This is a genomic window from Nonomuraea sp. SYSU D8015 (assembly GCF_008065375.1).
Taxonomy (GTDB): Bacteria; Actinomycetota; Actinomycetes; order Streptosporangiales; family Streptosporangiaceae; genus Nonomuraea.
On sequence record NZ_VJYI01000011.1, the window covers coordinates 281,689 to 327,270 of the forward strand.

General features: G+C 71.0%; 37 protein-coding genes (1 of these 37 only partly in view). 25 read left to right on the forward strand and 12 right to left on the reverse strand.

Annotated features, from left to right (window positions below):
- The 3 genes in view from ID574_RS37610 to ID574_RS37620 are tightly spaced (each overlapping or abutting the next) and all read left to right on the forward strand, a layout consistent with a single transcriptional unit that may run on beyond the window.
- Positions 1-895, forward strand: the 3' portion of a protein-coding gene (locus tag ID574_RS37610; protein WP_188193762.1) for a carboxylesterase/lipase family protein. It extends 731 nt beyond the left edge of the window; the window shows 895 of its 1,626 coding nt (coding positions 732-1,626); its start codon lies off the left edge, out of view; it ends in the stop codon at positions 893-895.
- Complete coding sequence (locus ID574_RS37615; RefSeq protein ID WP_223167478.1) at positions 892-2,133, forward strand: sensor histidine kinase; 1,242 nt, start codon at positions 892-894, stop codon at positions 2,131-2,133. Before ID574_RS37610 ends, ID574_RS37615 begins: the two co-directional genes overlap by 4 nt.
- Positions 2,130-2,801: a response regulator transcription factor gene (locus ID574_RS37620; protein ID WP_188193764.1), complete on the forward strand. Its 672-nt coding sequence runs from the start codon at positions 2,130-2,132 to the stop codon at positions 2,799-2,801. The genes ID574_RS37615 and ID574_RS37620 overlap by 4 nt, the downstream gene beginning before the upstream one ends.
- A 571-nt stretch (positions 2,802-3,372) precedes the next feature.
- Here ID574_RS37620 and ID574_RS37625 read toward each other — a convergent pair.
- Complete coding sequence (locus tag ID574_RS37625; protein WP_188193765.1) at positions 3,373-4,158, reverse strand: MerR family transcriptional regulator; 786 nt, start codon at positions 4,156-4,158, stop codon at positions 3,373-3,375.
- Positions 4,159-4,265: 107 nt separating this feature from the next.
- Positions 4,266-5,672: a serine hydrolase domain-containing protein gene (locus ID574_RS37630; protein ID WP_223167479.1), complete on the reverse strand. Its 1,407-nt coding sequence runs from the start codon at positions 5,670-5,672 to the stop codon at positions 4,266-4,268.
- 548 nt (positions 5,673-6,220) lie between these two features.
- On the opposite strand from ID574_RS37630, the gene ID574_RS37635 reads away from it, so the two are divergent.
- The 5 genes from ID574_RS37635 (at position 6,221) to ID574_RS37650 (ending at position 9,857) form a co-directional block, all read left to right on the forward strand.
- A complete protein-coding gene (locus ID574_RS37635; RefSeq protein ID WP_223167480.1) occupies positions 6,221-6,625 on the forward strand; it encodes an SDR family oxidoreductase in 405 nt (134 codons plus the stop codon).
- Positions 6,622-6,762 (forward strand): hypothetical protein, encoded by a 141-nt coding sequence (locus tag ID574_RS60510; RefSeq protein WP_223167481.1) that lies wholly within the window; start codon positions 6,622-6,624, stop codon positions 6,760-6,762. Before ID574_RS37635 ends, ID574_RS60510 begins: the two co-directional genes overlap by 4 nt.
- A gap of 105 nt (positions 6,763-6,867) precedes the next feature.
- Positions 6,868-8,067 carry an outer membrane protein assembly factor BamB family protein gene (locus ID574_RS37640; protein WP_188193766.1) on the forward strand — a complete coding sequence of 400 codons (1,200 nt, stop codon included), beginning with the start codon at positions 6,868-6,870 and terminating at the stop codon, positions 8,065-8,067.
- Between the two features lie 157 nt (positions 8,068-8,224).
- On the forward strand, positions 8,225-8,908 hold the full coding sequence (locus tag ID574_RS37645) for an MFS transporter (RefSeq protein ID WP_188193767.1): 684 nt from the start codon (positions 8,225-8,227) through the stop codon (positions 8,906-8,908).
- Positions 8,909-9,071: 163 nt separating this feature from the next.
- A complete protein-coding gene (locus tag ID574_RS37650) occupies positions 9,072-9,857 on the forward strand; it encodes a class I SAM-dependent methyltransferase (protein WP_188193768.1) in 786 nt (261 codons plus the stop codon).
- Between the two features lie 278 nt (positions 9,858-10,135).
- Here the strand turns inward: ID574_RS37650 and ID574_RS37655 are convergent, their stop codons facing one another.
- Positions 10,136-10,987 (reverse strand): phosphotransferase enzyme family protein, encoded by an 852-nt coding sequence (locus ID574_RS37655; RefSeq protein ID WP_188193769.1) that lies wholly within the window; start codon positions 10,985-10,987, stop codon positions 10,136-10,138.
- 275 nt (positions 10,988-11,262) lie between these two features.
- Between ID574_RS37655 and ID574_RS37660 the strand changes: the two genes are divergently transcribed.
- The 6 genes from ID574_RS37660 to ID574_RS37685 are packed head-to-tail and all read left to right on the forward strand — an operon-like array spanning position 11,263 to position 19,998.
- Positions 11,263-12,522, forward strand: coding sequence for a glycosyltransferase family 2 protein (locus tag ID574_RS37660; RefSeq protein ID WP_223167482.1), 1,260 nt, complete (start codon positions 11,263-11,265; stop codon positions 12,520-12,522).
- Positions 12,522-14,852, forward strand: coding sequence for a right-handed parallel beta-helix repeat-containing protein (locus ID574_RS37665; RefSeq protein WP_188193770.1), 2,331 nt, complete (start codon positions 12,522-12,524; stop codon positions 14,850-14,852). Before ID574_RS37660 ends, ID574_RS37665 begins: the two co-directional genes overlap by 1 nt.
- Positions 14,849-16,765 (forward strand): right-handed parallel beta-helix repeat-containing protein, encoded by a 1,917-nt coding sequence (locus ID574_RS37670; protein ID WP_188193771.1) that lies wholly within the window; start codon positions 14,849-14,851, stop codon positions 16,763-16,765. Before ID574_RS37665 ends, ID574_RS37670 begins: the two co-directional genes overlap by 4 nt.
- A 3-nt stretch (positions 16,766-16,768) precedes the next feature.
- Positions 16,769-17,932 carry a right-handed parallel beta-helix repeat-containing protein gene (locus ID574_RS37675; RefSeq protein ID WP_188193772.1) on the forward strand — a complete coding sequence of 388 codons (1,164 nt, stop codon included), beginning with the start codon at positions 16,769-16,771 and terminating at the stop codon, positions 17,930-17,932.
- 38 nt (positions 17,933-17,970) lie between these two features.
- Positions 17,971-19,302 (forward strand): UDP-glucose dehydrogenase family protein, encoded by a 1,332-nt coding sequence (locus ID574_RS37680; RefSeq protein ID WP_188193773.1) that lies wholly within the window; start codon positions 17,971-17,973, stop codon positions 19,300-19,302.
- Positions 19,303-19,359: 57 nt separating this feature from the next.
- Positions 19,360-19,998 carry a TetR/AcrR family transcriptional regulator gene (locus ID574_RS37685; protein ID WP_223167483.1) on the forward strand — a complete coding sequence of 213 codons (639 nt, stop codon included), beginning with the start codon at positions 19,360-19,362 and terminating at the stop codon, positions 19,996-19,998.
- 75 nt (positions 19,999-20,073) lie between these two features.
- Here the strand turns inward: ID574_RS37685 and ID574_RS37690 are convergent, their stop codons facing one another.
- The 3 genes from ID574_RS37690 to ID574_RS37700 form a co-directional block, all read right to left on the reverse strand.
- Positions 20,074-20,577, reverse strand: a complete 504-nt coding sequence (locus tag ID574_RS37690) for a TRAP transporter large permease subunit (protein ID WP_188193774.1) — start codon at positions 20,575-20,577, stop codon at positions 20,074-20,076.
- A 140-nt stretch (positions 20,578-20,717) separates the two neighbouring features.
- Positions 20,718-21,671: an HpcH/HpaI aldolase/citrate lyase family protein gene (locus ID574_RS37695; RefSeq protein ID WP_223167484.1), complete on the reverse strand. Its 954-nt coding sequence runs from the start codon at positions 21,669-21,671 to the stop codon at positions 20,718-20,720.
- A complete protein-coding gene (locus ID574_RS37700; protein WP_188193775.1) occupies positions 21,668-22,855 on the reverse strand; it encodes a CaiB/BaiF CoA transferase family protein in 1,188 nt (395 codons plus the stop codon). The genes ID574_RS37695 and ID574_RS37700 overlap by 4 nt, the downstream gene beginning before the upstream one ends.
- Positions 22,856-22,923: 68 nt before the next feature.
- Between ID574_RS37700 and ID574_RS37705 the strand changes: the two genes are divergently transcribed.
- The 3 genes from ID574_RS37705 (at position 22,924) to ID574_RS37715 (ending at position 25,437) form a co-directional block, all read left to right on the forward strand.
- Positions 22,924-23,577, forward strand: coding sequence for a GntR family transcriptional regulator (locus tag ID574_RS37705; RefSeq protein ID WP_223167485.1), 654 nt, complete (start codon positions 22,924-22,926; stop codon positions 23,575-23,577).
- Between the two features lie 418 nt (positions 23,578-23,995).
- Positions 23,996-24,724, forward strand: coding sequence for a hypothetical protein (locus ID574_RS37710; protein WP_188193776.1), 729 nt, complete (start codon positions 23,996-23,998; stop codon positions 24,722-24,724).
- A gap of 20 nt (positions 24,725-24,744) precedes the next feature.
- On the forward strand, positions 24,745-25,437 hold the full coding sequence (locus ID574_RS37715; protein ID WP_188193777.1) for an HAD family hydrolase: 693 nt from the start codon (positions 24,745-24,747) through the stop codon (positions 25,435-25,437).
- Between the two features lie 49 nt (positions 25,438-25,486).
- On the opposite strand, the gene ID574_RS37720 is transcribed toward ID574_RS37715, so the two are convergent.
- A complete protein-coding gene (locus ID574_RS37720; RefSeq protein ID WP_188193778.1) occupies positions 25,487-26,272 on the reverse strand; it encodes an inositol monophosphatase family protein in 786 nt (261 codons plus the stop codon).
- A 20-nt stretch (positions 26,273-26,292) separates the two neighbouring features.
- Entirely contained in the window at positions 26,293-28,209 is a 1,917-nt protein-coding gene (locus ID574_RS37725) for a zinc ribbon domain-containing protein (RefSeq protein WP_223167486.1), read from the reverse strand.
- A gap of 405 nt (positions 28,210-28,614) precedes the next feature.
- Between ID574_RS37725 and ID574_RS37730 the strand changes: the two genes are divergently transcribed.
- Positions 28,615-29,355 carry a GntR family transcriptional regulator gene (locus ID574_RS37730; protein ID WP_188193779.1) on the forward strand — a complete coding sequence of 247 codons (741 nt, stop codon included), beginning with the start codon at positions 28,615-28,617 and terminating at the stop codon, positions 29,353-29,355.
- 104 nt (positions 29,356-29,459) lie between these two features.
- Here ID574_RS37730 and ID574_RS37735 read toward each other — a convergent pair whose 3' ends face one another.
- Both ID574_RS37735 and ID574_RS37740 read right to left on the reverse strand, forming a co-directional pair.
- On the reverse strand, positions 29,460-29,630 hold the full coding sequence (locus ID574_RS37735; protein ID WP_188193780.1) for a hypothetical protein: 171 nt from the start codon (positions 29,628-29,630) through the stop codon (positions 29,460-29,462).
- A gap of 4 nt (positions 29,631-29,634) precedes the next feature.
- The gene (locus ID574_RS37740; protein ID WP_188193781.1) at positions 29,635-30,531 is read right to left on the reverse strand and encodes a serine hydrolase; all 897 of its coding nucleotides are present in this window, start codon (positions 30,529-30,531) and stop codon (positions 29,635-29,637) included.
- A 213-nt stretch (positions 30,532-30,744) separates the two neighbouring features.
- Between ID574_RS37740 and ID574_RS37745 the strand changes: the two genes are divergently transcribed.
- From ID574_RS37745 to ID574_RS37775, 7 genes are read left to right on the forward strand one after another with little or no spacing between them, the layout of a single operon-like run.
- Positions 30,745-32,430 (forward strand): ABC transporter substrate-binding protein, encoded by a 1,686-nt coding sequence (locus ID574_RS37745; RefSeq protein ID WP_188193782.1) that lies wholly within the window; start codon positions 30,745-30,747, stop codon positions 32,428-32,430.
- A complete protein-coding gene (locus tag ID574_RS37750; RefSeq protein ID WP_188193783.1) occupies positions 32,431-33,351 on the forward strand; it encodes an ABC transporter permease in 921 nt (306 codons plus the stop codon).
- The gene (locus ID574_RS37755) at positions 33,351-34,346 is read left to right on the forward strand and encodes an ABC transporter permease (protein ID WP_188193825.1); all 996 of its coding nucleotides are present in this window, start codon (positions 33,351-33,353) and stop codon (positions 34,344-34,346) included. The genes ID574_RS37750 and ID574_RS37755 overlap by 1 nt, the downstream gene beginning before the upstream one ends.
- The gene (locus ID574_RS37760; protein WP_188193784.1) at positions 34,343-35,155 is read left to right on the forward strand and encodes an ABC transporter ATP-binding protein; all 813 of its coding nucleotides are present in this window, start codon (positions 34,343-34,345) and stop codon (positions 35,153-35,155) included. Before ID574_RS37755 ends, ID574_RS37760 begins: the two co-directional genes overlap by 4 nt.
- A complete protein-coding gene (locus ID574_RS37765; protein ID WP_188193785.1) occupies positions 35,152-35,970 on the forward strand; it encodes an ATP-binding cassette domain-containing protein in 819 nt (272 codons plus the stop codon). Before ID574_RS37760 ends, ID574_RS37765 begins: the two co-directional genes overlap by 4 nt.
- A complete protein-coding gene (locus tag ID574_RS37770; protein WP_188193786.1) occupies positions 35,967-37,241 on the forward strand; it encodes an alpha/beta fold hydrolase in 1,275 nt (424 codons plus the stop codon). Before ID574_RS37765 ends, ID574_RS37770 begins: the two co-directional genes overlap by 4 nt.
- Positions 37,234-38,598, forward strand: a complete 1,365-nt coding sequence (locus ID574_RS37775) for an aminopeptidase P family protein (RefSeq protein ID WP_188193787.1) — start codon at positions 37,234-37,236, stop codon at positions 38,596-38,598. Before ID574_RS37770 ends, ID574_RS37775 begins: the two co-directional genes overlap by 8 nt.
- Positions 38,599-38,690: 92 nt before the next feature.
- Here the strand turns inward: ID574_RS37775 and ID574_RS37780 are convergent, their stop codons facing one another.
- Positions 38,691-39,506, reverse strand: a complete 816-nt coding sequence (locus ID574_RS37780) for an ACT domain-containing protein (RefSeq protein ID WP_188193788.1) — start codon at positions 39,504-39,506, stop codon at positions 38,691-38,693.
- Between the two features lie 88 nt (positions 39,507-39,594).
- Positions 39,595-45,009 (reverse strand): family 43 glycosylhydrolase, encoded by a 5,415-nt coding sequence (locus ID574_RS37785; RefSeq protein ID WP_223167487.1) that lies wholly within the window; start codon positions 45,007-45,009, stop codon positions 39,595-39,597.
- Between the last annotated feature and the right edge of the window lie 573 nt (positions 45,010-45,582).

The window sequence follows — 45,582 nt, forward strand, 5'->3', positions numbered from 1 at the left end:
CGGCTCCTGCGGGACCGTCCTGCTGCCGATGCCCGGGGCGCCGCGGTCCCCGTTCTGGCGCTCGATCAAGGACAGCCACGCCGCCACGCGGACAGCCGCGACGCGACTCGGCTGCCCGGCTGGGCGGGACGCCGGGAAGACGCTCGCCTGTCTGCGCGGCAAGCCGGTCAAGGATCTGCTACCGCAGACCCAGCTGTTCCAGGCGGCTGCCTACGGCGGCCCGACCCTGCCCGCCTCCCCCGAGCGGGCGCTGCGTACGGGGGACTTCGGCCGGGTACCGGTGCTGTCCGGGCACACGAGCAAGGAGGCCCTGCTGTTCGCCGCGACGCTTGGCCTGGCCGGCACGCCGATCACTGACGAGAACCTGCCCGCCCTGCTGCGCGAGGGCTTCGGGAGCAGGGCGGACGACATCGCGCGCCGCTATCGGCGCGAGGACTACGCGACCGCGAGCGAGGCCTGGGCGGCCCCCTACACCGACGCCGTCTTCGCGTGCCCCCATGCCGAGGACCGCGACGCCCTGGCCCGCCGCGTGCCCGTGTACGCCTACGTGTTCGGCGACGACACCGCCCCGCCGTTCATCCCGTCCCCGCCGGCGTTCCCCGCCGGCGCCGGACACGCCTCCGAGCTGCTGTATCTGTTCGACGTCAAGGACAAGCCGATCAGCCTGGACGGCGAGCGAGTCCCGCTCACCGCGCTCCAGCAGTCCGTGGCCCGGGATATGGTGGCCGCCTGGACATCGTTCGCGCGGACCGGCACGCCATCGGTGAGCGGGAAGCCATGGCCGCGCTGGGTGCCGAAGGCGGGCAGCGAACGGGTGGCTCACCTGATCACCGAGCGGCCGGGCAGCACCGCCACGACGCCGGTGCCCGCATGCGACCGCCTCAACGGACCGTGACCACCACCACACCGCAGCCGAGCGAGGCCAGGAGGGCGGTTGTCTTCCTGGTTTTCGTCATGGCCGCGTTCGCGCTCCTCGACGTCGCGATCTACCTCAACGTGCAGCGCACCGGCGGCCCGCTCGGCCCGGCCGCCGGGCTGGTGCTGAGCCTGGCCGTGAACGCCTGCCTGCCGGCGCTTCCCCGTTTCCCCCGAGCGGTCGCCGTGGTCACGGCCGCCGCGACGGCCGTGGCGGCTGTGGGCGACACGCTGGTCGCGGGGATGTTCACCCCGGTCAATCCGGTCATGCCGGTCACCGCGCCCTTGTGCACGCCCGTGATCATGTGGGGTCTGGCCCACACGCTGCCGCGCCGCGAGGTGCTGGCGTACGTGGCGGTCCTGGCGGTGGCCGCCACCCGGCCGTGGACCCCGTCCTGGGAGACCATGTACGCCGGGATCACCACCGTCGTCCTGCCCGCCGTGCTCGGCCTGTACGTGCGGGCGCGCCGCGAGCTGGTGGGATCGCTCCGCGGACGGGCCGAGAGCGCCGAACGCGAGCGGCACCTGCTGGCCGAGCAGGCCAAGGCGGCGGAGCGGCAGCGGCTGGCCGGTGAAATGCACGACATCGTCACCCACCACGTCACCGAGATCGTGCTGGCCGCCGGCGCGCTGAAGGTGTCCACGACAGACCGCGCCGCCCAGGCCGCCGCCGAGCACATCCGCCGCACCGGCTCGCGTGCCCTGACCGAGCTGCGCGACCTGATCGGCATCCTGCGCCGCGGCCACGAGCACGAGCCGGGCGAGCCGCCGCACGTCATACTCGCCCCTGCCGACGTGAGCGCCCTGGTGGAGGCGGCCGTCTCGGCGGGCAACCCGACCACCCTGCACGTCACCGGCGAGCCGAGGGCGGTGACCCCGGCCGTTGCCCGGGGCGCGTACCGGGTGCTGCAAGAGGCGCTCACCAACGCCATGAAGCACGCGCCGGGAGCCCGCGTGGACGTCGAACTGACCTACGACCACGGCGCCATGACCGTGACGGTGACCAACGCCCCCGCCCCGCGTTCCGGCGACACCGTCCTCGCGGCGAGCGGCTCCGGAACGGGTCTCGACGGACTGCGACGCCGCGTCTCCCTGCTCGGCGGCTCCTTCGAGGCGAGCCCGGCCCCCTGCGGCGGGTTCCGGGTGTCGGCCGCCCTGCCCGCCTCCGTCCCCACCGGCGAGGCCCCCCAGCACAACGAACGGCGGGAGACCGGATGATCAGAGTGCTCGTGGCCGACGACGACCCCATGGTCCGCCGTCACCTGCGCACCATCCTCGTGGCGGGCGGGGAGGTGGAGGTCGTCGCGGAGGCCGAGGACGGCGCCGACGCGGTGGAAGCCGTCCTGCGCACATCTCCCGACGTGGTGCTGATGGACATCAGGATGCCGGGCGTGGACGGGATCACCGCCACGGCCGAGATCGCCAGGATGAGCGCCCCGCCGGCGGTGGTCGCCCTGACCACGTTCGACTCCGACACCCACGTACTGCGGGCGCTGGCGGCCGGGGCGAGCGGCTTCCTTGTCAAGTCGACCCCGCCGGAGGACCTGCTCGACCTCGTCAAAGTGGCGGCCCAAGGGCACACCGTGCTGTCTCCGGCCGCCGCCCGCCACCTCGTCTCCCGCTCTGCCAGGACCGACGACCAGACCAGAGCCGCGCGGGAGAAGGCCGACGCGCTGAGCGAGCGCGAGCGCGACGTGCTCGGTTGCCTCGGCGACGGGCTGACCAACAGCGAGATCGCGGCGCGGCTGTTCCTCTCGGAGACCACGGTCAAGAGCTATGTGTCCCGGCTGCTCGACAAGCTGGGCCTGGCGAACCGCACCCAGGCAGGCCTGCTCGCCCACCAGGCGCGCCTCGTCCCCGAGGACGAGCAGGACGAGACGTCGTGAAGGCCTGCCAGGCGAAACCTCCTGAAAACGGCCGGGAAAGATGTCCCAACGGCCAGGAGCACCGCTGACCGGGTAACCGGTGCACGCGATCTCACCCTGGACACTTCTACGTGTACGCCGACAGCGCAGGAGAGCCCCTGCTCGGCGGCGCGTTGTGTCACTCGCCTGCAGGCCCGGTGAGTCGGCCGAGCACGTGCGGCTCGAGTGTCCACCGACATTCCTGCGAACGAGGGCGTATTCGGCTCGGGGCCATCCCTGTTCTGTGGGTGCGGCACCGGGATGAGCAAGCACACACCGATGGACATATTGCAGTCAGCCGATTGGGTGCTCTTGGTGCGGTCGATTTCGCCGGTGATGGCGACCACGGTCATGCCGGGAAGGTGCTGGTGGGTCAGCCCCAGTGCTGGGGTCGGCGCCCTCGCCGGGCGGGGCGAGGGCTGTGGTTGCCGGCAGGCGCCCATGCGCCACGAGGAGGACGAAGACCCGGCCTGCTGCCGTGCAGCCGCTCCAGCGGTGTCTGTGGGCAGATCCCGGCCGGTCGCCGGCGTCGGAGGACCGGAGCACGGCGCGGTCAGTGGGAGTCTGGTCTGGGAGTATGGATGCCGGCGGCGCGGAGCTTGGCCTCGACGAGCGCGACCCCCCGGGCCGCGGCCGATCCCTGCGCTTCGCCGTGGAGGGCGATCAGCTTGTACCGGGTCGCGGCCTCGGTGCGGGCTTGCCGACCGGTCACGATCATCAGCTGTGCGGGGTTGGCGAGGAAGTGGTCGGCCATGGCGGTGGCGAGCTCGGCGATGCGCGGGTCGTCCGGTTCCCAGGCCGCGGCTTCGGCTCCGCGCTTGATCAAGGCGACGAACCGGGGGTCTTCGAGGGCGTGCTCGACATGGGTGAGGTAGTCGTCGAAGCCCTCTGGGACCAGGGCGCTGGCCAGCACCCAGCCCTCCCTGGTGGCCGCCACCTCGTCCGCGGGGAAGCCGAGGCCGGCCAGCCGCTGCAGCAGCCCCACGGCGCGGTCGGGCAGCAGGGCCCGGTCGCCATCGGCGAGCCGGTGCAGCGTGTCACGCCGCGCGATCAACTCCTCGATCTGTTCGGTGAGCTGCCGCTCGACGTCGGCGAGCGCGGCGGCGAACACCGCGGCGTCGGCGTCGAGCAGGGGCCCGATCTCGGCCAGCGGCACCCCGGCGGCGGCCAGCGTCCGGACCTGCACCAGCCGCAACAACTCGGCCGATCCGTACCGCCGGTAACCGGAGCTGTCGCGTTCCGGCTCCTCGACCAGGCCGAGCTTGTGGTAGTGCCGCACCGTCTTCACCGTGACGCCGACGAATGCCGCCGCCTGCCCGATCGTGACTCCGTTCATCATCTGCTCAGCCTGCCTCGTGCTCGAGCTCGGCGACTACGCACACCACGGCCGAGCGTATGGACTGGCCACGCGAGCTCGTTGAGCTCGCGGCGTACGGTCATAGGTGTTCAGTGCGTCGGCTGAGCCGGATCGGTCTGCCCGCCGCAGAACACCTCGTTGACGAGCCTTTGCTGGGCGTTCTGGAATGCTGCTGCGATGGACAGGTCGGCGTCGTCCACACAGTTCAGCGACGCGGTCAGGGTCTTGCTGCCGTCGGGCGTGCTGTACATCAGCGCCGCGGAACCCACCAGGGCGCCGTTGTGGGTGATGACGGTGCCGCCGCAGCCGGTGTCCTGCACGAACACCCCCAGGCCGTAGCCCATCTTCGGGATGCCCGTCGGGTGCGGTGTGCGCATTTCGGCCAGCAGCTCGGCCGGCAGGAGCTTGCCGCCGTTCAGCGCGGAGATGAAGGTGTGCAGGTCCTGGGTGGTCGAGATCATGTCACCGCCGGTGGAGATCCAGGAGGGGTTGTGGCGGGTGACGTCGAGCGTCTGCTGCCGGTCGGCGTCCTCGTACCGGTAGTAGGCGTGGGCGTACGGCTCGGGGATCTCTGGCGAGGCGTCCGGCACCACAGTGCCCGACAGCCCGAGCGGCCCCAGGATCCGTCGCTGCATCTCCTCGGCTAGCGAGCGGCCGGCGACCTTCTCGATCAGGAGCCTGGCCAGCACGTAGTTGGTGTTGGAATAGCTCCAGTCCGTGCCCGGCTCGAACCGTGCCGGCTTGGACAACGCCAGACGTACCAGCTCCTCCGGCCGGTGGGTCTTGAACCGGTTGTCCACCCACTCCTTGCCCGTGGTGCCGTAGGGGATAGGGATGCCCGGCGCGACCGTCCCGTCGTGGTGGAGTTCGCCGCTGAAGTTGAACACCCCGCTGGTGTGCTGCAACAGCATCCGCACCGTGATCCGCCGGTCCAGCCCGAACTCGGGCAGATAGTCCGCCGCTGGGACGTCCAGCCCGATCTTGCCCTCGGCCACCAATTGCAGCACCAGGGTCGCGGTGAAGGTCTTGGTGTTGCTGCCGATCCGGACGTGTCCATTGATCGGCGGCTTGGCGGTCCCGCCCAGCTCGGCCACCCCGGCGCTGCCGGCCCACTCACCCCGCTCATCGTGCACGCGCAGCGACACCCCGGCGAAACCGGACTCGACGATCTCCTCGATCGCCTTCTGCAGCTCCGGGCGGTCCTGCCCCGCAGCCGCCTCCGGCACGGCCCCGCTGTCCGCAGCGGTTATCCTGGCGGCGTCGAGGGCTTCGGTGATCTTGCGGGCCATCTCCGCCATGGTGGGGCTCGGCCCATCCTGGTGAATCTGGGCGGTTTCGACAGCGACGAGGACGGCGCTGCGGAAGTTGCCGGCCTCGGCCGGATCCTGCTTCTTCAGCAGGTTCATGGCCGCGGTCAGGGCCGGCAGCACGCGGTCGGCGATCTCGGCCACGGCCTTGCCGCCCAGGTCCTTGCCCTTGGGGTACTCGGCGAGCACGTGCCCGACCAGGCCGGTGGCCGAGCCCAGCGCGATGCCGCCGTGGTGGCGCTCTTGTGGGGCTTGCCGGCGGCACCGGCGGCGGCCATCAGCGACACGGCGCCGTACGCGGCAGTCCGCAGGATGCTCATTTCTTGGTCGGAAAGGGCGAGCGTCATGGTGGGTTGCTCCTTCGAATCTGTTATGTCCGGGTCGGCGTCGTGCCGCTGCGCCGAGCTTCCACCCTGACCCGAGGTCAACCTCAACCGTGATCTAGCTCACAGCTACTTTGGGGGTTTGAGACAGCTTCGGGAGCCGGTCCCCGCGCGCAGGCACGCCGCCCGCCTCGTCATCACCCGGGCAAGAGGCAGGTCCGGCACCCCGGTGGCCGGTCATGCTGGCGCTGCCGGTCGATGAGTTTCGCGGCCTGAAAAGGTCCCACAGGGCAGGAGCCATACAGAGCGGCTCCGGCTTCAGCTCACCGTTACTCAAAACCAATGGGACATCACTGCCCTTCCGAGCATTCGAGGATGTGAGACACATGCCGGAAAACAAGGTGGCCATCGTCTATGGGGCCAGCCGGATCGGAGTTGCGATGGCCGGGGCATTCGCCGCCGCGGGTGCGCGAGTGCATCTGGCCAACCGTCGCTGCCCAGGCCGGGCGCATCGACATCTGCTTCAACCTCATCAGCCACGGCGACGTCCAAGGCACCCCGTTCATCGACATGGAGGTGGAGGACTTCGTCCGGCCGATCGACTCGATCACCCGGTCGACCTTCCTCACCTCCCAGGCCACGGCCCGCCACATGGCCGAACAGGGCTCACGTGTGATCTTGATCTTCGGCGGCGGCGGCGAGCCCCTGCGGAACTACAGCCTGGGCGGCACCCTCGTGGCCTTCGAGGCCCAGGAGGCCATGCGCCGACAGCCGGCTGCGAACTCGGCCCGCAGGGTATCCGGGCGATCACCATCGTGACCAGCGGTATCCCCGAAGCCGGTGCGTCTGACGACCTGGACGATGCCTGCAACACGGCCGTGTTCGTCGCCCCCGACCAGGCCCGCATGATGACCGCCGCCACGGTCGATATCAGCGGCGGCGCCATCATCAACTGACAGCCGCCGTTCGTCGCATCGGGACACGGGCTGAGGCCATGGTGATGATCGGCGTGCCCGGAGAATGACGGCCATGCCAGGGATATAAGGGGCATGCTGGATCTCATGCGAGTGGTCCAAGCCGTCGCCGGCGCGATCGTCAGCATCGTCCTGGTGGGTCTCATCGGCTGGCCGGGAGAGACCATCACGAGCATGGCGGGCCATCCTGAGCCGTGGAATCCGCCGGGACGCGGAACCCCTCCCATCGACGTTCTGAACAAGGCAGACAAGTACGGCGAGATCTTCGGCGACGTGCAGGTGATGCGTCGCGGGTACGGAGTGGCCGCCGTACGGCTCGCCGACGGAATCGACAGCTGGGTGTACCAGCATCGCTGGGACCATGAGCTGGGGCCGCACATCCGCGTGGACGAGCGGTACTACGCAGTCGCCTGGCGGGACGGTCGAGTCACGCTCATCGACGTGCCGGCCGCTCGCATCGCCTGGCGCGCCCACATGTCCGACGGGCCGCTCCCACGCGCCCACCAGGCATCCGATGAGGAAGGGGTGACGCCCTGGGGGCTGTCCGTCGCCCGCCACGGCTCCACGCCGGTCCTGGTGGTCCTGCACGATGGCCGCATCGACGCCCTGGACAGCCGCACGGGCGCGATCCGATGGTCCTACCAGTCCCCGTCGTGCGGTCCCATCAGCAAGGCCCGGGGCGAGGGCGGCGCGGTGCTCGTCGTCCACAGGCGCGGCGATCGAGAGGTGGGCGATCGAGACGTGAACGTCGCGCTCAGCCCCGATGACGGAAGGCTGCTGTGGACCTTCTCCGACGGGGCGCTCTACGAGAGCAGAGCGATCGGCGCGGATCGCCTGGCGCTGGCGGACATCGACGGTCTTGTCGTGCGCAGGGCCGTGGACGGGAAGATCCTCTGGCGCGCCCCGTTGACGAGACCCGCGAACGACAGCTTTTCGGACGCCTTCGGTGTCGCCGGCGATCTCCTGACGGTGCGCACCGAAACAGAGGTCGTCGCCCACCGCGTCGCCGACGGCCGCATAGCTTGGCGCCACCCCGTGAGCGGCAGCGGTGCTTGGCTCGATTCCGTGGACGGCACCAGCCGGGCTCCGCCCACGGTGGTCGACACCGTCCTGACGGACGGCGTGCACACCTATGCGGCGGAGGACGCGCGGACACTCGTCAAGTTCGACGCCCGCACGGGACGCGTCATCGACCGGCGCCGCTTCGACGAAGAGCTCTACCTGGAAGATATGCAGGACGGTCTGGCGGTGATCAGCGTGGGCGACTCCAGCATGATGATCGACTGACAGTATTGCCTGGAGAGGGTCCTACCATGATCGTTCTGAGCCAGCCACCGCCTACGAGTCCCTGGTGGACGCCCGGGACTGATCCGTCGGTCGCTGAGGTGACCCCCGATGAGACCCCCGCGGGTCAGCCGCCGTTCGGGCGCGGCCGGGCACGTACGTGAGCGCGTTCCCCCTGGGGCCCGAACAGGATGAGCAGCTCGACCGGCGCCACCCCGCCCCGGTCGTGCCGCTGAGCTTCTTCACCAGGATGCGCAGCGCGGCCCCGCTGCTGGCCATGATGCTCATCCCGGCGGGCCAGGCCGGTTTCCTCTACTTCGCCGCGTTGTTCACCCAGAACGCCCTGGGCTTCACCCCGCTCCAGACCGGGATGTCCGTCCTTCCCTTCACCGCCGCACTGCTCGTCACGAACTTCCTGACCAGCCGTTTGGTGACGCGCTACGGGGAGCGGATCGTCGGCTCACTCGGGATGCTCGGCCTGCTCACCGGGTTGGTGTGGATGTCGCGCATCGACGCCGCCGACACGTTCGCGGGCGGACTGCTCGGGCCGTTCGTCCTGCTCGGCCTCGGCGCGGGGCTGACCATCGCGCCGCTCACCGCCGTCATCCTGCAGCAGGCGCCGCCTGCCCACGTCGCCGCCGCCTCCAGCCTCAACCAGGCCATGCAGCAACTCGGCGGCGCGCTCGGCCTGGCCGTGATGACCACCGTGTACGGCAGCGCCACCGCGGGCGGAGCCGGCGAGGCGGGGGCGATCGCCGCAGCCCTCACCGCCGGAGTCGTCTTCCCCACGCTCGCCCTGACCCTCTTCACCACATGGGCTCGACCCACCACGACCACGCAATGACCGACACACCCCTGGACCGTGGCCGTCACCTCGCACGAATGGCTCGACGACACGCCCCGGCACCATCCCGGGTGTTCTCGAACTCGCTTCTGGCCCTCACTCGTCCCTCGGCTCCGTTGTGCGGGCGCCGGACGAGACGATCATTTGCCGTTAGGATTGCCGGATGAAGACCCACGATCAACTGAAGGGATTCTGGGAGAGCCGCCTGGAGTCCGACTGGACCGAGAGTGGCGTCGGCTACGCGGCATTGGGCCGCGCCTTCAACATCTGGATGTACCGCATCCGCGCAGAGGTCTTCGATCGCGAGGCCGCGACCCTGCGCCTGCGCGACGCCCACGTCCTCGACATCGGCTCGGGCACCGGCTTCTATGTCCGACGTTGGCAGCGGCTGGGCGTCAAGTCGATCGTCGGCTGCGACCTCACCCACGCGGCGGTCGAACGGCTGCGCGAGCGCTTCCCCGGCGTGGAGTTCCATGAGTTGGACATCGCCGAGCCCGGCGACGTGCTCCAGCCGGGCTCGTTCGACGCGGTCTCGGCCATGGACATGCTCTTTCACATCACCGACGACGCCCGTTACAAGGCGGCCCTGCGTTCCATTGCCGAGGTCCTGCGTCCTGGCGGCGTCTTCATCATGTCGGAGAACTTCCTGCAGCGGCCGGAGCAACGCGGCGACCATCAGGTCAACCGCACGCTCCCGTGGATCACCAAGGCTCTGGACGAGGCCGGGTTCGACGTGATGCGCCGGGTGCCGATGCTCGTGCTCATGAACGCCCAGGTCGATGCGAACCCCATCTGGCGCAAGTTCTGGGGTGGCATCCTGCGCGGGGTCACTTTGAGCGAACAGACCGGCGGCCTGGCGGGATCCCTGCTTTATCCACTGGAACGGCGGCTCGTCCGCCTGCTCAGGGAGAGCCCCACCACAGAGATGATGATCTGTCGGCGTCGCTAGAGAAGTCGTTCATGCGACTCCCGTCGCGCGTCCCCGTGGATTCGGGCGCGCACTGGCGGGGTCGGCGTTCGGGGCAGGCGACCACGTGGCGGCGGCGCACCGGCCCGAGAGTGTGACTGCGGCTCGCCTTCCGGCCCGGGACGCCGGCGCTGACCATGGAAGACGACGGACCACCGGCACCCCGCTCCGCGACAAGATGCCCACGACCAGCCGAGAGCGGGATCACGGTCGATCCCGGCATCAACAGCCGGCCGGCCACGACCTCGAAGGCCCCGCGATCAGCCGTGGGTGTCCGGCCCGTCGCGATCGAGCGCTGCTCGGATCTGGCTGAGCCACTCTGTGCCCAGCCGGTGCCCGTTGGGCAGTTGGTCGCCTCGATCCCAGCGCCATGTTGTGATCATCGCCAGCACGAGGATCCGGCACTGGCGTAGCAAGCCTTGGTCGACGCCCGGATAGTGCTCGCCGACTTCTTCGGGCGCATGGGCGAGGTCGAATTCGACAGGCCCACGGCAGCACGTCTCGAGGTCGATGAACAGCAGCCCGTTCTTCGTGGTGAGCACGTTGCCAGGGTGCGGCTCGCCGTGCAGGAGCTGTTCGGCGCCGCCGCGCTCGCCGATGGCTCGTCTCAGGTTCCGTAACGTGTCGCCGAGGAGCTCCCGGTCCGCGTCCGCGAGCGCCGGAGTGCGGTCGCGGCTGGCCACGAGTTGTTGAGCCTGCTCGACGCGATCCGTGAAGTGCGGCGTCGGGACATCGAGCTTGCGCATGCCGGCATGCAGCCGCTCGAGCGCATGGGCATAGTCGGCTGGTGAGACCTCTCGAGGCGTCGCAGGTTCGTAGTAGTTCCACAGTGTGACCACGAAGCCATCACGCTCGTGGACACGTGGCTCCACTCGCGGCTCGAGAACGGCCACAGGGCTCCCGGATTCGGCGAGCCGTCGAGCCAGCTCGATTTCGAGCTCCGCGACCTGATGCGCTACAGGTGCCACCCGGGCCAGGACGTCACACGGCAGCAGACGCAGGGTGAGCTTGTTCGAGTCATGAAGGACGATCGCGTCGTCGGCTGTCAGGCCGAGTGATGAGGCGGTCGACATGGCCGCGGCCACTGCACGCGGGATCTCTGACGCCTGCATCGTCGCGATCCCTCTCCCTTACGCGCTGCCGTACTCCCCAAGCGGTGCAACCTGGGCACCATACCAACTCATCGACAGAGAGCCCGGCCAGAGGGCTGACTGGCCTCATCAACCCCAATAACACCATGTGGCAAACTCGTCAAATTGGTAACGATTGGAACGGTCCGAACTTCTACCGCAAATCACTCCCATACCTTCTCTATCTGTCTGTCTGTGACCGACTGCGTCACCATGATCACGCACGAGCCGGGGGGAAGTGCGGGGGAAGGCTCTGTGTGTCTGATTCGAACTGGCTTGATGCTGCCTACGAATGGGTCGTCCGCTCCAGCGCGAACGGCTCATGGCGGGATCTGATCCCTCTGGGCTTGGCCGGCATGCTCGTCTGGGGACTGTGGATCTACCGGATCGTGCTGTCGCGGCTCGCCAAGCCGATCGTCAACGGCTACCGGACGTCGGTCTCCGTCGTGGTCCCGTCCTACCGGGAGGACGCCGAGATCCTGGTGCGCTGCCTGGACAGCTGGCTGTCCCAGGACCCGTACGAAGTGATCATCGTGGTGGACGTCGGCGACACCGAGTGCCACGCGAGGCTCCGCGAGGTGACCGACCCCCGGCTGCGCGTCCTGGTGTACGAGCACGCGGGCAAGCGCTCCGCGCTCGGGGTGGGCATCCGGGAGGCCCGGGGCGACATCGTCGTCTTCGCCGACTCCGACACCTGGTGGCAGCCCGGCCTGCTGGATGCCGTGCAGATGCCCTTCGAGGACCCGGCGGTCGGCGGCGTCGGCACCCAGCAGAACGTGTACCAGCGCACCACCAGCGTATGGCGGCGGATCGCGGACTGGCTGGTCAACCTCCGCTACTACGACTACGTGCCCGCGATGGGCAGCAGGGGAGGCGTGGCCTGCCTGTCCGGCCGGACCGCCGCCTACCGCCGCGCGGCCATCCTCCCTGTCGTCCACCACCTGGAGAACGAGTTCTTCCTCGGCCGCCGGTGCATCGCCGGCGACGACGGCCGCCTGACCTGGCTGGTCCTCGCCTCGGGGTACAAGACGGTGCACCAATCCACGGCCCGCGCCATCTCGATGTTCCCCGACTCCTTCCGCGCCTTCGTCAAGCAGCGCATCCGGTGGAGCCGCAACTCCTACCGCTGCTACCTGACCGCGCTGTGGAAGGGCTGGCTGTGGAAGACCCCGCTGGTCACGAAGGTGACCGTGCTGCAGATCCTGCTCACCCCGGTGACCATGGGCATCACGCTCGCCTACCTGTTCTTCAGCAGGCTGGAGCTGACCCCTGCGGGCATCGGGCTGGCGGTCGGCTGGCTGCTCCTCGGGCGGGGCATCCGCGGCTGGTCGCACCTGCGCCGCCACCCGGGTGAGATCCTGCTGTTGCCGCTGCTCTGCCTGGTGGTCATCATGATCGCGTTGCCGATCAAGCTGTGGGCGTTCCTGACGATGAACAAGCAGGGCTGGCTGACCCGTTCGTCCGACCAGGTGGGCGGGGCCGGTCAGAGCGCGGCCACGCTCAAGGGCGTGGGCTGATGGCGCGGCTCATCCGTGCTGCGCTCGCCGCCGCGGTGCTGGTCATCGGGGCGGGAAGCGGCGTGGCGGCCTTATCCGCCTCCTCCGCCGCCTCGACGTCCGGTACGGGGGCGCAGGTCAACCCCGTGGAACCCGAGATCCCGACGGACACCCCGGGCCCTGCGCAGAGCGAGAGGCCGACGGAGGAGGAGACCCCGGCCGAGGAGGAGGAGCCGACGGACAGCCCGGCTCCGACGACCCGCGCGCGCAAACCCTCGGCGACGCCGAAGTCCAGCGCGACTCCGAGGACCACCGCGACCGGCAAGCCCCCGAAGACCACGGCCACGCCTAAGACCACGGCCACGCCGGGGGCCGGCGTGACCGCCGGGCCGGCTCCGTCGCGCAGCGCCGATCCGGAGAACACGGAGGAGCCCGAGGACGCCCCCGTTCCGTTGGAAGACGCGGTCATGGCCGACGACGACACCTTGAAGGCCGGCACGCTGTCGGCGGTCGACGCCGAGGCGCAGGCGATCCTGGTGGACGTCGAGGACCAGCGGATCGTGCAGGTCCGCGCCGCGCTCACGGCTCTGATGCAGGCCGGCGGCGTGGCGGCCGCGCAGCGCAAGCAGCCGCAGATCTTCGTGTCGGCGCACGGCAGGACCCTGGTGCTGCCCGCCCGCAGCACCTCGGCCCCCTACACCGTGAAGGACCTGGCCGCCGTCGAGAAGGGCCGCTACCTGCGGAAGATGAAGGACGGCTCCTACTTGCTGGGCGTCCACGTCTTCGTGGCCGACGGGGCGACCCTGCAGCTGCGGGGGCCGCTGACGCTGCGCATGGGCAGCCTGCCCGGCTCGTTCAGCTCGATCATCGCGTTCGGCGGCGACATCAAGATCGAGGGCACCGCGAAGCGGCCGGTGCGGATCACCAGCTGGGACGTGCGGACCCGCAAGCCGGACCAGGTCACGACCGACGGCCGCGCCTACATCAGGGCCGTGGGAGGCCACTTCGAGATGTCGTACACCCACGTCTCCCACCTGGGTTTCTGGAGCGGACGCACCGGGGGCATCGCGCTCACCGGCACCGAGCGGCCGGCCAGCGTCTACCGGCACCGGACCAAGGCGCAACGCCACCAGGACAAGCGCGAGCGCCTGTCCAAGGCCGGGACCGACCGGGGCGGGAGCAACTTCGGCGACGTGGAGACCAGCCCGATCGGACCGGGCACCGCCACGCACGTGCTCGCCGACGAGCTGGTGTCCGGATCGATCGAGCACAGCGTCATCACCGGCGACGCCTACGGGCTCTTCGTCTCCGGCTCGAACCAGACGCGCATCATCGACAACGAGATCGACGGCAGCCTGGTGCACGGCGTGTTCATGCACCGGTTCGCGAAGAACGCGGTCATCGAGCGGACGACGGTGCGTGGCAGCGGCGGCGACGGTTTCGTGCTGTCGCGGGCCACCGAGAAAGTGCGGATCACCGACTGCCGGGCGGAGCGGAACGGCCGGAACGGCTTCACGCTCAACGGGCGGGCGCTCGCGCAGGGCCCCTCGGCCAGCGGCGAGTCGCTGGCCGTCTACGGCGACAGCTCGGTCAACGACAGCGTCGCCCGCGACAACGGCAGGTACGGCATCGAGGTGCTCGGCGGCAGCCGGCTGGCCGTGCACACCAGCGAGATCATCGGCGGAGACATGGGCATCGTGGTCCGCGAGGGCGCCGCCGGAGTGCAGATCTCCGGCAACAAGCTGACCAACCAGCGCCGCCAGGCGATCGCGCTGAGGGACGGGGCGACCGGCGCGCACGTCGCCGGGAACACGATCACAGGAGCAGTCACCGGGATCTACCTGCGCGGCTCCAACGGCAAGATCGTCGGTAACACGATCACCACGCCGGCGAAGCCCAACGCCCACGGGATCACCGTGATCGGCGACGCCGGGGAGACCGAGATCACCCGCAACACCGTCATCGGCTCGGGGACCAGCGCGATCAGCGTCGCACGGGCCGGCGGCCGGGTGAACAAGCACAACAACAACGAGGACGGGTGGCAGGACACCTCGTCGTTCTGGGTCAAGGCCTCGCGCTACGTCAAGCCGATGAACGTGATCTGGTTCGGGGTCTTCCTCCTGGTGATCGTGTCGGCGCTCCGGTCCCGCGCCGCGGTCGAACGGCGGCTGGACCGCAGCGGGATCCGGAACCCGTACGAACTCCAGCGGGTGCTCGAAGAGCGGCCGGCCGTGGAGCTGCGCCCGGCGCCCGCGCCCCAGCCGGACCCCCTGGCGCACGAGGACAATCTGCGAAGGCACCGGCAGCCGGTGCGCACGGCCCCGACTCCCCTGGCGGGAGGCAGAGGATGAGCGGCTCACGGCGGCGCAAGAGCCGCGCCTCTCTGGTGATCCTGGTGCTGTGCCTGGCCGCGGCCGGGACCTGGGGATACTTGTCCTATACCGATCGCCCGGCTCCGCCGCCCGGTGTCAACGCGGCGTCCCAGGCGGAGGCCCAGCAGCAGTCGACGCTGGTCGACCAGGAGGAGCTGCGCATCATGCAGACCCGGGCGACGCTGTCCTCCGCGCTGGCGCGCGGCGGGCCGGCGGCCGCCCAGGCCCGGGTGCCGCACATCTCCAGCTCCGCCAACGGCCAGACGCTGGTGCTGCCGCAGCGCCGCGAGCCGTACCGGGTCGCCGACCTGGAACGCCTGGGTCTGGAGGAGTTCCAGAAGCAGTCCGACGATTCGTACGTGCTGAGCATCAACGTGTTCCTCGGCCCGGGAGCCAAGCTGGTGCTGCAGAACGCGACCGGTCCGCTCGTGATCCGGATGGCCAGCGAGCCCGGCAGGTTCGTCTCGATCGTGGGCTTCGGGGCGAGCATCCGGATCAACGGCTCGGCGCAGAACCCGGTGCGGATCACCAGCTGGGACGCCCAGGCCAGGACGGCGGACACGAAGGTCTCCGACGGCCGAGCCTACCTGCGCGCCGTCGGCGGGGAGCTGAAGATGAGCCACACGCTGGTGGAGCATCTCGGCTTTTGGAGCGGTCCGACCGGCGGGCTGGCGCTGACCGGCAGCGACCGGCCGACCGGCACGGCCGACCAGGTCCGCGCCACGCAGGCGGATCCCGGATCGGCCGCCTCCCGGCAGCGGATGCTGCTGCCCAACGGGCTCCTCGTGCCCAGCAGGGGCAGCGACGACAGGGTCGAGATCACCGACGGAGCGGGCGCGCGGAAGGTCGTCTACCGGCTGCCGGAGGCCAATCTGGCCACCGGCTTCATCACCGACACGAAGATCACCGGCAACGCGTACGGCATCTTCATCACGGCCTCGGACGAGACCCGGATCTCCAACGTCTCGGTCACGGGGAGCCTCGTCCACGGCGTGCTGCTGCACCGGTTCGCCCGCAACGCCTCCGTCGAGAACACCACCGTGACCGGCAGCAGAGGCGACGGTTTCGTCCTCTCCCGTGGCACGCAGAACGTCACGATCACCGGTTCGGTGGCCGAGCGCAACACCGGCAACGGGTTCACGATCAGCGGCCTGCCGCTGGCCCGCGGGCCCTCGGCCTCGGGCGAGTCACTGCGCAGCTTCGGCGGCAGTTCCCTCATCAGCAGCACGGCACGCGACAACGGCCGCTACGGCGTGGAGATCCAGGGCGGCGTCAAACCCGTCGTGCAGACCACCGAGGTCGTCGGCGGGGAGATGGGCATCGTGGTGAGCAAGGACGCCACCGACGTCCAGATCTCCGGCAACCGCCTGCGGGGCCAGCGCATCCAGGGGATCGCGCTGCGCGACGGGGTGCTGTCGGCCCGGGTCAGCGGCAACATCGTGCGCGACACCCAGACCGCGATCTACCTCCGGGACGCCAAGGCCACCATCTCGGCCAACACGGTCCAGTCGGCCTCGCTGCACGCGATCTCGGTGCTCGGCGCGGCCGAGGGCACCGCGATCACGGGCAACACCCTGGGCGGCGCCGGGCGCAGCGCGATCGACACCGGCCGGGCCAAGGGCAACCTGGCCGTCGCGCAGAACAACACCGGCGGCTGGCAGGACACGGCCGGCTTCTGGACCACCGTGAAGCGGATCGCCAAGCCGATGAACCTGGTCTGGTTCGGCGTGATCATGTTGATCGTGGTCGCGGCACTCCGGGCCATCCGCAGCGACGGCCCGCGCGTCGGCCACCGGATCGTCAACCCGTACGAGAAGCAGGCGGCGCTGGAGGAGCGGCCGGTCTGGACCCTGCGGACCGCCGGCGCCCGGGCGCCCGCCGAGAGGAGCTGAACGATGCGCCTGGACATCGACCGGAAGACCCTGGTCGGGATGCTGGCCGGGTCGGTGATCACGGTGATCGTCGTGGTGCTGGTGTACGGGTTGTTCAGCGGCGGCGGCGGAGGTTCGGACACCCCCGTCGAGGACATCCGGCCGAAGATCGCGCGCACCCAGGACACGCAGCCGGAGGACGGCACGTCGAAGGTCGAGGACGACGGCGAGGAGGAGGCCCAGGAGTTCACCCCGTCGCAGGAGCCGCCGGACATCGCGGTCCCCGCCGGGGAGGGCAAGATCGACTGCCCCGAGGCCACGGTGACGGTCGGCGACGCCGCCGGGCTCGCCGACGCGCTGCGGTCCGCCGAGCCGGGCACGGTGATCGCACTCGAGCCCGGCCTGTACGCGGGCAGGTTCGTGGCCTCGACCCCGGGGACGGAGGCCGAGCCGATCTTCGTCTGCGGTCCGGCCGAGGCGATCGTCGACGGCGGCGGGGTCAAGAAGGGCTACGCGTTCCACCTCGACCAGGTCAGCCACTGGCGGCTGGTCGGCTTCACCGTCCGCAACAGCCAGAAGGGCGTGATGGCCGACAAGACCAGCAAGACGATCATCCAGGGGCTGACCGTCCACCACATCGGGGACGAAGCGATCCACCTGCGCAACTTCAGCAGCGACAACACCGTCCAGTACAACACGATCTACGCGACCGGCCTGCGCCGGGAGAAGTTCGGCGAAGGCGTCTACCTCGGCACGGCCGAGAGCAACTGGGACGCCTTCTCCGGCGGGCAGATGGACCGCAGTGACCGCAACATCGTGCGCGGCAACGTGATCCGGGCCACCGCCGAGGCGATCGACATCAAGGAGGGCACCTCCGGCGGGACCATCGCCGGCAACGTCTTCGACGGCGGCGACCTCGGCGGCTCCAAGCACAACGACTCGTGGGTGGACGTCAAGGGCAACGGCTACACCATCGAGGGCAACACCGGCAGCAACACCAACGCCGACGGCTTCCAGACCCACGAGATCGTGGACGGCTGGGGCACCGGCAACGTGTTCCGGGCCAACATCATCAACCTCGGCAATTCAGGCGGCGTCGGCATCAACGACACAGCCGGTGGAAACACGATCTCCTGCGACAACAAGGTCACCGGTGGCCCGCTCACCAAGAAGGACAGCTGTTCCTGAGCGCGGAGCTCGGTAAGCGAGAAAGGAAGAACACTGACATGAGCCAGGCCGAACTCCCCCGGCTGACCGTGATCGGCACCGGATACCTCGGGGCGACGCACGCGATCTGCATGGCCTCGCTGGGATACGACGTCGTCGGCCTCGACGTGGATCCCGGAAAGATCGAGAAACTCCGCTCCGGGCAGGTGCCGTTCTTCGAGCCGGGCCTGCCGGAGCTGCTGACCAAGACCCTCGAATCGGGCCGGCTCCGGTTCACCACCTCCTACGAGGAGGCGGCCGACCACGGTGACGTGCACTTCCTCTGCGTGGGCACCCCCCAGCAGCCGGGCTCGGACGCCTGCGACCTGACCTACGTCGACGCCGCGGTACGCGGACTCGCCCCGCACCTGACCCGGCGCTGCCTGGTGGCCGGCAAGTCGACCGTCCCCGTCGGCACCGCCGCGCGGCTGGGCGCCCTCCTGCGTGAGCTGGCCCCGGCGGGTGACGACGTGGAGCTGGCCTGGAACCCGGAGTTCCTGCGGGAGGGCTTCGCGGTCGACGACACGCTCGCGCCGGACCGGCTGGTCTTCGGCGTGTCCTCGGAGTGGGCCCGCGAGCGCCTGATCGCGGCCTTCCAGCCGATCCTCGAGCGGGGCACGCCGACCGTGGTCACCGACCTGGCCACCGCCGAGCTGGTCAAGGTGGCCGCCAACTCCTTCCTGGCCACCAAGATCTCGTACATCAACGCGATGGCCGAGGTCTGCGAGGCCACCGGGGCCGACGTGCGGGACCTGGCCCAGGCGCTCGCCTACGACGACCGGATCGGCGGCCGCTTCCTCCAGCCCGGCCTCGGCTTCGGCGGCGGCTGCCTGCCCAAGGACATCCGCGCCTTCGCCCATCGGGCGGAGGAGATCGGCGTCGGCCAGGCCGTGTCGTTCCTCCGCGAGGTCGACGCGATCAACCGACGCCGCCGTTCCCGGACCATCGACCTGGTGCGCGAGCTGCTCGGCGGCCACCTCAACGGCAAGCGGATCGCCTGCCTGGGCGCGGCCTTCAAGCCCAACTCCGACGACATCAGGGACGCGCCCGCGCTCGACGTGGCCCGGACGATGCACGGCCTGGGCGCCAACGTCCGGGTGTACGACCCGGCCGCGCTGGACAACGCCCGCCGCACCTATCCCGAGCTCAGGTACGGAACGAGCACGCTGGACGCGGCGCGGGACGCGGACGTGGTGGTCCTGCTGACCGAGTGGACCGAGTTCCGCGAGATCCAGCCTTCGGCGCTGGCGCAGGTGGTCCGGCACCCCCGGATCGTGGACGGCCGGCACGCGCTGGACGCGGACGCCTGGCGTGCGGCGGGCTGGGAGTATCGGGCACTGGGCCGCCCCTGACCTCGCGGCCTACGGCCGGATTAGCAGAACGGAACCCTACGTTCCTATAATGGAGGTATGAGCAGCGCACCGATGAGCGGCCGCAAGGCACAGGCCGCACGCAACGACGAGCTGATCCTCCAGGCGGCGCGGGCGGTCTTCACCGCCGATCCCGGCGCCCCCATCGCGGCCGTGGCCGAGAAGGCGGGCGTCGGGATCAGCGCACTCTACCGTCGTTATCCCAGCAAGGAAGCCCTTTTGCAGAAGCTCTGCGGCGACGGGCTCAAGCTCTACATCGAGGTGACGGAGCGGGCGCTGGCCGACGACGGCGATCCGTGGGAGGCGTTCGCCGGCTACCTGCGGGGCATCGTGGACGCCGACACCAACTCGCTGACCATCAAGCTGGCCGGCACGTTCACGCCCACGGAGGAGCTCGGCCAGGACGCCAGGAGGGCCGGAATGCTCGCCACCGAGATCCACCACCGGGCCGTGGAGGCGGGCGTGCTGCGGCCGGACGTGACGCCGGCGGACATCGCGCTGCTGTTCGAGCAGATCGCCTCGATCAAGCTCGGCGACGAGAAGCGCGTATCCGAGCTGCGCCACCGCTACCTGACGCTGATGATGGACGCCTTGCGGGTGCCGCCGGCCCACCGCGGGCTGCCCGGCCCGCCGCCCACGGACGAGGAGCTGTCGGCCCGCTGGTGGAGCGGCTCCTAGTCCTCGCCCGCCGTCCAGCGGAACAGGCACGACATCACGAAGGCGAGCAGCCCGGTCACCCCGTCCCCACCCTGGTCATCGCCAGGCCCAGCGCGGACACGGCCCCCGAGACCAGACCGGGGCTCCCGGCGACGAGCCCGACGGCTGGGCCGGCACGCCGATGACCAGGGTGGGGACGACGAACCAGCCGATCAGCCGGCCGAACGTCCTGGCCGGGTCCACCTCGCCGACCGCGGCGATCGTCTGATGGTCGCGCTCGCACGGGGCTCCGCTGGTCACGCAAGCTACCGCTCTCCGCCCCAGGCTCGCCGCACGAGTTCGATGGTCGCGCTCGCACGGGGCTCCGCTGGTCACGCAAGCTACCGCTCTCCGCCCCAGGCTCGCCGCTCCGGCGGCGCCGCGCAGCCGCCCGAAGACCGAGTTCAGCACGGTGACCTGCTCCTGGATGAGACCCAGCCGGGTCAGCAGGTAGCCCATGAACACGAAGGTCAGCGCGGCGAAGACGACCTCCTGGGCCAGCGCGTCGGTGACACCCGCCCACGCCGGCGCGAAGAAGTCGGCGCCGCCGAAGAGGCACACACGCCGGCGAACCCGATGAGCGTCGCCTCACCGATGTTGCGTTTCAGCCCTCCACCGGGCGTGTTTCATGGGGTGAGAGCGTCTCTGCGTCGTCAGTCGCGGAGCGATCCTGCGACGGCGGCTCCCCTGCCGGCCGGCGATCAGCCGTCCGCTCCCCCGACGGCCCGCCCTCCGCCGGGCGCTCCCCCCGACGGCCGCTCCCTTGATGGCCGGTCATCCGTCGAGCGGGGCGGTGCGGGGCCGTCGTCGGCGAGGCGGCGGGACAGGGCCACGGTGTGGCGGGCCCGGGCGATGATCGGGGCGTCCGCGAACCGGCCGTCGGGGAGCGCGACCGCGCCGATCCCTTCCCGCTCGGCCCGTTCCGCGGCCTCGACGATCTCGGCGGCTCTGACCGTCTCCTCCTCGGACGGCCGGAACGCCCGCCTGATCGCCGGGATCTGGCGGGGGTGGATCGCGGTCCTGCCGAACAGCCCGAGCGCGCGGCCGGCCCGGCAGGACGCGACGAGCCCGGCCTCGTCCTTGACGTGCGGGTAGACGGACATGGGCACCGGCGGCAGCCCCGCCGCCGCCGCGGCGAGCACGACCTGCAGCCTGAGGTGGTTCATGGCGGTCTCGTCGGTGATGGACAGCTCGGCGGCCAGGTCCTGCTCGCCGAGCGCGACACCGGCGACCCGCGGGTGCGCGGCGATGTCCCGGGCGTTGACGATCCCCGCCGCCGACTCCAGCAGCGCGTACGCGGGCGCGCCCGTGACGGCGTCCAGCACGGCGGCGGACTCGACCTTGGGCAGCCGCACGGCGTCGGCGAGCTCCCCGACCGCGGCCAGGTCGTCGCGCCCGCGCGCCGTGGCCAGGTCGTTGACCCGGACGTGAACCCGCACCGCCGCGTCCGCGTCCCGGCGGGCGCGCAAGTACGCGACGGCGTTGGCGCGGGCCTCGTCCTTCCGTGCGGGCGCGACCGCGTCCTCCAGGTCGATGATCACCACGTCGGCCCCGGACGCGACCGCCTTGGCGAACCGCTCGGGCCGGTCGCCTGGCACGTACAGCCATGTCACGGGCGGCCACGTCCCGGGCGCCCCCGTCACGGGCCCGCTCACGCGATCACCCCGGCCTCGCGCAGCGCGGCGATCCGCTCGCCGGAGTAGTCGAGCTCGGCGAGCACCTCGTCGGTGTCGCGGCCGAGCGGCCGCCCCGGCCAGCGGATCTCACCGGGCGTGTCCGACAGCCGGAAGAGCACGTTCTGCATGGTGACGGTGCCGAGCTCCTCGTCGGGCACCTCCACGAACGTGCCGAGGGCCGCGTACTGCGGGTCCTCGGCGATGTCGGTCACGTCGTAAATGGGCGCGACCGCGGCCTGGACCTCCTCGAAACGGGCGATGACCTCGCCGGCGTCGCGTTCGGCGATCCAGGAGGCGACGGCCTCGTCCAGCTCGTCCACGTGCTGCACGCGGCCGTGCCCGGTGGCGAACCACGGCTGCTCGACGAGGTCCGGCCGGCCGACGAGGGTGACGACGCGCTCGGCGATGGGCTGGGCGCTGGTGGAGATCGCCAGCCAGCGTCCGTCGCGGGTGCGGTAGGTGTTGCGCGGCGCGTTGCTGCTGGAGCGGTTCCCGGTGCGCCGCGGCACGACGCCGAGCGCCTTGTACGCGGTCATCTGCGGCCCCAGCAGGCCCAGGATGGGCTCGATGATCGCCATGTCGATCACCTGGCCGCGTCCCGTGCGCTCGCGGGCGTGCAGCGCCACCATGATCGCGTACGACATGGCCAGGCCCGCGATGCCGTCGGCGAGGGCCAGCGGCGGCAGCGTGGGCGGCCCGTCGGGCTGCCCGGTCATGGCCGCGAACCCGCTCATGGCCTCGGCCAGCGTCCCGAACCCCGGCCGCGCGGCCATCGGGCCGGTCTGCCCGAACCCGGTCATCCGGGCCACGATCAGCCCCGGATTCAGCTCCAGCAGGGCCTCGGGAGCGAGGTTCCAGCGTTCGAGGGTGCCGGGCCGGAAGTTCTCGATCAGCACGTCGGACCGCTCGGCCAGGCGGCGCAGGATCTCCTGGCCCTCGGCGCGGGACAGGTCGACGGCGACGGCGCGTTTGTTGCGCGACAGCGTCTTCCACCACAGGCCCACGCCGTCCACGGAGGCGCCGTGGCCCCGGGACGGGTCGCCGCGGCGGGGATGCTCGACTTTGATCACGTCGGCGCCGAAGTCGCCCAGCATCATGGCGGCCGAGGGACCGGCGAACAGGGTCGCCGCGTCGATGACCCGCAGGTCGGCGAGGCTCGTCATGACTATGTAACTTATAAGAAATATGTGATAGGTCAACTCTTTGCCCGCAATGCGAGACACTTGACGACATGTCAGCCACCGAGCCGCGGCCGCCCATGAGCAAGGCCGAGTACGTCTACAGCGTGCTGCTGGACGACATCCGCAACGCCCGCATCCCCGGGGGCACGGCGCTCCGGGCCGGCGAGGTCGCCAAGCGGCTCGGCGTCTCGGTGACGCCGGTGCGCGAGGCGCTGCGCCGGCTGGAGAAGGACCGGCTGATCAGCTACGAGGCCCATCATGGGGCGACCGTGGTGGACCTGGGCGAGGAGGCGCTGGCCGAGTACTACGGGCTGCGCGCGGTCGTCGAGGGGCTCGGCGCGCGCCTGGCCGCCTCCCGGATCACCCCCGAGGAGCTGGCCGGGCTGCGCGAGCTGCACGCCGCCATGGCCGCCGACGCCGCGCACGGCAGGAACGACCGGCTCGGTGCGCAGAGCATGCGCTTCCACCTGCGCATCGTGGACATCGGCGGCCCGGCCTTCCTGGGCGCGCATGCCAGGTCGGTGCGCGACAGCTTCCCGGTGCCCGCCGAGGCGTCGCTCTGGCTGGACGAGACCCAGGTCAAGGCCCAGCTGGAGGCGCACGAGGGCATCCTGACGGCCTTGGAGGCGGGCGACGGCGAGACCGCCGAACGCATCATGATCGACCATGTCCGCCGCGCGGGCACCTACCGCGCCCACCACTGACCCTCCCCAGCCCGCCCCTTCCCGGCATCACTCGGCACCGCCCGCTCACCAGGCCGCGCGATGCCGCCTCTTCACCACGCGTCCCGGCTCCCGCCCGTTCACCGGTCAGGGGGATCCCGTCGAGCACGGCCGGCATGGCGTCTGCCGGTGGCCCTCAAGGTCACGGGGCCACGCCCGCCCCCACGTGCAGCGGATGCAGTATCAGCACGTCAGCCGGGGTGCCGCCGGCGCACCGCGACGTGACCGGCGGGCCCAGCCTCCCAGGTGCGCGGCCAGGCGGGAGGGCGGCGGTCCGCGACCGGGGCCACGCCCACGCGCATCGGCGCGGCATCGGGCAATGGAGTGAAGGGCGATGCACGATGTGTCACTCTAGAACTCTGGGCCGCAATGCATACGCCGATCCCGAAGGGCAGAGACCGTGGCGGACGCGTGGATCCTGCACCCCGACTACCGGACTCCCCCGATCCCCGCCGGCACCGGCATCCCTCCCGGCCCGTGGCGGCACCCCGACGGCGGCCAGATCATGAACGGCGCCTACGAGCGCCACCTCCCCGAGCGGCAGGTCGAGGTCGTGACCGTCTGGTACGGCTACGCGCTCAGCCACTGGCTCGGCCCCCGCATGCGCCGGTTCAGCAGCCCGATGGTGTCGGCGTGGAACCCGGTGCTGGCCCAGGGGCTGACGCTCGACCCGGCCGCGCCGGTGCCGTACCGCGACGAGCTGTGGTGCGACCGGTGGATCGCCGAGGCGCTGCTGTACGGGCGCAAGCCGTACGGCGCGTTCACCCTTCCTGCCGAGGAGGCGCTGCGCTGGATCGCCAAGAGTGGCGGCACCGGCCTGGTCTACCAGGCGCATACCGTCGAGGAGGAGCTGATCCGGGTGGTGGCCGGGACTGCCGAGCGGTACGCGCAGCTGTTCGACCTGGACGCGCTGATCGCCGACTACCTGGACGCGCTCCCGCCCGAGCTGGCCGAGCCGGAGGCGGCGGCGCTGGACGCGCACCGCGGCCACTCCCCCGCACTCGACTACATCCTCACCGACAACGCCGAGCTCCGGTTCGCGCAGGCCCCGCTGTCGGTCCGCGGCCTCACCCTCGGCTACCCGCCCGGTGAGACGGCGGCCCGCCTCGCCGCCGGGGCGATGTCCTGACCGGGTTATCGTGGACTGTGATGATCAAAGGCGTCCTTTTCGACCTGGACGGCACCCTGCTCGACCACCGGGGCGCCGCCGACGCGGCGATCACGGCCTGGCTGTCGGCGCGTTGCCCCGGCCATCCGCGCCTGGCGGAGGCGCCCGAGCTCTGGGAGCGGCTGGAGGTGCCGCACCTGGCGATGTGGCAGCGGGGCGAGTGCTCGGTGGAGGAGCAGCGGCGGCGCCGCCTGCGCGCGTTCTGCCGGGAGCTGCTGGTGGACGAGCCCGCCGACCTGGACGCGGCCTTCGCCGACTTCGTCGCGCGCTACCGGCGGAGCTGGGCCGCCTACCCGGACGCGGCCGGGGCGGTGGCGGCGCTGTCCGGGCTCGTGCTCGGGGTGCTGACGAACGGCGCACAGGTCATGCAGGAGGCGAAGGTCCGCGCGATCGGGCTGGACGGGCCGCTGCGGACGGTGCTGACGGGTGAAGTGCTGGGCGGCCACTTCAAGCCGTCACCGGCCGCCTACACGGGAGCGGCGGCCGCCCTCGGGCTCACGCCGGAGGAGGTGCTGCTGGTCGGCGACGACGTGGACAGGGACGTGACGGGGCCCGCGGCGACCGGGATGCGCTCGGTCTGGCTCGACCGCCTCGGCCTCGAGCCCGCCCCGCCCGGCTTCCCCCGCATCACGAGCCTGGCCGACCTGCCACGCCTGGTCCACCCGCCTTCCTGACAGACCAGCCAGGTCACCGCGGCGGTGACGTGCGGAGAAGGACCCCGCGTTAGGCGCCGGGGGACCGGCCGGCGACCTCGGACAGCGCCGAGCCGGCCAGGTCGAAGCCGCCGACGTGGGCCAGGTAGTCGCCCTTCGCCAGGGGGTCGCCGATGTAGACGCCGCCGGCCTGGCGCACCAGCAGGGCTCCGGCCGCCACGTCCCACGGGTTGGACCAGGTGCCGTAGGTCGCGTCCGACCATCCCGCGGCGACGTGCGCCAGGTTGAGCGCCGCGCTGCCGGGCCGCCGCACGGCCGCGAACGACTCCAGGAACCGGGCGTAGCGCCGCAGCGCCTCCTCGCCCTCCTTCTCCAGGTCGAGCGGCGTGGGATAGGCGCACAGGAGCATGGCCTCGCGGTCGGTGGCCGCGCCCCGGCTGCGGATCGGAGTGCCGTTGCACCACGCTCCGGCCGTGGTCGCGGTGAACTCGTCCTCGCGTACCGGGTCGTACACCACGCCCGCCACCAGCTCGCCGCCGACGGCCGCGGCGATGGAGACGCAGAAGAACGGCAGCCCGGCGGCGAAGTTGGCGGTGCCGTCGATGGGGTCGACGTACCAGACGAGGTCGCCGGAGCCGGTGGCGCCGCCCTCCTCGCCGACGATCGCGCTGCCTGGCACGCGGGCGTCGATAACCGAGCGGATGGTCTCCTCGGCGGCGCGGTCGTGCTCGGTGACGGGGTCGTGGAAGTCGCGTTTGGTGCCGACCTCGGGCCGGGATCGGAACGCCTTGCGGAGCCGGGGGCCGACGGACCTGGCCGCCTCGGTGGCAGTGTCGAGCAGCTGTGTCACATCCATGTCCTTCTCAGCGTCTCTGATCAGCTTAGCGATCCCGCGTCAGTCGTAGCGTCTGGCATGGGTGATGCCCACCGTGGCGGGGAGGCGTGAGCGTGCAAGTGGAAACCCGCACCTAACTCCGCCCCGCACGGATGGTGTCGCCGTTTGGCGGGGGTGCTGATCGTCGTCACGCCCTGGTGCCGGTGGGCTGCGCGGGGCAGCCGGTCCCGGCCCGTGGGTGCGTGCCCCTCCGGACGCTGGCCCACCGTGCTTTGCAGCCGGGTGGGGGAGGGTGCCCCGCGTCGCCTGGACGCGGGGCGTGTGGTGCGGCGCCGGGTGGGTCCGGTCTTCGACCGATCCGTCCGGCAAGTCGTTGGGGTGGAAGGGGTGATGACCGCCCTGGCTTCGAGCCTGCCGGTCACACTGCGGATGCTCATCTGCCCGGTGTCGTGGTCGATCACGGTTTTGGCCTGATGGGCTAGGCCCCGGGCGGCGATCCGGCGCCAGGCGCCCTGATCGCGATCACCCTGCCAGCCGCAGGCGCCGTTGGGGCACACGGCCCACGCCCAGCCCGCCACGGTGGGCCGGTCGGGGGCCTTGCGATGCCGCAGCGGCGTCAGGCAATGCGGGCAATGCCGGGGGGTGTTCTTGGCCGGGACGGTGACCACGGCGATGCCGGTCTGGGCGGCCAGGTGCCGGAGGTGGTCGGCGATCTGGCCGCGCACGGTCTGCGACAGGCGGGTGTTGAGGGTGCGGCCCATGCCGGTGGCTTCCAGCGAGCGCAGGTCTTCCAGATAGATCACGCTGGCCCGGGCGGCGATGGCCTGATCGACGGCCCACCGGGCGGCCGCCCACGCCAGTGCGTCGTTGAGGTTCGAGCGACGCGCGGACACGTGCCGGATCTCGCGGCGCAGCAGATCGAGCTTGGCCGTCAGCTCGTGCTCTTCAGCGCCGCCGGTGAGCCGCTGGTAATGGCCGGCCTTGGCATGCAGGCGCTCGGACAGGCGGCGCAGCCGATGCTGTTTGGCCAGCACCCCCGCGGCGCGGAAACAGGCTCCGGCACCCAGCGTGGTGATCCGCCCGTCGGGGTGCAGCCGCGCGGCGCCCGCGGACAACAGCATGTTCAGCCCCCAGTCCACGCCGAGCGCCACCGTGTGCCCGCTCCGCCGGACCTGCGGGACGGCGTGTGTAAAGGCCAAATCAACAGCGACCCGGCCACTCGCCGGGCGGAGGGTGGGCAGGTGCAGCACCGCCGAGACAGGGACCGTGGGCGGCAGCGTGATCGGGCAGGCCACCCAGGTCCAGTCCTTGTACGAGCGCGGATCTGGGCGGGCGGGCAGTTGCAACCGCAGCAGGGCCCGCCGCGGGTCGGTGTCGGAGCGGTCGAGGGTGGCCTGCTGGCGGTCGCAGGCGGCCAGCAGCAGCATCCGCGCCGCCCGGGGCGCGCTTTCCAGCTCGAACACATCGGCGGGTAGCCGCCCATGCGCGCGCAGGAACGCGGCGATCTGGCGGGTGCGGGCCTTGATGATGCCGCCCGGCAGGACCTTGCCGTCGGGGAGGTTGGCGCGTACCTGCTCCCATTCCTCGGCGGTGCGCTTGTGCGGGTCGCCGGGCCAGGCGGCCAGCACGGCGGCGGTCAGCTCGGCCCGCCACTGCGCGGAGCGGAGCAGGCGTCCGGCCTGTTCTTGGGCCATGCGCACGATCCGGTCGTTGACCCGAAACCCCTCGGGCGGGCCTACTGTCCAGCCCAGCCTGCGCAGGGCCATCCACGCGTGCGACGGCAGCCTCTGCCCGCCCGCGTCCACCCCGCCGCACAGCAGGACGCGGGCACAGGCCGTCTGCGTGGTCTCGCCTGTGGCGAGCGTCGGCTTTCTCTCACCGGCCGCCGCCGGTGCTGTAGTGCCTGCGCTGCTGGAGCGGTGGGCGCGGCCAGCGCATCTGCCTGGATGAACCGGCACCGTGCACGACGCGCACCTCCCACCCGTGACTTTTACTCTAAGTGACTGTCAGGCTACCATGATTTCACCGTGAGAATAGAACATGTGAGCGACGCCTCTATCACCACCATCATCCTCGAATCACCCCGGCACTCGGCAACTCCGAGACGCCTGGCAGCCGCGGTGAGGAGGGTAAGGCCTGGCGGGCAAACACATGATCACTAAGAATTCTAAGAGAATCAGTGAGCCTAGAGCCGTGTTTTCCGCAGTGCCGCTCCGCCGCAGGCCGGCCACCGATCGCGCCGGCCGCCACCCATTCCTCCGCGAGGGCGAGGCACGGAATCGGGCGGAGCCGCCCGGTGACGGCGATCTGGGGTGACTTGATTCGTTTGTCAGGACATTCTGACCTCGGTTAAGCTGATCAGCATGACCGCGAACCTGGCGATCAATCTGGATCGATCCAGCCCCGTGCCCCTCTACTTCCAAGTGGCCGAGCAGATCGCCGAGGCGATCCGGCGAGGCGACCTGGCGCCCGGCGCCCGGCTGGACAACGAGATCCTCCTGGCCGACAAGCTCGGGCTGTCCAGGCCGACGATCCGCCAGGCGATCCAATACCTGGTGGACAAGGGCCTGCTGGTCCGCAAGCGCGGCGTCGGCACGCAGGTGGTGCACGGCCAGGTCAAGCGCTCGGTCGAGCTGACGAGCCTGTACGACGACCTTCGCAGGGCGGGCCAGGAGCCGGCCACCCAGGTCCTGGCCCTGGAGCCGCGGCCGGCCGAGGAGGGCGTCGCCCGCGTCCTGGGGGTGGAGGTCGGCACCGAGATCCTCTACCTGGAGCGCCTCCGCTTCGCCGCCGGCGAGCCTCTGGCCGTCCTGCACAACTGGCTGCCGCTGGGCCTGGCGCCGTTGACCGCCGCCGACCTGGAGGGCCGCGGCCTGTACGAGCTGCTGCGCGGCGCGGGCGTGCGGATGCGGGTGGCCAACCAGCGCATCGGCGCCCGCGCCGCCACCCAGACGGAGGCCCGCCTCCTGGAGGAGCGCCGCGGCGCGCCGCTGCTCACCATGATCCGCACCACGTACGACGACCAGGGCCGCGCCGTCGAGCACGGCTCCCACGTCTACCGCGCCTCCCTTTACTCCCTCGAGGTCACCCTCATCGAACGCTGACGCCGCGCCTCCGGCGGTCGCCGCCGTCAGCCGCCGGCCAGGCGGTCGAGGCCGGCACGGGACGTCAGGTGGATGAAGGTGAGGTGCGCGTTCAACCGTCCGCCTCAGGAAAGGCGCATCACGATGTGCCGGGGCAGGTCGATCCACACCACGGTGTCGGCCCGTGACCACACCAGGTCGCTCACGAGGGAGTAGTCGCCGTCCACGACCCATCCCCCGGCGGCCAGTGCCGATGTGCCGGAGCCCGCGTCGCCCACCACGGATACGCGTCGCACCGGGTCACTGCAGTCGGCGGCGCAACACCGCGACGGCCCGCGCGGACGCGGTGCCGATCACTGTGTTGATCTTTTTGTCGCCGGCGTGGGGGCGGTGGGCCCGGGTGAAGACCGCGGCCGCGTAGCGGCGGCCGTCGGGGAGCCGTACGACCCCGACCTCGTTGCGGACGACTCCGAACAGCCCGCCGCTCTTGGCCGCGACGCGCACGTCGTCAGGGAATCCCATCGCCAGCCTGTGCCGGGTCACCTGCTGCTCCATCAGCCCGCGCACCCGCGCGCACGCCACCGGCGGCCCGGCGCGGTCGAGCCAGATCAGCCGCAGCAGCCTGGCCATGTCCCTGGCCGTGGTGCGGATCGAGTGCCCGGCATCCATCATCCGGGCGGCCCGCATGCGGTCCTCCAGGACGGGGTCGGGCAGGGCCGCCATCAGTTCCTCCCAGCCGGCGAAACCCGCGTCCCGGCCGATGGAGTCCAGCATGGCCCGCAGCGTGAACGCGATCACGGTGTCCTCCAGTCCCAGCTCCGTCAGGGTGGCGGCCACGCGGTCCAGGCCGGCGCGCTCCAGGAGCAGGTCGGTGGCCGTGTTGTCGCTCACCGTCAGCATCAGCGTGACCAGGTCTCGCACCGACACCTCGGCCTCGTCGGCGAACAGCGACAGCCCGGTGGGCCCGCCGGTGCGGTCGCCGTGCCGGACGCGCACCCGTTCCCGCAGTTCGAGCTCCCCGGCCTCCGCCTGGCGGAAGACCTCGAGCGCGACGACGACCTTGACCACCGAGGCGGCCACGACCTGCTCGTCGGCACCGAGGCAGACCTCGCCGTCGCCGTCCGCGTCCAGCACGCAGAGCCACCCGTCGCAGCCGGCTCCGGCGAACAGCCGCGCGATCCCGTGATCGTCTCCCATGGAGTCGACTCCACCCCGAACCCGGCGATTCCTCAATGGGCGACTCGGGCAGGCGGGAGGCAAGCGGTGCGTTCGCCCGTCGGCCGGCGCCTGCCGGCACGTTACGCGATCTTCGGGCGTTACGTTCTCTTTAATCGCCTTCTTGACCCTTGGCAAGACATCTCCCTGACACCTAGGGTTCAGTGCAATGGCACACATTACTGGGAAGGTGACATGAGGAGATCGGCAGCGCTCGCGAGCGTCACCGTGACCGTCCTGATGGCCCTCACCGCATGCGGAGGCGGCGGCGGCGCGGCCCCCGCCACCGGTTCGTCCGGCGAGCCGGGCGCGACCCCGGCGACCGGCGGCACCGTGCACGTCCTGGCCAACGCGGACTTCTCCCACCTGGATCCGGCACGCGGCTGGGACGGCGGCGTGAACAACTTCTTCCGGCTCATCTACCGGGGGCTGACGACGTTCGGCGCCGGGCCCGGGGCCGAGAGCACGAAGATCGTCCCCGACCTCGCCACGGACCTGGGCAAGGCATCCGACAATGCCAAGACCTGGACGTTCACCCTCAAGGACAACCTGTTCTTCGAGGACGGCACGCCGATCACCAGCGAGGCCGTCAAGTTCGGCGTCTCACGCATGTTCGACCCCGAGGCCGGAATCGGCAACCCGTACGCGCGGATGTTGCTGGAGGCGCCGAAGGACTACAAGGGCCCCTACCTGTCCGGTGATCTCGACACGATCGAGACACCCGACGCCAAGACGGTGGTCTTCCACCTCAAGAAGCCCTTCGCCGACTTCCCGAGTGCGCTGGCGCTGTCCGGCTTCACCCCGTTCCCCAAGGGAACGGGCGCGGCGGCTGCCTTCGACAGCAAGCCGATCGCGAGCGGGCCGTACAAGGTGGAGAGCTACCAGCGCAACGCCTCGCTCAAGCTGGTACGCAACCCGCAGTGGAAGCGCGAGACCGACACCGTGCGCGCGGCCAAGCCCGACGCCTTCCAGTGGACGTTCGGCCTGGACCCGGCGACCATCGACGAGCGCCTGCTGGCCGGGCAGGGCGCCGACGCCGACGCCATCGGCCCGTCCATCCAGGCGCAGACGGTGGCGCGGGCGCAGGCGCCGCAGATCAAGGCGCGCACGCTGTCCGGGCTCAACGGCTGCACGACCTACATGGGCCTGAACACCACGAAGAAACCCCTGGGCGACGTACGGGTGCGCCAGGCGATCAACCACGCGGTCGACAAGGACACCGTGGTCGCCGCGATGGGCGGCGCGACCCTGGCGGCCAAGGGCACCTCGATCCAGCCGCCCACGGTCGCCGGCCGGGCCGACTACGAGCCCTACCCCTACGACGTCGAGAAGGCGAAGCAACTGCTCGCCGAGGCGGGCCTGGCCGACGGGTTCACCATGACGCTGGACAGCCGGCCGGTGCCGAAGATGACGGCGGTCGCCGTGGCGATCCAGGAGGCGCTCAAGCAGGTGAAGATCAACGTCAAGATCAACAACATCGACACGTCGACGTTCTACGAGGTCATCGGCACGCCGGCACAGCAGCACGACGCGGCCGTGACCGGCTGGTGCCCGGACTGGGCGTCGGGCGCGACGTTCCTGCCGCCGCTGTTCGACGGCCGGAACATCACCGCCAAGGGCAACGCGAACCTCGCGCAGATCAACGACAAGGGGATCAACGAGCGGATCGACGAGATCGCCGGGATGGACGACGTCCAGGAGGCCAACGCCGCCTACGGCGAGCTCGACAAGCAGATCATGAAGCTGGCGCCGGTGGTGCCGCTGGCCTATGAGAAGGCCGTGCTCGTCGTCGGCGCGAACATCGCGGGCGCCTATCAGTCCAGCGCGTACTCCGGCGGCATCGACCTGGTCTCCGTCGGGCTGGCGAAGCCGACGAAGTAGATGGCACTCGCGATTCACCCGGGCGCGCCGGCCACGTCGGGCCGGCGCGTCGCGGGCGTGCTGCTGCGCGACCGGGGCGCGGTGCTCAGCGCCGCGTTCCTCGCGCTCATCGTCCTGATGGCGCTCGGCGCGCCGCTGATCAGCGCGATCAGCGGGCACGGCCCGAACGAGTTCGACACCGCGGCGGTCAACACCGACCTCGGCGGGGTGCCGCACGGCGCGTTCGGCGGGATCAGCGCCGAGCACCCGCTCGGGGTCGAGCCGCAGAACGGCCGCGACATCCTGGCCCGCATCGCCTACGGGGCGCGGGTGTCGCTGCTGATCGCGGCCGCGGCGACGGCCCTGACGACCCTGCTCGGGGTGGTGCTGGGCATGCTGGCCGGGTTCGTCCAGGGTTGGGTGGACCAGGTGATCTGCCGGATCATGGACTTCCTGATGGCGTTCCCCGCGCTCATCTTCATGATCGCCATCCTGTCGTCGCTGCCGCAGGGCAACCGGGAGGTGCTGCTGGTCCTGGTGATCAGCGGGTTCGGCTGGCCCTATCTGGCGCGGGTGGTGCGCGGGCAGACGCTGACGCTGGTGAACAGGGAGTTCGTGGAGGCCGCACGGGCGTCCGGCGCCTCCACGGGGGCGCTGGTGTTCAAGGAGATCCTGCCGAACCTGCGCAGCTCCCTGATCGTGATGACCACGCTCGCCGTGCCCGGCTACGTCGGCACCGAGGCGGGCCTGTCGTTCCTGGGGGTCGGGGTGGCGCCGCCGACGCCGTCGTGGGGACAGATGATCGCGAGCTCGGTCGGCTGGTACGCGGTGGACCCGATGTACTTCGCCATCCCCGGCACGTTCCTGTTCCTGACCGTGCTGTCGCTGACGGTGCTGGGCGACCGGCTGCGGGCCGCCTTCGACGCCGGGGAGGCCTCGTGATGGCGCGTTACCTGGCCGGGCGGGCCGCCGGCGTGGTGGTGATCCTGTTGCTGGTGTGCCTGTTCACGTTCGTCATCTTCTTCACGCTGTCGCCGGACCCGGCGGTGATGATCTGCGGCAAGACGTGCACGCCGGAGCGGATCCACCAGATCCGCGACGCGCTGGGGCTGAACGAGCCGTTCCTGACGCAGTTCTTCTCGTTCCTGATCGGCATCTTCGCAGGGAGGGACTACGGCGAGGGCGCGAACCTGGTGCACTGCGCGGCCCCGTGCCTCGGCTACAGCTTCCAGACCAACCAGTCCGTGTGGGACATGGTGGTGGAGCGGCTGCCGGTCAGCGCGACCGTCGCGATCGGCGCGGCGGTGCTGTGGCTGCTCGTCGGCATCGCGGCCGGGCTGGTCAGCGCGGTGAAGGAGGGCACCTGGTGGGACCGGGCGGCGATGGGCCTGGCGCTGGGCGGCTCCAGCGTGCCGAACTACGTGCTGGCGCTGGCCCTGCAGTACGTGCTGGTGGTGCAGCTGCAGGTGCTGCCGTTCCCGCAGGCCGTGGCGTTCGGGGACGACCCGGTGGTGTGGTTCCAGTCGTACCTCATGCCGTGGGTGGTGCTGGCGGCCGGCTACGCCTGCCTGTACGCGCGGCTCACCCGCGCCAACGTGATCGACACCCTCGCCGAGAACTTCATGCGCACGGCCCGGGCCAAGGGGCTGAGCCCGGTGCTGACCATGCGCAGGCACGCGCTGCGCCCGGCGCTGACGCCGATCGCGACGATCTTCGGGATGGACTTCGCGGCGCTGCTGGGCGGCGCGCTGATCACCGAGACGGTGTTCGGGCTGAACGGGGTCGGCAAGATGGCGGCCGACTCCATCGCCAAGAACGACCAGCCGGTGATCATGGCGGTGACGTTGCTGGCGGCGTTCTTCGTGGTGGTCGGGAACGTGGTGGTGGACCTGGTGTACACGGCGCTGGACCCGAGAGTGAGGATCACGGCGAGATGAGCGACCTGCTTGTCGTGGAGGACCTCACCGTCACCTTCCCGACCGCGCGCGGGCCGGTTGACGTGGTCAGGAGCGTGTCCTTCACCCTCGGACGGGACGAGACGCTCGGCATCGTCGGCGAGTCGGGCTCCGGCAAGTCGATGACGAGCCTGGCGGTCATGGGGCTGCTGCCCAAGGGCGCCCGGGCGAGCGGCAGCGTGCGGCTCGACGGCGTGGAGCTGCTCGGGCGGCCGGATCGGGAGCTGCGGCGGCTGCGGGGCGACCGCATGTCGATGATCTTCCAGGATCCGCTGTCGTCGCTGAACCCGTACTACACGGTGGGCCTGCAGATCGAGGAGGTCTACCGCGCCCACCGGGGCGGGTCGGGGAAGGACGCGAGGAAGGTCGCGATCGCGGCGCTGCAGCAGGTCGGGCTGCCCGACCCGGAGCGGCGGGTGGACTACTACCCGCACCAGTTCTCCGGCGGTCAGCGGCAGCGCGTCATGATCGCGATGGCACTGGTGTGCTCGCCGGAGCTGCTGATCGCCGACGAGCCGACCACGGCGCTGGACGTGACCGTGCAGGCGCAGATCCTGGGCCTGCTGGCCGGCCTGCGGAAGGACAGCGGCATGGGCCTGGTGTTCATCACGCACGACCTGGCCGTGATCAGCTCGATCGCCACCCGCGTGCTGGTGATGCGGCAGGGTGAGCAGGTCGAGTACGCCACCGCCGAGCAGGTGTTCGCCGAACCCCGCCACGACTACACCCGGATGCTGCTGGACAGCATCCCGCGCATCGACGACCCGCTGGACGAAGGAGTGACCGCATGACGTTGCTGCGGGCGACCGGCCTGACCAAGCGGTTCGCGGCACGCGGCCCGCTGGGCGTGAAGGCCGAGTTCACGGCCGTCGACCGGGTGAGCTTCGACGTGGGGCCGGGCGAGACCCTGGCGGTCGTGGGCGAGTCCGGCAGCGGCAAGTCCACCACCGCCCGCATGATCGCCAAGCTCATGGACCCGACCGAAGGCAGCCTGGAATTCGACGGCGAGGACGTCACCCGCGCCAAGGGCGCCGCGCTGGCCCGCTTCCGCGCCGGCGTCCAGGTCGTCTTCCAGGACCCGTTCTCCTCGCTCAACCCGCGTCACACGGTGGAGCGGATCCTGACGGCGCCGCTGGTCTACCAGGGCATCGCGCCCAACGGGAGCCGGCGGGCGCACGCCAAGGAGCTGATGGAGCGGGTCGGGCTGAATCCGGACCACTCGCTGCGCTACCCGGCGCAGTTCTCCGGCGGTCAGGCGCAGCGCATCGGCATCGCCCGCGCGCTGGCGGTCAACCCCAAGCTGGTGATCTGCGACGAGGCCGTGTCGGCGCTGGACGTGTCGGTGCAGGCGCAGGTGATCGAGCTGCTGCGGCGGCTGCAGCGGGAGAGCGGCTTCAGCTTTGTGTTCATCGCCCACGACCTGGCCGTGGTGCGGCAGATCGCGCACCGGGTGGCGGTGATGAGCAAGGGGCGCATCGTCGAGCTCGGCGACACCGCGCAGGTGTTCGGCGACCCGCGCGACGAGTACACCAGGACGCTGCTGGCCGCCGTCCCCCGCATCAACCCCGAGTGGGACCGCCGCAGAAGGGAACGGGTGCAGGCATGATCACCGCGACGTACACGATCCCCGGCATGCGGGTGCGCGACCACGTTGTCGAGGTGCCACTCGACTGGTCGGACCCGTGCGAGGCGATCGAGGTGTTCGCCCGCGAGCTGGTCGCCCCGGCGAAAGACCGCGAGGACCTGCCGCTCCTGCTGTTCCTGCAGGGCGGTCCCGGCGGCAAGGGTCCTCGGCCGGTGGGCACGTCGGGATGGCTGGGGCGGGCGCTGGAGACGTACCGGGTGATCTTGCTGGACCAGCGCGGCACCGGCCGCAGTTCGCGCGTCGACGGGCGGGTGATGAGCGCGCTCGGCGCCCGCGAGGGCGCGGATCGTTTGGCCCGCTTCCGCGCGGACTCGATCGTGGCCGACGCCGAGCACCTGCGCAAGACGGTCTTCGGCGGCGGACGCTGGTCGACGCTGGGGCAGAGCTACGGCGGCTTCCTGACGCTGACGTACCTGTCGGCGGCGCCTGAGGGGCTCGCCGCCTGCTACGTGGCGGGCGGCCTGCCGGCGCTGGAGCCGGACGCCGCGGAGGTCTACCGCCGCACCTATCCCCGGGTGGCGGCCAAGAACGCCGCGTTCTACCGCCGCTACCCGCACCACGTGGAGACGGCGGCGCGCCTCGCCGACCGGCTGGCCGTCGGTGACGTGCTGCTGCCGGACGGCGACGTGCTGACCGTGCGGCGGCTGCAGTCGCTCGGGCTCGACTTCGGCATGAAGCCGGGCTACGAGCGCATGCACTGGCTGCTCGACGAGGCCGAAGGGCTCCCGGACACGTTCCTGCACCAGGTGCTGGCCCGCACGTCGTTCGCCGACAACCCGCTGTTCGCCGCGTTGCAGGAGAGCATCTACGGCTCCGGTCCCGGCGCGAGCGCGTGGGCGGCCGAACGGGAGCGGGCCCGGCACCCGGCCTTCGCCGAGGACGCCCGGCCGCTGTTGTTCACCGGGGAGATGATCTACCCGTGGATGTTCGAGGAGATCCGCGCGCTGCGCCCGTTCCGCGCCGCCGTGGAGCTGCTCGCCGAGCGGGCGGACTGGCCGCGGCTGTACGACCTGGACCGGCTGGCCGCCAACGAGGTGCCGGTGGCCGCGGCCGTCTACTTCGACGACATGTACGTCGACTCCGGCCTGCAGCTGGACACCGCCTCCCGGGTCGGCAACACCCAGGCCTGGGTGACCAACGAGTACGAGCACGACGGCATCGGCGAGGAACGCGTCTTCGCCAGGCTGACCGATCTGGTCCGCGACGCGGGAGGAGAAATCACCGGTGAGTGACGGCAGGCCGCCCAATCTGCCCAAATTGTCCGAGATCCCCGCGTTCACCGAGTACATCGCCCAGGGCTGGGACAACCCCGCTCGCACCCCGGACCTGGTTCCCGGCGCGCCCGAGGCGGCGGCCGCCCACCGGGCTCGCCTCGCCGCCGCGCTGCCCGGCGTGACCGTGGTCGTGGCGGCCGGCCGGGCGCCGGTCCGCAGCAACGACACCGCCTACGACTTCCGCGTGGACAGCGACTTCTTCTGGCTGACCGGCTGCGCCGCGGAGCAGGCGGTGGCCGTGATCGCCGGCGGCGAGGCCACGCTGTACCTGCCGCCGCCGGCCCGCCCCGGCGACAGCGGCTTCTTCGCCGACGCCGTCCACGGCGAGTTATGGGTGGGCCCGTCGCCGTCGCTCGCCGAGCGGTCGGCCGCGCTCGGCGTCGAGGTCCGTCCGCTGCCGGACTTCGCCGCGCCGCCCGGCGGCGCCCTGCTCGCCGGGGCCTTCCCGGACCCTTCGGAGGAGCTCGGGCGGACCCTGGCCGAACTCCGCATGATCAAGGACGAGTGGGAGGTCGCCCAGCTGCGGGCCGCCGTCGACCGCACGGTGGAGGGCTTCGCGGCGGTGCTCGCCGAGCTCCCGGCGGCGGTGGCGGGCGCGGGCGAGCGCTGGCTGCAGGGCACGTTCGACCGGTACGCCAGGACGCACGGCAACGGCCCCGGCTACGCGAGCATCGTCGGCAGCGGCCCGCACGCGCCGATCCTGCACTGGACCCGCTGCGACGGGCCCGTGCGCCCCGGCGACCTGCTGCTGCTCGACCTGGGCGTCGAGGCGCGCAGCCACTACACCGCCGACGTCACCCGCACCTTCCCGGTGTCGGGGTCGTTCTCCCCCTTCCAGCGGCAGGTCCACGACCTGGTGGAGCGGGCGCACCGGGCCGGGCTGGCGGCGGTCGCGCCGGGCCGCGCGTTCACCGGCTTCCACCACGCCGCCATGGAGGTCATCGCGCACGGCCTGCACGACTGGGGGCTGCTCCCGGTGTCGGTGGACGAGGCGCTGTCCGAGCACGGCCAGCACCACCGCCGCTACCTGATCTGCGGCATCGGCCACCACCTCGGCCTGGACGTGCACGACTGCGCCCGCTCCAGCCCGGAGGCCTACCACGGGGCCCGGATGGCGCCCGGCATGGCGCTGACCGTCGAGCCGGGGCTCTACTTCCACGCCCACGACCGCACGGTCCCGCCGGAGCTGCGCGGGATCGGCGTGCGGATCGAGGACGACCTGCTGGTCACGGCGGACGGCGCGGAGATCCTCTCGGCCGCCCTGCCCATCGACGCGGCAGGCCTGGAGAAGTGGGCTCAGGCCGTGCCGGTGTAGCAGTCAGGCCGCGCCAGCGGTAGCGGTCAGGCCGTGCCCATGTAGCGGTCAGGCCGTGCCCATGTAGCGGTCAGGCCGTGCCCATGTGGCGGTCATGCCGTGCCGGTGTAGCGGGCCTGACGGGCCGCCGCGGTCAGGGCCGCCGCCCTGGCCGCCTCCGTGGGCGTGAACGGCAGCTCGGGCCGCCTGATCAGCAGGGCGCGGTCGGGGTTCACGGAGATCACCATGGTCGTGTTGAGCTCGGCGCCCTCGTCCACGGTGTCGCCGGGCCGCCGCCACTCGACCTGCGAGACCCGCAGCAGCTCGGCCATGGCCTCCGGCAGCCGGTCCGGGTCGGCGCCGACCCGCTGGGCCAGCACCAGCGCCTGCACGCCGGGGTCGGTGAGGTCCTTGACGTGGGCGGGCACGATGACGACGTCGTGCCCGCCGGCCTCGGTCAGCGCCTTGGCCAGCACGTCGAGCGCCAGGCCGGGCGGCGCCTCGATGACGAATTCGTCGAGCGCGTCGCAGCCGGCGGGCGTGATGGCGCTGCTGCCGGTCGGCGCGATGTGCAGCGCCAGGATGTTGCATCCCAGGCGGCCGAACGCGCCGGCCACCGTCGCCAGGCGGCCTGGGCGTTCGACCACCCGCATGCGGATGCGCCACAACGCCATCGGCGACCCGGCGCCCTCGTCCACCGGCAGCGCCGCTTCGCTGCGCCGGGGGCGGCGGCCCATCCGCTTGTGGATCGCGGCTCCGACGATCACCGCCACGCCGAGCCCGACCAGCACGACCGGGCCCGGGTCCTGGTGGCCGAGCAACGTCGCGAGCAGGTGCGCCAAGCCCACCGCGAGGAACAGGGCGGCGAGCTCGACGATCTCTCGCCGCCACGAGGTGCCATGTCCGGACTTCTTGGGTGCGTCGCTCATGGCACCCAGTGTCCGCAGGGGTTGTTACATGATCACGGCCGTGGCGGTTGCGGCGGCATTAAACCGCGTTCACCGCCCGGCCTCCGCTTTACCTCCGTGTGTGGACGACGATCTCGCCGCCGCCGACGTCGCCGCCCTGGTTGTCGTAGACGACCTCGCCGCTCTCCTCGCGCCAGATCCTGATGTGGAAGCGGTCGGGCGTCCCGTCCACGGCGGTGACCGCGAAGGCGTACCCGGACCTGCCGTTGAGCTTCCCGGCGCCCCGGTAGCGGACCTCGCCGCCGGTCACCACGAGCCAGTCGTACCGGGTGGCCGCGAAGAGCAGCTTCCCTGCCGGGAAGGTGAACACGGTCTCCCCGCTCGGGCTCGTGGACCCCGGCTTGTACGCCGACACGAAGGCGAACACGGCCTTGCCCGCCGCCGACGGCCGGCCCGGCTGCGCGCCCGCCGCCGAGTCGATCCAGCCGCCACCGGTGACGAACCCGGCCTCCGGGTCGTAGACCACGACCGGCCCGGCCGTCACCACGACCTTGCCGCCGTCGTCGTCGGCGACCGTGATCACCGGCTGGTAGATCCCGGCCTCGGCGTAGGCGTGCCCGTCGGCGCACGGTCCCGTGGCGCCGTCCTTCCAGTCCACCTCGCACGTGTGGGTGTCGGCGGCGCCCGCGTCGGTGTAGGTGACGGTCACCTCGACGGGCTTGCGCGCCGCGACGGGGTCCTGCGGGACCGCCGCGCCGGTGATGACCGGGCCGGCGTTGGCCACGGTGACGGTCGCGGTGTCGCGGCTGCGCCCGGCGGCCAGCGTGACCCGGTACGTGCCGTCGTCCGTGCACGTCACCGTGGTCTCCGGCGCGCCGGGGTCGGCGAAGGCGCACGTGCCCTCCGCCCCGTCGGCGGCCTCGTACCGCCAGGACGGGGCGCCCGCCCCCGAGAACGTGCCGGTCAGCCGGATCGGGGCGCCCTCGGCGCCGGATGCGTCGGGGCCCGCGGTCACGATCGCGACGGGATCGACGCTCTCCAGCGTCGGCGTCACGGCCTTGATCGACCCGTCGTCGCCGAACTCCAGCCGGTCGATCGTGGTCTCCCGGTGCGTGCCGTCGCCGCCGGGGATGGCGAAGCGGTGGTAGGCGATGTACCAGTCGTCGGTGCCGGGCACCCGGACCACCGAGTGGTGGCCGGTGCCCTTGATGCCGAGCGAGAGGTCCTTGCGCAGGATGACGCCCCGCTTGGTCCAGGGGCCGAGGGGCGTCTCGCCGGTGGCGTAGGCCACCTGGTAGTCCTCGCTGCGGGTGTCGTTCTCCGACCACATGAAGTAGTACGTGCCGTCCCGCTTGATCACGAAGGAGCCCTCGTTGTATCCGGACGGCTTGTATGTCTTCACCTTCGCGGCGTCGAACGACACCATGTCGGCGTTCAGCGGCACCTGGTAGGAGTTGCCGTTCCCCCAGTACAGGTAGTGCTGCCCGTCGTCGTCCTGGAACACCGCCGGGTCGATCATCTGCCCGGAGTAGGTCCCGGCCGGGACGAGCGGCTTGCCGAGGGCGTCGCGGAACGGCCCGGCCGGCGAGTCCGCCACGGCCACCCCGAGGTGCTTGGCGGTGTTGCCGGTGGCCATGCCGCCGCTGAAGTAGAAGTAGTACTTCCCGTCCTTCTCCGCGATGGCCGGCGCCCAGGCGCTGTTGTCCGCCCACGACACGTCGGGTCCCAGGTCGAGGATGACGCCGTGGTCCTGCCAGTGCACCAGGTCGGTGGAGGAGAACGCCCTGAACTGAGTGCCGCTCCAGCCGGCGAAGCCGTCGGTGGTCGGGTAGATGTAGAAGCGGTCGCCGAAGACGGCGATGTTCGGGTCGGCGTACAGGCCCGGCAGCACCGGGCTGCGCATCACCAGCGCGCTCACCTTCCACTCGCGGGTGGAGCCGTCGGACCCGGTCACCGTGTAGGTGACGGGCTCCGACAGGTCGCGCACGGTCCCGGAGGCGGGGCTCACCGTGGCTCCCGGCGCGAGGGTGAGCTCCGGCGCCAGCCTGGTGACGTCGGTGCCCTCCTTGACCGGCAGCTTGATCTCGCCCTTGGCGGAGTCGACCAGCGCGGCGACCTTCAGCTCGGGCACGCCGGCCTTGATGACGGCCGTGGGGTCGCCGCCGAGCGCGTACACCTCGGTGGCCGTCAGCGCCCTGCCGTAGAGGCGGAAGTCGTCCGCCTCGCCGGAGAAGTACGGGTCCTCGGCGTAGAGCGACCTGCCGATGTAGCCGCCGTAGGTCTTGGCGGCGTCGTACAGGTCGGACGGCTTGACGGTGACGTTCGCCACGCGGGCGATCTCGACGCCGTCGAGATACATGATCATCGTCTTCGCTGCCGAGTCGAGCGTCACCGCGACGTGCTTCCACTCGCCGCCTGGCAGCGCCGACGAGTGCCGCATCGACGACTCGGCCTGCCAGCTGCCGGTGGTGATCGCCGAGAACAGCACGCCGGCGCCGTTGCGGGGCCCGGTGAACAGGTACTTGTTGCGGTCCGGGCCGAGGCCGTAGATCCACTGGTTGGCCGTGGCGGAGGCGTTCCACTTGACGTGGAAGGCCACGGTCACGTCGGAGACGTCCTTGAGCACGCCGTTCGGGATGGTGACGTACGGCGCGGTCGTCGACGTGCCGGCGCCCCCCGCCATCTTGAACGACGCGCCGTGGACGCCGTCGCCCCAGGCCGGGGTGCGCTCGTAGGAGCCGTCGTGGCCGCGGCCGGAGGCGTCGCGGGCGACGGTGCCGCCCTTCTCGTCGAAGGTGTAGTGCAGCAGCAGGTCGGCCGGGATGGCGGTGGTGGCCTCGACGGGGATGGTGACGGTCTTGGAGCCGTCGGCGGTGCGCACCGTGATCTCGGTCTTGCCCGCCTTGACCGTGGTCACCAGGCCGGTGGCGCTGACCGTCGCGACGGACGGGTCGGCGCTGGCCCAGGTGAGCTGCCTGGCGGTGGCGTTCGCGGGCTCGACGACGGCCTTGACCTGGCGGCTCACGCCGACGCCGAGCCGCAGCTCGGCGGGCGAGACGGTGAGGCTCCGCACCGGCACGCCCTCGGCCGAGACGGTGACCGTCGCCTTGGCCCGCACCGACGCGCCGTCGGGCAGCGTGCCCTGCACGGTGAACCTGCCCGCCTGGGCGTAGGCGGAGGGCGGGACCTCGTCCCAGGTGACGGCGACGGAGCCGGTGCTGTCGTCGGCGAACGTGGCGTTCACCTTCTCCGGCAGGATCGGCGCGTCACCGACGCCGGTGACGACCTCGACCTCCTCGGTGCTCTCCACGAGCTGGCCGGGCGCGTAGGCGCGCAGCAGCCGGTCGTACTCGGCCTGCGTGACGCCGATGACCGTGCCGTGGCGGGGCCGGGCGGGCAGCGAGTAGTTCGCCGACGGCGTCCAGGTGCCGGAGGCCAGGTTCGTCGACTCGAACGGGATGTAGCCGCGCCCGCCGAACTCGTCGATGAACAGGTACCACTTCTCCTGGTCGTTGGACTTGAAGACGGTCGGGCCCTCGCCCTGGCTCATGGCGCCCTTGCCGATGCACTCGGAAAGGAAGTCCCACTTGGTGTCGAGCAGCGAGGTGGACGTCTCGGCCAGGATGAACTTGCTGCACGGGGTGGTCGAGGTGTTGTTCCGCTCGTCCTTGGTGTAGCGGTAGTACGTGCCGTCGTGCTCGATGACCGTCGAGTCGATCACCGAGTAGCCCGGGTCCACCCACACCTTGGGCTCGCTGAAGGTGCGGAAGTCGCGGGTCGTGGCGTACATCATCCGGTTGTAGGTGTCGCCCGTGTGGTTCGGGTCGTCCGCGGCGTAGAGCTTGGAGGCCCAGAAGACGACGTACGAGCCGAGGGTCTCGTCGTAGTACGCCTCCGGCGCCCAGGTGTTGCCGGCGGTGTCGGGCGAGACCTTCACCAGCCGGCCCTCGCCCCAGTTGACCAGGTCGGTCGACTCCCACACCATGATCGACTTGCTGCCGGCGCGCTGGGCGGCGTCCCAGTTGCCGTTGCCGAAGATCCGCAGGTCGGTGGCGATCTGATAGAACTTGTCGCCCTCGGGCGAGCGGATGATGAACGGGTCGCGCAGGCCCTTCTCCCCCAGCGTGGAGGTGAGCACGGGCTTGCCGCCGTTGAGCTCGCGCCAGCGCAGCGGGTCGTTGCCGCGGCTGAGGGCGAAGTAGACCTGCTCCCCGTCCGCCGTGCCCTCACCGGTGAAGTAGCTGAACAGGTAGCCCTTGAGGTCCTGCTGGGCCGGCAGTTCGCGCACCTCGGCGGTGAACTGGCGGGTGGCGGTTGCGGCGTTCTTGGTGACCGTGGCGGTGACCTTCACCGTGACCGCGCCGGCGCCGTGCGCCGGGCGGGTGACCTCGCCGGTGGGCGTGATGACCGACGGCTTGTCGGAGGCCCAGGAGACCGTGGTGCCGTTCTGGCCGGTGACGGGGAGGGTGAGGTTGCCGCGTACGTCGTCGATGTTGTGCACCGTCAGCGCGGCCGCGGCCTCTTCTGCGATCTTCACGTTGTCGTACTCTGCCAGAACCGTGATCTCGAACATCTTCGTGTCGGTGAGCGCGCCCCTGGTCAGGGTAGCCGTGAGCGTGGCCTTGGCAGGCGGCTGCCCGTTGGCGGGCCGGGTGACCTTGCCGGTGGCGGTGACCACCGAGGCGTCGCTGGTGGCCCAGGTGACCTTGGAGCCGCCGGGCGCCGTGGCCGGCAGCGTCAGGTCGGCCATGACGGCGCTGGTGTCGCCGAGGGTGAGGGCCTGCTCGTCGGCGGCGAGCGCGGCGGTGACGGTCGTCTGCGCCAGCGCCTTCACCTCGTCCGCGCTGATCGCCCGGTCGTAGATGCGGAAGTCACGCAGCTTGCCCTGGAAGAGCCGGTCCGCGGAGTACAGCGACCGGCCGAGGTAGTTGGCCGTGGTCGTGCCGCCGCCGATCGAGCCCGGCGCGATGGTGACGCCGGCGTTGCGGGCGATCTCCACGCCGTCCTCGTACAGGACGCCGGTGGTGCCCGTCTGGGTGTAGACGAGGTGCTTCCAGCCGCCGCGGGCCAGGTTGTACGAGGTCGACAGGCGGGTGTTCTGCTCGGTCGACCAGTTGCCGCTGGCGACGGCGACGCGCAGGTGGTTGCCGGTCGCGAACAGGTAGCCGTTGCCGCTGGTGCCGCTGGTGTTGCCGAAGCCGTAGATGAAGTACGGCGTGCGCTGTCCGGGGTCGACGAGGACGTCCGTGGACACGGTGATCGAGTCCATGCCCTTCATGACGTCGTTCGGCAGCTTCACGTCGGTGTCGCTGCCGTTGAACGTCAGCCCGTCGCCCCAGCCCGGGGTGCCCCGGACCGTGCCGTGGCGGGCGTTGCCGGACGAGTCCGCCGCTACCGTGCCCGCCTGCTCGTCGAGCTTGTACCACAGCACCGGGCCGTCGGCGGCCGCTGCCTGGGCGGGCGGCGCCACGAGCGAAACCGTGGCGGCTAACGCCGCCAGGCACGCCGAACCGCGTCGTCGCATCGGCGACTCCTCAATTGTTAGCGCTAACATCACACTGCGCGTTAAACGTGTTGCGAGAGTGTTAACCGCGGGTGTGCCCACCGTCAAGAGGGACGGTGAACGATCTTCTAAGTGAAGCGCTCCAGGGTGCTCAACGGTCCGCATTCAAGAAGCAAGTGACCTGCGCGATCCGACTGCGCATAGGACGGCAACACACGTTCCGCTCAAACGTTCCACCTGCATCGCTGAATTCCGGTAGTCTATCGGTCACTTAACGTGAAGGTACGGTAGGCGGGCACGTCACATGGGCCCGCCGTGCAGAAGGACATCGTCACTCGCTCCCCAGCCTGAAGGCCGGGGCCTGCCTTACCCCGCTGAGAGGGCCGGCCGGAGTGACCAGACCCAGCCACCACGCACAAGGAGGTGACCTTGGTGGCTACGTTGGACACACGTCAGCAGATCCACTTCGCCGTGCTTCCTCAGCGGCGGACTCTGGAATCCGTGTCAGCAGACAACCCCGGAGCAGGGACGAAACGGGGCGTGGACGCCTTCGGGCAGCGGAGTGTCCGACATGGTCGAGGGGAGACCCGCCGC

Excerpts from the sequence above, each read along its gene's own strand:
- ID574_RS37755 (WP_188193825.1), top strand. The coding sequence starts at position 33,351 with ATGGCGCGTTACCTGGCCGGGCGGGCCGCCGGCGTGGTGGTGATCCTG.
- ID574_RS37750 (WP_188193783.1), top strand. The coding sequence starts at position 32,431 with ATGGCACTCGCGATTCACCCGGGCGCGCCGGCCACGTCGGGCCGGCGC.
- ID574_RS37720 (WP_188193778.1), bottom strand. The coding sequence starts at position 26,272 with ATGGATGTGACACAGCTGCTCGACACTGCCACCGAGGCGGCCAGGTCC.
- ID574_RS37655 (WP_188193769.1), bottom strand. The coding sequence starts at position 10,987 with ATGCAGGCGTCAGAGATCCCGCGTGCAGTGGCCGCGGCCATGTCGACC.
- ID574_RS37715 (WP_188193777.1), top strand. The coding sequence starts at position 24,745 with ATGATCAAAGGCGTCCTTTTCGACCTGGACGGCACCCTGCTCGACCAC.
- ID574_RS37640 (WP_188193766.1), top strand. The coding sequence starts at position 6,868 with ATGCGAGTGGTCCAAGCCGTCGCCGGCGCGATCGTCAGCATCGTCCTG.
- ID574_RS37635 (WP_223167480.1), top strand. The coding sequence starts at position 6,221 with ATGGGGCCAGCCGGATCGGAGTTGCGATGGCCGGGGCATTCGCCGCCG.
- ID574_RS37760 (WP_188193784.1), top strand. The coding sequence starts at position 34,343 with ATGAGCGACCTGCTTGTCGTGGAGGACCTCACCGTCACCTTCCCGACC.
- ID574_RS37670 (WP_188193771.1), top strand. The coding sequence starts at position 14,849 with ATGAGCGGCTCACGGCGGCGCAAGAGCCGCGCCTCTCTGGTGATCCTG.
- ID574_RS37680 (WP_188193773.1), top strand. The coding sequence starts at position 17,971 with ATGAGCCAGGCCGAACTCCCCCGGCTGACCGTGATCGGCACCGGATAC.
- ID574_RS37650 (WP_188193768.1), top strand. The coding sequence starts at position 9,072 with ATGAAGACCCACGATCAACTGAAGGGATTCTGGGAGAGCCGCCTGGAG.
- ID574_RS37730 (WP_188193779.1), top strand. The coding sequence starts at position 28,615 with ATGACCGCGAACCTGGCGATCAATCTGGATCGATCCAGCCCCGTGCCC.
- ID574_RS37625 (WP_188193765.1), bottom strand. The coding sequence starts at position 4,158 with ATGATGAACGGAGTCACGATCGGGCAGGCGGCGGCATTCGTCGGCGTC.
- ID574_RS37780 (WP_188193788.1), bottom strand. The coding sequence starts at position 39,506 with ATGAGCGACGCACCCAAGAAGTCCGGACATGGCACCTCGTGGCGGCGA.
- ID574_RS37770 (WP_188193786.1), top strand. The coding sequence starts at position 35,967 with ATGATCACCGCGACGTACACGATCCCCGGCATGCGGGTGCGCGACCAC.
- ID574_RS37705 (WP_223167485.1), top strand. The coding sequence starts at position 22,924 with ATGTCAGCCACCGAGCCGCGGCCGCCCATGAGCAAGGCCGAGTACGTC.
- ID574_RS37665 (WP_188193770.1), top strand. The coding sequence starts at position 12,522 with ATGGCGCGGCTCATCCGTGCTGCGCTCGCCGCCGCGGTGCTGGTCATC.
- ID574_RS37785 (WP_223167487.1), bottom strand. The coding sequence starts at position 45,009 with ATGCGACGACGCGGTTCGGCGTGCCTGGCGGCGTTAGCCGCCACGGTT.
- ID574_RS37685 (WP_223167483.1), top strand. The coding sequence starts at position 19,360 with ATGAGCAGCGCACCGATGAGCGGCCGCAAGGCACAGGCCGCACGCAAC.
- ID574_RS37700 (WP_188193775.1), bottom strand. The coding sequence starts at position 22,855 with ATGACGAGCCTCGCCGACCTGCGGGTCATCGACGCGGCGACCCTGTTC.
- ID574_RS37620 (WP_188193764.1), top strand. The coding sequence starts at position 2,130 with ATGATCAGAGTGCTCGTGGCCGACGACGACCCCATGGTCCGCCGTCAC.
- ID574_RS37745 (WP_188193782.1), top strand. The coding sequence starts at position 30,745 with ATGAGGAGATCGGCAGCGCTCGCGAGCGTCACCGTGACCGTCCTGATG.
- ID574_RS37765 (WP_188193785.1), top strand. The coding sequence starts at position 35,152 with ATGACGTTGCTGCGGGCGACCGGCCTGACCAAGCGGTTCGCGGCACGC.
- ID574_RS37675 (WP_188193772.1), top strand. The coding sequence starts at position 16,769 with ATGCGCCTGGACATCGACCGGAAGACCCTGGTCGGGATGCTGGCCGGG.
- ID574_RS37740 (WP_188193781.1), bottom strand. The coding sequence starts at position 30,531 with ATGGGAGACGATCACGGGATCGCGCGGCTGTTCGCCGGAGCCGGCTGC.